Here is a 56,435-nt window from a genome sequence, read left to right as displayed (position 1 = left end):
GGTATCCGGGCCGGGTTCGGCAGGTTCGCCACGGCGTTCGAGGCGGGCGAGCTCCTGGTCCAGGTCGAGTTCATCCAGGGCCTGGGCGGTGATGGCCCAGTCCTCTTTCTCGACCGGCGGCGGCTCGCTGGCGACCGGTTCAGGCGCGGCAACCGGTTCGACCACGGCGGGTAGTGGCACCTCGGGGGCAACACCGGCCGTGGCACGGTTCTGCTCCAGCAACTGCTTGGCCGCATTGAACACCTGCAGGCAGTGACCGCAGCGCACGACGCCGCGAGCCACGCTCAACTGGTGATGGGTGACGCGAAAGCTGGTCTGGCAATGCGGGCACTGGGTGACGAAACTGTCGGTCATGCGGCGATCCGGGAGCTGTGCAGAGAATTATTCTAGGCCCGCTTAGCGGCGCCGACCACTGATGCGTACCCAGCCGTCGCGTACGACGATCGGGTCCAGATCGAAGTCGGCAGCGTAGGCGGCAGCCACTTCCTCACCCTGTTCGGCGAGGATGCCCGACAGGGCCAGCAGCCCACCTGGGCGGACCAGGCCGGACAGCTGCGGTGCCAGCGACACCAGCGGGCCGGCGAGAATGTTGGCGACCAGCACGTCGGCCTGCATGGCCGGCATGTGCTCGGGCAGGTACAACGCCAGCTTTTCGTCGGCGATGCCGTTGCGCTGGGCGTTGTCACGGGAGGCTTCGATGGCCTGCACGTCGATGTCGGTACCGACGGCCTCACGCGCGCCCAGCAGCAGGGCGGCGATGGCAAGGATGCCCGAGCCGCAGCCGAAGTCCAGCACCTGGGTGCCTTGCAGTTGCTGGCCGTCGAGCCATTCCAGGCACAGTGCGGTGGTCGGGTGGGTGCCGGTGCCGAACGCCAGGCCCGGGTCGAGCAGCAGGTTGACCGCGTCCTTTTCCGGGGCCTCGTGCCAGCTCGGCACGATCCACAGGCGCTGGCCAAAGCGCATCGGCTGGAAACCGTCCATCCAGCTGCGTTCCCAGTCCTGGTCCTCGATCACTTCGGCCTGGTGCTCGGGCAGTTCGGCGCCGGTCAGCAGCTGCAGGTGGGCGAATACCGCTTCAGGCTCGGCGTCGGCTTCGAACAGGGCCAGCAGGTGGGTGTGCGACCACAGCGGGGTGGTGTTGAGGTCGGGTTCGAAGATCGGCTGGTCTTCGGCGTCCATGAACGTGACCGATACGGCGCCGACTTCGAGCAGGGCGTCTTCGTAGGTTTCGGCTTGTTCCGGGCTGATGGCCAGGCGTACTTGCAGCCAAGGCATGGCGGGCACCTTTGGTAAATCGACAGGGGCAGCCCGAGGCTGCGAGAAGCCTGGCAGTTTACGCGAGTGCGGGGGGTTTGTAGAGCAGGGCTGGCAGACCGCGTCGCCTTCTTCGCGGGTAAACCCGCTCCCACAGGTTATCCAGGGTTTTCAAGGTCAGTGGAGACCCTGTGGGAGCTGGCTTGCCCGCGAATAGGCCGGAACACAGTCAAAAAGGGTCAATGCTTGCGCAGGAAATCCAGTAACCGCTGGTTCACCTGCTCAGCCGCCTCCATCTGCACCATGTGCCCGACCCCGGGCACCACCAGCACCTCGGCCTCGACCCCGTCGGCATGCGCCGCCGGAATGATCGCGTCCTCGGCCCCCCAGATCACCAGCGCTGGGTGCTGCCCCAGTACCCCACGCAGGTCATGCCGCTGGCGGTCACCGTCAGCCAGCGCCGACCCCAGCTGGCGCAAAGCTTGATCCACGCCCTCCAGGCGCTTGAACTTGAGCATGTCCTCGAGCATCTGCCGGGTCACCAGACCGGGGTCGGCAAACAGCTGCACCAGCTGCGGCTTCAGCGCATTGCGGTTGGCGGCGGCGACGAAACCTTGCAGGTACTGGCCATTGATCGCCTCGCCCAGCCCGGCACTGGCCACCAGGCTCAGGCTCGCCACCCGCTGCGGTGCCAGGCGCGCCACATTCAGGCTGACCGCGCCGCCCATGGAGTGCCCGGCCAGGTGGGCTTTGGCGATATCCAGATGATCGAGCAGGGCCAGCACGGTTTCGCTCAACTCATCCAGATCACCTTTAGCCAGGCCCTTGGCCGACTCACCATGCCCCGGCAGGTCCAAGGCGATGACCCGACGCTCGACCGCCAGTGCCGGGTGGTTGAACAGCCAGTTGTTGAGGTCGCCGCCAAAACCATGCACCAACACCAGCGGCGTGCCACCTTCACCCAGCTCGAACCAGCGCAGCAGGCGCCCGGCCACCTCGGCCTTTTGCGGTGCCGGCCCCTGGGCCTGGTCGGCACCACCTTCAGCGACGAACTCGGCCTGGAAGCGTTGCACCACGGCATCGATTTCCGATTCCTCGGCTTCGCCTTCCACCACCACGGCCAGCAGTGCACCTACCGGCAAGGTTTCGTCGGGCCGGGCCACTTGGCGGCGCAGCACGCCGCTGAACGGCGCCTCGACGCTGCTGCTGATCTTGTCGGTCTCGACGTCCAGCACCTCGTCGCCCTTGCTGATTTCATCCCCCTCCTGTTTGAGCCAGGCGTCGACCCGGCCCTCGGTCATCGACAGGCCCCACTTGGGCATGGTCAGGGTATGGATCTGGCTCATGCGGCACTCCTTGCAGTTTCGATCACCTTGCGCACGGCCGCTTCGACCTTCGCCGCGTCAGGGATGTACAGGTCTTCCAGGGCATCGGAGAAGGGCACCGGGGTGTGTGGTGCAGTGACCATCTCGATCGGGCCCTTGAGCGCGGCGAAGGCCTTTTGCGCGACCAGTGCGCTGATATCGGTGGCCATCGAGCAGCGCGGGTTGGCTTCGTCGATCACCACCAGGCGGCCGGTCTTCTCCACGCTTTCGAGAATGCTGTCCTCGTCCAGTGGGCTGGTGGTGCGCAGGTCCAGCACTTCGCAGTCGATGCCCTGGCGGGCGAGGTTGTTGGCCGCTTCCATGGCTACGTGGACCATTCGCCCATAGGTCACCAGAGTCACGTCGTCGCCGTCGCGCAGGAAGTTGGCCTCGCCGAATGGCACGCTGTACACCTCTTCCGGCACTTCGCCCTGCATGCTGTAGAGCAGCTTGTGCTCGCAGAAGATCACCGGGTCGTTGTCGCGGATTGCCTGGATCAGCAGGCCCTTGGCGTCATACGGCGAAGACGGGCAGACCACCTTCAGGCCGGGGATGTGGGTCCATAGCGAGGTAAGCATCTGCGAGTGCTGGGCCGCAGCACGCAGGCCGGCACCGTACATGGTGCGCATCACCAGCGGGGTGACCGCCTTGCCACCGAACATGTAGCGGAACTTGGCGGCCTGGTTGAGGATCTGGTCCAGGCAGCAGCCGGCAAAGTCGACGAACATCAGCTCGCACACCGGGCGCAGGCCTTGGGTAGCGGCACCGACGGCGGCACCGACGTAGCCGATTTCCGACAGCGGTGCATCGAGCACGCGCCCCGGGAACTGGTGGTACAGGCCTTTGGTGACGCCGAGCACGCCACCCCAGGCGTCATCCTCACCCGGAGCACCCGCGCCACCGGCAACGTCTTCGCCAATGATGAACACGCTGGTGTCGCGGCGCATTTCCTGGGCCAAGGCCTCGTTGATGGCCTGCTGGTAGCTGATTTTTCTAGCCATGGTGGTTCTCCTGTTGTTCTTGTTGTCCGGGCTCAGGGGTAGCTGACGTAGACGTCGGTGAGCAGGTCGGCGGGCTGCGGCTTGGGATCGGATTTGGCGCGGCGCACGGCGTCTTCGATCAGATCGTCGACACGGGCGTCGATGGCGTCCAGTTGTGCCGCCTGCAACAGGCCGGCACGGGTGGTCTTGTTGCGGAACTGCAGCAGGCAGTCGCGGGATTCGCGCAGGTTCTTCACCTCGTCAGGGGCGCGGTAGGTCTGTGCGTCGCCTTCGAAGTGGCCGTAGTAGCGGCTCAGCTTGACCTCGATCAGCGACGGGCCTTGCCCGGAACGGGCGCGCTCGATGGCGGCGCCAGCGGCCTCGTGCACGGCAAAGAAGTCGAAGCCGTCGATGGTCACGCCTGGCATGCCGAAACCGGCGGCGCGGTCGGCGATGTGGTCGCAGGCCACCGACCAGGTCGAGGCGGTGGCTTCGGCGTAGCCGTTGTTCTCGGCGACGAAGATGCACGGCAGGTTCATGATCGAGGCCAGGTTCATCGCCTCGAACACCGCGCCTTCGTTGGAAGCGCCGTCACCGAAGAAGGCCACGGCCACGTTGTCATTGCCCTTGATCTTGGCCGCCAGGGCGGCGCCGGCCACCAGTGGCGCGCCGGCACCGACGATGCCGTTGGCACCGAGCATGCCTTTTTCCAGGTCGGCGATGTGCATCGAACCGCCCTTGCCGCCGCACACGCCGGTCTTCTTGCCATAGATCTCGGCCATCATGCCGTACACATCGACGCCCTTGGCGATGCAGTGGCCATGGCCGCGGTGGGTCGAGGCGATGCAATCGCTGTCGCGCAGGTGCGCCATGACCCCGGCGGCTGAGGCTTCTTCACCGGCATACAGGTGGACGAAGCCGGGTATTTCGCCGGTGGCGAACTCCACGTGCAGGCGTTCTTCGAAGGCGCGGATGGTGCGCATCACTTCATAGGCATGCAGCAATTGCTCTGAACTGAGGTGAGTGGACATCTTGTTGTTCTCCAGGGTTGTCTCAACACGGGGTTGCAGGGTGCAGCCGATGGCCGCGCGGGACGGCCAGCAGGTGATGACGGGCGGCATGTGCCAGCACGGCCTCGACGTCGACGGTTAACGGGCCTTGCAGGTCGAGGGTGATGGTCGGGGTGTCGTGTTCGGCGAACTCGATCTCGCGCTCGCCATCCAGGGCCAGGGTGCCGGCAGTGAGGCTCAGGCGATGGGCCACGCCCGGGCTGAGCGTGCCACTGGCGGTGATGCCACAGCCTTGCAGCAGGCCGGGGGCCAGTGGGGCGAGCAGGGCCTGTTCGGCACCGGGGTTGAGCCGTACCCAGGCGCCGTGGGGTTCTTGGCGGGCCACCGGTTGCCACAGCCCGCAGAGGGCGGACAGGCCAATGGCGTGGGGCTCGGCGAAGCAGGCGAAGATTTCGCTGAGGTCTTCGCTGCGGCTCAGTGCGCGAGCGCCGATGAAGCGTTGCGGCGACACCGCCACTTCGACCAGCGCCCATTCGCACAGCTGTTGCTGCGGTACCTTCACCAGCAGCCGCTTGTTGCGGCGCAGGCTGATACTGGCTGGTACCCGGCCGCCAGCGAGCAAGCCGCCAGCGAGGCCTGCGCTGGTGGCTTCGCGCAGTTCGGGGAAGGCGTTGTTGGTGCCGGTGGACAGGGTGAGCAGGGGCGTGTCCCCAGCCTCGGCCGCCACGGCCTTGTGCGTGCCGTCGCCGCCCAGCACGGCGATCATCGCCACGCCGCGTTCGACCATCTGCCGGGTGGCCAGGCGGGTGTCGCTGACAGTCTGGGTCAATGGCAGGTCGAGCAGCTCCAGGCGCGGCCAGTGCTGGTCCTGCGCCACGGGGCCGAGGCTGGCCTTGAGCACGGCGGCAGCAATACCGGTCATGTCGGTGGGCAGCAGCACCTCGGCGACGCCGGTGGCGCCAAACGCGGCGAGCAGGCGCTGGATGACCGAGGCCTTGTCGGTGCTGGAGTAGAGCCCGGCGTTGCTGGTCAGGCGACGCAGGTCGCGGCCGGAGGCAGGGTTGGCAATGATCCCGATGGTCGGGGCAGGCTGCGGCATGGCACACCTCGTGTTCTTGTTTGCCTAGGCTTGAGCAAGGTGGGTGCCAGTTTTCTTTGCGTGCCCTGCAAGGGCCGTTGCAGAGCGGTTAAATGGCTATCCGGCAAGACTGCGGTGGCCATTGCCTGAGACGCTGCGTGCCAGCATCGTCGGGCGTTTGCCGGGAGGCTGAGACGTTGCGTCTCAAGCTCACCGGTAATCACACAGCGCTTTGCGGGGCATGCCGACAAGCGCTTAATGGCCGCACAACGACAAGAACAAACAGGAACCGGAGGCCCCATGCTTGCCGCGAACTCCCGAGCCCATGTCGATTGCGTCAGCCGGGTGCTGAAGAACGCCGACCGCCTGCCCCAGGCGCCGGTGCCGCCGCTGATCCTCGATTCATGGCGCCGTTCCATGGAGCTGTACCGTCTTGACCCAGGGTCCCAGCAGGGGCCGCGCATCCTGTCCCAAACCCTGCTCAACGAATGCCGCGAACGCGCCGAACTGTTCCTGCGCATTGCCAGCGATGCCGTGGCTCGCCTGCATGCGCGGGTGCGCGGCGCCGACTATTGCGTGCTGCTGACCGATGCTTTGGGGCGCACCATCGATTACCGGGTCGAATCGGCCATCCGCAACGATTGCCGCAAGGCCGGCCTGTACCTGGGTACCTGCTGGTCCGAGGGCGAAGAGGGCACCTGTGGCGTGGCGGCGGTACTGACCAGCAAGGCGCCGGTCACGGTGCACAAGCGCGATCACTTTCGCGCCGCCTTCATCGGCCTGACCTGCACGGCGGCGCCGGTATTCGACCCACAGGGCGAACTGCTCGGCGTGCTGGATGTGTCGGCCCTGCAATCACCGGACGACCGCCGCAGCCAGCACCTGATCCTGCAACTGGTGGAGCAGACCGCGCGCGAGATCGAGAATGCCTTTTTCATGCATAGCGCCCAGGGCCACTGGGTGATGCGCGCCCATGGCACGCCGGGTTATGTGGAGAGCCAGCCCGACTACCTGCTGGCCTGGGATGCCGATGGCCGCCTGAAGGCGATCAACAGCCTGGCCCGCGAGCGCTTGCTGGCAAGGCACGGACGTTTGCCCGAACACATCGGTGAGCTGTTCGACATGGCCCAGCTGCGCCGCGCCAACGAGGCCTCGGCCCAGCGCCTGCCGGGTTGGGGCGGGTTGTATGGGCGAGTCAGCGCGCCCCAGTGGCGGAACCGGACGCAACCTTTGCAGCAAGCGCAGGATGCGCGCATCGAACAGCACTTGCGGTTGGCCACAAGGGTCAAGGATTGCAGCCTGGCAGTGCTGGTGCAGGGCGAGACCGGTGCCGGCAAGGAGGTCTTCGCGCGTCAGCTGCACCAACAGAGCCAGCGCCGTGAAGGGCCGTTCGTCACGCTGAACTGTGCAGCTATCCCCGAGAGCCTGATCGAGAGCGAGCTGTTCGGCTATGTCGCCGGGGCGTTTACCGGTGCGTCGAGCAAAGGCATGCAGGGGCTGTTGCAGCAGGCTGATGGCGGCACGTTGTTCCTCGACGAAATCGGTGACATGCCGCTGCACCTGCAGACCCGCCTGCTGCGGGTGCTGGCCGAAGGCGAAGTGGCGCCGCTGGGCGCTGCGCGGCGGGAGCGGGTGGATATCCAGGTGATCTGTGCGACCCACCGCGACCTGGCGGGGATGGTGAGGGAAGGGCGTTTCCGTGAGGACCTGTATTTCCGTCTGGCCAATGCCCGCTTTGAGTTGCCTCCGCTAAGGGAACGGGAGGATCGATTAGGTCTGATTCATCAGTTGCTGGCTGAGGAGGCCGAGGCTTGCGGGGTTGAGGTGGTGCTGGCCGACGATGCGTTACAGGCACTGCTGGTGTACCGCTGGCCGGGGAATTTGCGCCAGCTGCGGCAGGTGCTGCGGTATGCCTGTGCGGTCAATGAGGGCGGGCAAGTGTGCCTGGAGAACTTGCCGCAGGAGGTGCGGGGTGATGCCGTACCTGTGTCTGATGCCGGGGTATCGAGCCCGGCTCGGCAGTTGCTGCTCGATGCCCTGATCCGCCATCGCTGGAAACCGGCGGAAGCGGCGCGTGCTTTGGGGATATCGCGAGCGACCTTGTATCGGCGGGTGCATGAGCACCGGATCGAGATGCCGCGGATGAAGAGGGGATTGAGTTAGGGCTGACATGGGCTTGCCGCGACATTTCCGGCGCCTTTGAGACCGAGCGCCGCCCGCGCGGCGCATCGCGAGCTGCGCTCGCTCCTACGTTTGTTTCGGGCCAATTATTCCTGGAGGATTTGCGCGCGTACGCCTTGGTGCACGGCACACTATCGCGTCGTACCAACGAGGCGGTCGCGCGCATCTGCCACAGGCGTTACTGGCCAAAAGCAGACGTAGCAGCTCGCGATGCGCCGCGCGGGCGGCGCTCGATCTCACAGGCGCAAAATCCCTGAAGACGGACAACAAAAAACCCCGGAACAAGTCCGGGGTTTTGGTGCATCACGCTAACGCGATCACTCCTGGTTGGCCAGTTTGTGCTCGAGGTAGTGGATGTTCACGCCGCCTTTGCAGAAACCTTCATCACGCACCAGGTCGCGGTGCAGCGGGATGTTGGTCTTGATGCCGTCGACGACGATTTCGTCCAGGGCATTGCGCATGCGCGCCATGGCTTCATCGCGGTCCTTGCCGTAGGTGATCAGCTTGCCGATCAGCGAGTCGTAGTTCGGCGGAACCGAGTAGCCGCTGTACAGGTGCGAATCGACGCGTACGCCGTTGCCGCCCGGGGCGTGGAAGTGCTTCACCTTGCCTGGGCTCGGAATGAACTTCTTCGGGTCTTCGGCGTTGATCCGGCACTCCAGCGAGTGGCCACGGATGACCACGTCTTCCTGGCGGAACGACAGCTTGTTGCCAGCGGCGATGCTCAGCATCTCCTTGACGATGTCGATGCCAGTGACCATCTCCGACACCGGGTGCTCAACCTGCACGCGGGTGTTCATCTCGATGAAGTAGAAGCGGCCGTTCTCGTACAGGAACTCGAAAGTACCTGCACCACGGTAGCCGATCTCGATGCACGCATCGACGCAGCGCTTGTAGACTTCCTGGCGGGCCTTCTCGTCGATGCCCGGGGCCGGGGCTTCTTCCAGCACCTTCTGGTGGCGGCGCTGCAGCGAGCAGTCGCGGTCGCCCAGGTGGATGGCGTTGCCCTGGCCGTCGGACAGTACCTGAACTTCCACGTGACGTGGGTTGGTCAGGAACTTCTCCAGGTAGACCATCGGGTTGCCGAAGGCAGCACCGGCTTCGGTACGGGTGAGCTTGGCCGAGGAAATCAGGTCCTCTTCCTTGTGCACCACGCGCATGCCGCGACCACCACCGCCACCGGCGGCCTTGATGATCACCGGGTAGCCGACGTCACGAGCGATCGCCAGGGCGACCTCTTCGTCTTCCGGCAGCGGGCCATCGGAGCCTGGTACGGTTGGCACGCCCGACTTGATCATCGCGTCCTTGGCCGAAACCTTGTCGCCCATCAGGCGAATGGTGTCGGCTTTCGGGCCGATGAAGGCGAAACCGGACTTTTCCACCTGCTCGGCGAAATCGGCGTTTTCCGCGAGGAAGCCGTAACCCGGGTGGATCGCGGTGGCGCCGGTGACTTCGGCGGCAGCGATGATCGCCGGGATGTGCAGGTAGGAATCCTTGGACGATGCAGGGCCGATGCAGACCGACTCGTCTGCCAGGCCCAGGTGCATCAGTTCACGGTCGGCAGTGGAGTGCACGGCGACGGTCTTGATGCCCAGCTCTTTGCAGGCACGCAGGATCCGCAGGGCAATTTCCCCACGGTTGGCGATCAGGACTTTTTCGAGCTTCCCAGACATCGTTGGCTCTCCGCGATTCAAACGATGGTGAACAGCGGCTGGTCGAACTCAACCGGCTGGCCGTCTTCCACCAGGATGGCGTCGATGACACCGCCAACATCGGCTTCGATGTGGTTCATCATCTTCATGGCTTCGACGATGCACAGGGTGTCGCCTTTCTTCACGCTCTGGCCAACTTCAGCGAAGTTCGGCGAGGTCGGCGAAGGCTTGCGGTAGAAGGTACCGACCATTGGCGAACGGATCACGGTGCCTTTCAGGGCTGGCGCAGCAGCGGCTTCGGCGGCTGGCGCAGCGGCAGCGGCAACCGGAGCAGCGGCAGGCGCGGCAGCCATTGGTGCCGGTGCGTAGAACTGCTGGGCGGCCGGGGTCTTGCTGTGGCGGCTGATACGGACCGACTCTTCGCCTTCCTTGATCTCCAGCTCGTCGATGCCAGACTCTTCCAGCAGCTCGATCAGTTTCTTGACTTTACGGATATCCATTAATCATCAACTCCCAAAGGTTCGGTCAGGGGGCGAAATTTAAAAACGTATCTGAACGTTTCTCTCTAACCCCGGCCCACTGAGGCCAGGGTTTTCGTTATCAGGGCTGTGCGTTGGCAGCCAGTTGTTCCAGTGCAGACTCCAGAGCCAGACGATAACCGCTGGCGCCCAGGCCGCAGATCACTCCTACGGCAACATCGGAAAAGTAGGAGTGGTGACGGAACGGTTCGCGTTTGTGCACGTTGGACAGGTGCACTTCGATGAATGGGATGCTCACCGCGAGCAATGCGTCACGTAATGCGACGCTTGTATGGGTGAAAGCAGCCGGATTGATCAGGATGAAGTCCACACCCTCGTTGCGTGCGGCATGAATACGATCGATGAGTTCGTACTCGGCATTGCTCTGCAGGTACTGCAGATGGTGGCCGGCGGCGCGGGCGCGCTGCTCCAGGTCCTGGTTGATCTGGGCCAGGGTCACGGCGCCGTAGTGGCCCGGTTCGCGAGTCCCGAGCAGGTTCAGGTTGGGGCCGTGAAGCACCAGTAGGGTTGCCATCTGCGGATTCCTTGGATTTGTAGGGCAATTCGACACAGCGCGGCGAGTGTGCCGCAAAGCGACGGCAAGTGTCCAGTTCCCGGCAATAGCCAGCACGTTGCCCGAGGTTCGCGCGAAGTATGTGACCAAATAATGAAATCTGGTCACTCATTGGGGGAAATTTCCCGGCACGCGGGAAGTTATAGACCGAGTTTGCCGCGCACGCGCGTCAGAATCTGTGCAAATTCCCCGGCGTTTATCTCGCCAATCACCCGATCGGTGGTCATTTCGCTGCCGTTCGCCGCAAAGAACAACAGCGCTGGTGGCCCGAACAGCTGGTAGCGGTCGAGCAGCGTGCGTTGTTCGGCGCTGCTTTCGGTGATGTCGAATCGCAGCAGCTTGAAGGCCCTCAACTGCCCTTGAACCTGCGGTGCATTGAGCACTTCGTGTTCGATCACCTTGCAACTGATACACCAGTCGGCGTACCAGTCCAGCAGCACCGGTTGGCCGGCGGCCTTGGCTTGGGCCAGGGCGGCGTCCAGTGCGGCCGGGGTGGTGACGGTTTGCCAGGCATCTGCCTTGGCCACTGCACCGCTGACGGTTGCAGCGGCGGGGGGCGGCAGTGGGCGCAGCGGGTCACCTTGGCCACTGAGCGCGCCGTACCAGCAAGCCAGCGCATATACCAGCAGCGCCAAGCCCAACAATTGTGCCAAGCGCTGGCGTGGCGATTTGACCACGAACTCCAGGGCGCCGAGGAACAGCGCCACGCCAGCCGCCAGGAAACCGACCAGCAGCAAGGTCGCCGGCCCTGGCAGCACGCGGCTGAGCAGGCCGATGGCCAGGCCCAGCAGCAATACGCCGATGGCGTTTTTCACGGTGTTCAGCCAAGGGCCGCTCTTCGGCAACCAGGCGGCGCCCCCCGTGGCAATCAGCAGCAAAGGTGCGCCCATGCCCAGGCCCAGGGCGAACAGCTTGAGCGCACCGCCCACGGCATCGCCGCTGGCGCTGATGTACAGCAAGGCGCCGGCCAGTGGCGCCGACACACAGGGCGAGACCAGCAGGCTGGAGAGCACGCCGAGCACTGCCGCACCGAGCAGCGAGCCGCTGCGGGTGTGGTTGGCGACGTTGTTCAGGCGGTTGCTCAGGGCTTGCGGCAACTTGAGCTCGAACAGGCCGAACATGGCCAGGGCGAACACCACGAAGAACAGCGCGAAAGGCACCAGTACCCAGGCCGACTGCAGGCGTGCCTGCAGGTTCAGGCCGGCGCCGAACAGGCCCATCAGTGCGCCTAGCACGGCGAAGCTGGCCGCCATCGGCAGCACGTAGGCCAGCGACAGGGCCAGGCCGCGCAGGCCACCGACCTGGCCACGCAGGACCACGCCGGAGAGGATTGGCAGCATCGGCAGCACGCAAGGGGTGAAGGTCAGGCCGACCCCGGCGAGGAAGAACAGCAGCAGCGACTTCCAGCTCCAGCCCTGTTCGTTGCTGGCAGGCACGGCGGCACCTGCAGCGGGCGCTTCGCCATCGATGCTCAGGCGTTCGGTTTCCGGCGGGTAGCACAGGCCCTTGTCGGCGCAGCCCTGGTAACCCACCAGCAGGGTGAAGGCGCGGGCGTCGGTGCGTGGGATCTCGATGTCGAGCACGCCGTGGTACACCTCCACGTCGCCGAAGAACTCGTCGTGCTTGGCTTCGCCCTTTGGGATGTTCGGCGGGCCCAGGGCGATGTCGGCCGGTTCCGTGCGGAAGTGGAAGCGGTGGCGGTACAGGTAGTAGCCGTCGGTGGCGACGAAGCGCAGCTTGAGGGTCTGCGCGTCGGCCTGAACCAGGCTGAGCTTGAAGGCCTCGTGCACCGGCAGGAAGTCGGCATTGTTGGACAGCGAAGCGGCGCCGAGGGTGGCGCTGGGGCGGTTGTCGAGCAGGCCAGAGGCGAAAGCAGGGCTGGCCAGCAGCAGGAACAGCAGGAAAAACAGGCGGCGCATGGCGGACTCGCGAGGTGGAACGTGCCCGCATGATAACGGAGTTGGCGGTGGTTGAAAGTGACGGCGACACATGGCTCGAGTTATGTATTGCCTGTGCCGGCCTCTTCGCGGCTTTAGCTGCGAAGAGGCCGGCACAGAAGGGCTCAGACCCTGAAGGCCCGCACCGCCTTGCTTAGCTCCCCGCCCAGGCTCAGCAACTGTTCGCCTTGTTCGCGCCCTTCGCCAATGCGCTGCAGGTTGTCTTCACCCAGCTCATGTATCCGCTCACTGTGATCGCGAATCTCACTCACTGCACCACTCTGCTGCGCGGTGACATCGGCAATGCGCACCGCCGTATCGGCAATCGTGCGGATCGCGCTGACAATCTCGTCCAGCGCGCCATCGGCGGCCTGGGCCTGGTTGGCGGTGGCTTCGGCATGTTCCAGCTGGGTGCGCATCCCGGCCACCGATTCTCGCGCCGCCTGCTGCAGGCGGTCGATCAGCGCCTGGATTTCGCCGGTAGCCCCGGTAGTACGCTGCGCCAGTGAGCGCACCTCGTCGGCCACCACCGCGAAGCCACGGCCCATCTCACCGGCACGGGCGGCCTCGATGGCGGCATTCAACGCCAGCAGGTTGGTCTGTTCGGCGATGGAGCGAATCACCGTCAGCACCCCGCCGATGGTGGCCGACTCCTCGGCCAGCTGTTCGATCATGCGCGCGTTGCCCTGCACCTCGTCGACCAGCGCCCGAAGGCCTGAGAGGCTCTGGCCGATCACCGTCTGGCCCTGTTCTACCGCGCGGCCGGCATCGCGGCTGGCATCGGCGGCAGAGCTGGCGTCGCCGGCCACTTGCTGGATGGTGGCTTCCAGCTCGCCCAGCGCATCGCGAATCTGCCCGGTGTCGCCGGCCTGGCGCTCTGCGCCGTCGTGCAAGGCCGCGCTCATGCCGGCCAGGGCGTGGCTGCTGCCGGCGACCTGTTCGGCGTTGTGGCGAATGGTGCCGACCAGCTCCACCAGATACTGGCGCAAGCGGTTGAGCGACTCCTGGATATCGTGCAGTTCGCGGTTGGTCTTGCCCAGCGCGATAGGCGCGGCAAAGTCGCCTTCGGCCCAGCGCGACAGGGCCGGGGCCAGGCTGGTCAGGGTACGGGCCAGGCGCCGCTGCAAGGTGTCGATGAGCAGGGCGATCAGCAGGATCAGGCCGATCATCAGCCCCTGGATGATGCGCACTTCGCCAGCAATCTTCGCGTGCTGGCCGCGCACTTCCGGCTCCAGGCCGGCAATGGCCTGTTGCACAGCTTCCAGGCGTTGGTTGGTGCTGGCGGCCAAGGCGGTGCGGCGGTCGATCTGCTCGCGGGTGCGTTGCAGCTCGGCGGGGTAGCGGTTGAGCAGGCTTTGCAGCTCGCGCTTGAGGCCGACCGCCACGTCTTCCTGGTGTTCGTTGGCCTGGGACTCCAGGCCCATCATGGCGGCGAAGTCGTCGGCGTTGGATTCGGCGGCCCGGGTCACGCCCAGCAGCGGCAGGCCGTCGATGACTTGGGCCTGGGTGCGGATCAGCTGCAGTTCGCGCTCGACCTCGTCGGCCAGTTCAGCGCGGCCGCTGCTGACCAGTTTGTCCCGGGCCAGCGACAGCCGGCCCAGGTGCACGGTGGCGTCGAGCAATGGCAGCAGGTAATGGTTGGCTTCGCTGCTGCCGCTGTCGCGGGCATAGGCGGTCAACTGTTCGAAGTTGGCCCCCAGCTCGCGTTCGGCCTGCAGCAGCAAGGCTTGCGGGTCGCCGGCCAGCTTGCCGGCGGCGAGCAGTTCGTTGGCGGTGAAGGCCTGCAGGGTGTCCAGGCTCGGGCGCAGCTTGCCGGCGAGTTCTGGCGGCCAGTCGGTCAGCGAGGCTTCGAGCTGCTTGTTGGCCTCGACGGCCGCAGCATGGCGCAAGGCATCGCCACTGCCCAGGTAGGCCTGGATGTTGCGCGCCGTCTGGTTCTGGAACTGTTGCGACAGGCCCAGGTAGCGCTCCATCAACTGATAGGGCCGCTCCAGGGCACGTTGCGACCACCACAGGGTCGCACCCAGGGCGATACACACAGTCACCAGCAACAGGGTGTTGAAATTGGTCAGCCACTTCAGGCGCATAGCCGCGAACTTCCTGCAGGGGAGTCGAGAGATAAGCGCCTGAATTTATGGCGAATTTGTTACCAGGTGATGACGATGGTGGCGTTGAGCTATTGCGCTCGGCCGTTACGGCTCGACCCTGACCACGCAGTTACGCCCGGCATGCTTGGCCCGGTACAACGCCTCGTCCGCCGTACTGGCCATGCTCAGCGCATCCAGTTCATCGTCCAGTTGCACCACCCCGGCACTGAAGGTGCATTGCAGATCCTCTGGCTGCGCTGGGTAGAGAATCTCGGCAAAGCGCCGACGAATCTCGTCCAGTACCTTGTGCGCGGCTTTCAGCGGGGTGTTGGGCATGACGATGGCAAACTCCTCGCCACCATAGCGGCCAATGAAGTCGGTCTTGCGCAGGCGTTGCTTGAGGAACAGTGCCAGGCTCTTGATTACCCGGTCGCCCATGGGGTGGCCGTGGCGGTCGTTGATCTTCTTGAAATGGTCGATGTCGAGCATGGCGAAGCTCAGCGGTTGCTGCTCGCGGCGGGCACGGTAGCTGCAGTCTTCGAGCAGTTGCAGGATGTGGGTGTGGTTGTACAGCCCGGTCAGGCTGTCGCGGACCATGCGGGCCTTGAGGTGGCGGGCGCGGGCGGCGCGGTTGCGCACGGTGGTGATCAGGTGCCGCGAACGGATCGGCTTGGTCAGGAAATCATCGCCGCCTTCACTCATGGCATCGAGCTGCTTGTCCAGGTCGTCCTCGGCGGACAGGTAGATGATCGGCACGCTGACGTAACGGTCGTTGTGACGGATCACCTTGGCCAGCTCCGGGCCCGAGCACGTCGGCATGTACAGGTCGAGGATGATCAGGTCGGGCTGGAAGTCGGCCAGCTCTGCCATGGCGCGGATCGGGTCGTTCAGGCTGCGGGTCAGCATCCCGGCACTGGCCAGTACCCGTTCGGTATGCAAGGCCTGGGCACGTGAATCGTCGATGATCAGCACGCGCAAGGGGTCTTGCTGTGCGTTGCTGGTCATGGCTTCGAGCTTTTCCAGCAAGCTGGAGGCTTCCAGCGTACCGGTCAGAAATGCCTGGCCCCCGGCGCGTACCGCAGCGAGGCGTGTCGGCGTGTCGGCCTCGTGCAGGCTGAAGAACAGCAGCGGTATGGGTTGCGCCTGGCCCCGCTGTGCCAGCGTCGCCAACGGCAGGCCGGCACCGGGGCCGGCGAAGTCGACATCCATGACGATGGCGGCCGCAGGCTGCTCGGCCAGCGATGCCAGAAACGCACTGGCGCACGGCTGCGGCTGTGCGCTCAGGCCGAAGAACTCCAGCTGCTGGGCGAGGCGCTCGGCGCGCTCATGGTCGTGCAGCAGCAGGTAGACCGTTTTGCGCGCAGGTGGCAGCTCCAGCTGGTCGGGCAGGTCGCCGTGGCGCAGGCGCGTACGCGACAGGCGCTGCAACAGCTGTTCGAGCTCCTGCGAAAGGCGCTCCTGGCTCGGCTCCGCGGCTTGGGTCATGTCCTGGCTACTTGTTAGTGGGCTATGCAGGTTCGATGATGGCTGTATGCTAGCACCACTTTTTCCACCCGTATGTGCGCCGCATCAACAAAGGCTTGCGAACGAATATTCAGTTACTGACTCATTGGTCGCTTATGCGTACGGCGGTGTCTGCTTTATAGTGCTGCGACGCGGGCTTGCCGTGGCACCCTGGCGCAGGCCTGTGGTCCAAGCCCTTGAACCGTCGTGACTGATTAAGGACAAAGCCATGCTGGACTGGAAAAACCGCGAGGCCAAAGCCGAGCCCCGCGAGCGTGTCGATGGCCGCCGCGCCGCTGCCCGTAGCTATTTTGGCGGGCTCTGGAGCCGTGCCCTGGGGACCCTGATCGGGTTGTACCTGCTGGTGTGTCTGGGCCTTGGCTGGTACTGGAGCGAGGAGCCGGCGTTGTTCCCGGTGCAGCAGAATGCCCAGGCAGCCGCCGAGCGCAACGGCCAGCAGATGGTGGTGGGCTACACCACCATCGAAACCCTCAAGACCGTGGCCGGCACCCTGCTGAACAAGCCGGGCGGTTACATTTCCAACGACCGCTTCCCGCCTGGCCTGTGGATGGACAACATGCCGAGCTGGGAGTACGGCGTGCTGGTGCAGGTGCGTGACCTGTCCCGGGCCCTGCGCAAGGACTTCGCCCGTTCGCAATCGCAGTCCACCGAAGATGCCGACCTGGCCAAGGCCGAGCCGCGCTTCAACTTCGACAACAAGAGCTGGATCCTGCCGTCGAGCGAATCGGAGTTCGAAGAGGGCATCAAATCGCTGAGCCGCTACCAGGCGCGCCTGGCCGCTGGCGACAAGGGCGCCGCCTTCTATACCCGTGCCGACAACCTGAACAACTGGCTGGGTGACGTCGCCACCCGCCTGGGTTCGCTGTCGCAGCGCCTGTCGGCCAGTGTTGGCCGGGTCAAGCTCAACACTACCCTGAAGACCGAGTCGGTGGTTGCCGGCCAGGCGCCGCAGGTGGATGAAGAGCTGGTGGAAACCCCGTGGCTGCAGATCGACAACGTGTTCTACGAGGCCCGAGGCCAGGCGTGGGCGCTGTCGCACCTGTTGCGCGCCATCGAGGTCGACTTTGCCGATGTGCTGGCGAAGAAGAACGCCACGGTGAGCGTGCGCCAGATCATTCGTGAGCTGGAAGCCTCGCAGGAATCGCTGTGGAGCCCGATGGTGCTCAACGGCAGCGGCTTCGGCATATGGGCCAACCACTCGCTGGTCATGGCCAACTACATTTCCCGGGCCAACGCCGCAGTCATCGACCTGCGTCAGTTGCTGTCGCAGGGTTGAGCATGGCCATCAGCGCCAACGAGGCCGCCCACCGGGCGGCTTCCGACCGTGAGCTGGTTACCTGGGTGGACGACGCCGATCAGGTGCTCGGGGCGTTGCCCAGGGCCGAGCTGCGCGAGCGCGGCCTGATTGGTCGCTGCACGTTCATCCTGTTGTTCAACAGTGCCGGTGAGCTGTGTGTGCATCGGCGGGCCCTGAGCAAGGCGTTGTACCCGGGGTATTGGGACGTGGCGGCCGGCGGCATGGTGACGGCAGGGGAAGCGTATGACGACTCGGCTGCCCGCGAGCTGGCCGAGGAGCTAGGAATCGAAGGCGTCGAGCTGCGTTTCCATGAGCGGTTCTATTTCGATATGCCGGACAACCACCTGTGGTGCGCGGTGTATTCGGCGGTGTCGGATGCGCCACTGCGGTTGCAGCCGGAAGAGGTGATCGAGGCGACATTCATCAGCCTTGAGCAGGCCGAGCGGGAAAGCCTGACAAAGCCGTATTGCCCGGACTCGCTGGCCGCGTTGCAGCGCTACAAGGCCAGCCTGAAATAGAGCTGGGGCTGCAGAGCAGCCCCAAGGTCGCAAATCATTCGCAAAATGGCGCATTCCAGTACTTAGCAACAGCCTGATTTATCGTTACACTGCGCGCCCTTTTCGGGCTGCCGCAGGATCTTGCGGCAGTAGCGCCGCCCCTGCCAGAGTGGGGCTTCGCGGTCGGTCTCTGCCCCAGGGACTGACCAGTTTTTGTCCTCAGCACAGAGGAACAAAAGTGGCCAAGAAAGCTTCTTCCTTCGCCGCCCTTGGCGGTCTTGTTTACTCCACCGATGCCGGTCGGCATTGCCCCGACTGTGGCCAGCCGGTGGACGCCTGCACCTGCAAGCAGCAAGTCATCCCCGAAGGTGATGGCATCGCCCGTGTGCGTCGTGAAAGCAAAGGCCGTGGCGGCAAGACCGTGACTACCGTCACCGGCGTGCCGCTGGCGCTCGACCAGCTCAAGGAGCTGGCCACCACCCTCAAGCGCCGTTGCGGTACCGGCGGTGCGCTGAAGGATGGGGTCATCGAGATCCAGGGCGACCACGTCGAGCTGCTGATCGCCGAGCTGATCAAACAGGGCTTCAAGGCGAAAAAGTCCGGCGGCTGATGCGCCCCCGCGATTTTTTGCCCAACGCTTTCTAAACTCGTTCCCGTGACCCGGGTCTACCCCAGGGCACGGACGAATCGTCATTTTTGGCTTTTACACTGCGCCCGCCTCCTTGCGGGGCAGTGTCTTCGACTTATCTATAGGGGACTTGAATGTCCGTACGACGCACACGCAAAGACGATGGTAGCCAATGGACCGTGGCCGACAGCCGCAGTGTTTACGGCATCCGCCATTGGGGCGCTGGTTATTTCGCCATCAATGAAGCCGGGCGCGTCGAAGTGCGCCCCAACGGCCCCGGCAGCGCGCCGATCGACCTGTTCGAACAGGTCGACGAGCTGCGTCAGAGCGGTTTGTCACTACCGCTGCTGGTGCGCTTCCCCGACATCCTGCAGGACCGCGTACGCCAGCTGACCGGCGCTTTCGATGCCAACATCGCGCGCCTGGAATACCAGAGCCAGTACACCGCGCTGTACCCGATCAAGGTCAACCAGCAGGAAGCGGTGGTGGAAAACATCATCGCCACGCAGAACGTCTCGATCGGCCTCGAAGCTGGCTCCAAGCCTGAGCTGCTGGCCGTGCTGGCGCTGGCGCCGAAAGGCGGCACCATCGTCTGCAACGGCTACAAGGACCGCGAGTTCATCCGCCTGGCGCTGATGGGCCAGAAGCTCGGCCACAACGTGTTCATCGTCATCGAGAAAGAGTCGGAAGTGGCCCTGGTGATCGACGAGGCTGCCGATCTCAAGGTCAAGCCGCAGGTCGGCCTGCGCGTGCGCCTGTCGTCGCTGGCGTCGAGCAAGTGGGCCGACACCGGGGGCGAGAAGTCCAAGTTCGGTTTGTCCGCCGCCCAGCTGATCTCGGTGGTGCAGCGCTTCCGCGATGCCGGCCTGGACCAAGGCATCCGCCTGCTGCACTTCCACATGGGCTCGCAGATCGCCAACCTGGCCGACTACCAGCACGGTTTCAAGGAAGCCATTCGCTACTACGGCGAACTGCGTGCGTTGGGGCTACCAGTCGACCATATCGACGTCGGTGGTGGCCTGGGTGTGGACTACGACGGTACCCACTCGCGTAACGCCAGCTCGATCAACTACGACATGGACGACTACGCCGGCGTGGTGGTGGGCATGCTCAAGGAGTTCTGCGACGCGCAGGGCTTGCCGCATCCGCATATCTTCTCCGAGAGCGGCCGTTCGCTGACCGCGCACCACGCGATGCTGGTGATCCAGGTGACCGACGTCGAGAAGCACAACGACGACGTGCCGACCATCGAGAACAAGGAGGCCCTGCCGGAAACCGTGCAATGGCTGGTCGACCTGCTGGGCCCGACCGACATCGAAATGGTCACCGAAACCTACTGGCGCGCCACCCACTACATGGGTGACGTGGCGGCGCAGTACGCCGATGGCAAGATCAGCCTGGCCGAGAAGGCCCTGGCCGAGCAGTGCTACTTCGCCGTGTGCCGCCGCCTGCACAACTCGCTGAAAGCCCGCCAGCGCTCGCACCGCCAGGTGCTGGACGAGCTCAACGACAAGCTGGCCGACAAGTACATCTGCAACTTCTCGGTGTTCCAGAGCCTGCCGGACACCTGGGCCATCGGCCAGGTACTGCCGATCATCCCGCTGCACCGCCTGGACGAAGAACCTATGCGGCGTGCGGTGCTGCAGGACCTGACCTGCGACTCCGACGGCAAGATCAACCAGTACGTCGACGAGCAGAGCATCGAAACCAGCATGCCTGTGCATGCGGTCAACGAAGGCGAGGACTACCTGCTGGGCGTGTTCCTGGTCGGCGCCTACCAGGAAATCCTCGGTGACATGCACAACCTGTTCGGTGACACCGACTCGGTGAACATCTACCAGAATGCCGATGGCAGCGTGTACCACGCCGGTATCGAGACCCACGACACCATCGAAGACATGCTGCGTTACGTGCACCTGTCGCCGGAGGAGTTGATGACTCATTACCGTGACAAGGTGGCCAGCGCCAAGATCAGTGCGCGTGAGCGGACCCAGTTCCTGGATGCGCTGCGCCTTGGCCTCACCCGCTCCTCTTACTTGTCTTCGTGACCTGCAGCCGGGCTATGGTGCGACAGCCTTGACCATGGCCCGGCCGATTTCAGCGATCGCAGCGTTGCGCTCGTCCATGGATGCAGTGGTTTCAGTGAGGTAGATGGCCGCGACGATGGGAGCCCGTTGTGGTGGCCACATCACCGCCACGACGCCCCGTGTGCCAAAGCCACCACTTCCGGTCTTGTCGGCGATCCGCCAGTCACCAGGGATGCCGGCCCGCAGCAGTGGGCCGCCGACCTGATTGCTCATCAGCCACTCCGTCAGCTGCCTTCTCGGCTCATCCTTCAGTGCAGAGCCCAGTACCAGCGACTTCATTGTGCCTGCCATCGCCTTCGGTGTAGTCGTGTCACGCAGATCACCAGGTTGTCCCTCGTTCAAGCTTGGCTCATTGCGGTCCGATCGCGTGGTCTGGTCACCGATTTCCTGCAGGAAAGCGTTTACGGCTGCGGGGCCGCCCAATACCTCCAGCACACCATTGGCGGCCGCATTGTCACTGGTTTTCAGGGTGAAAGCGCACAGGTCGGAGGCTGCTACCTGTTTACCGACCAGGTTCTGTGTCACGGGGGAGTGAGGCAGGATGCTTTCCTGTTGAATCTGCCATGCCTTTTTCATCCTCACCTGGCCCTGCCGCAGCAAGGCCGAACACACCAGCAGCTTCACTGTGCTCGCCATCGGGAAGCGCTCATCGGCCCGGTGCTCCCACCCCAGGCCTGTGCCGGTGTCATGGATCGCATAGCCGATCCGCGCATCCAGCGCGTTCTCCAAACGAAGTGCCGTTTCCCGGATGGGGTCGTCCGCCGCAGATGCGTTGGATGACATCGCCACGATGGCAACTGCTGCAGCTCCGCTGATCCACTGCCTGATTCCACTGAGTTGCATCGGCCTTTCCCTGCTTAATGGAAGAGGCTGTGAAACTTAATGGGTCAGTACTTCTTTGTAAGTAGGATGCCGAGTTTAGATGTGTAGGGAAGATCCCTTTTGACCATAGGGGCAATCACCATCATGACTGCTCATGGGGGACTGAGGATCACTCGACCCATTTGCCTTGCCGGTACAAATGCAGGCCTGTCGCCCCCAGCGTCAGTGCCCGTAGAACCATGAAGCCGAGAAATGCCAGCCACAGTCCGTGGTTGCCAAGTTCAGTCGACAGCCAGCCGAGCGGTAGTGCGATCACGACCGACAACAGCATCGCATTACGCATTTCCCGCGCCCGGGTTGCGCCGATGAACAACCCGTCGAGCAGGTAACTCCACACCGCGATCAACGGCAGCAGCGCCAGGTACGGCAAGTACGGATAAGCCGCCGCTCGCACGCTCTCGATATTGGTCTGCAGGTCGATGAACAGGTGCCCGCCCAGCAGGAACAAGCCGGCAAACCCCAGGCTGGTGATCAGCGACCAACCGCAGGCCACCACCAGTGACCGGCGCAAGGTATCTCGATCCCGCGCACCAATGGCATGCCCGCACAGCGCCTCCACGGCATGCGCCAGGCCATCGAGGGCGTAGGCAGTAAGCAGCAGCCCGTTGAGCAGCAGGGCATTGGCCGCCACCGTGGCTTCGCCCAGGCGGGCACCCTGCACGGTGATCAGCAGGAACACCAGTTGCAGCGCCAGGCTGCGCAGGAAAATGTCACGGTTCACCGCCAGCAGCGGGCGCCAGGCCTGCCAACGCTTGAGGGCAGCCCAGGCGATCTGCCCGGGGTAGGCGCGCAGGGCCGGGCGGGTCAGGGCCAGGCCGAGCAACGCAGCGCTCCATTCGGCAATCACCGAGGCCCGTGCCGAACCCAGCACGCCCCAGTTCAGACCCAGTACGAACCACAGGTTGAGGGCGATGTTCAGCAGGTTGGTGGTCAGCAGAATCGCCAACGGCGCGCGTGCGTTCTGTGTGCCGAGGAACCAGCCGACCAGCGCATAGCTGGCCAGCGCGGCCGGCAGACCGAGCAGCCGGGTATGGAAGAAGTCTTCGGTGGATTGCTGCAACGCCTCGCTTGGTTGCATGGCGTGCAGCGCCAACTGGCTGAAGGGCAGGGCAAGCAGGCCAATGAGCAGGGCGAAGGCCACGGCCAGCAGCAGGCCCTGGACCAGTACCTGACGCAGGGCAGCGCCGTCTGTACGCCCGGCTGCCTGGGCGGCGAAACCGGTGGAGCCCATGCGCAGGAAACCCATCAGGCCGACCATGAAGGTGAACAGCGTCGCCCCCACGGCCACGGCGCCGAGCTGGTGGGCGTGGGGCAGGTGGCCGATCACGGTGCTGTCGACCAGCGCCACCAGCGGTACCGAGATGTTGGAGAGGATCATCGGCGCGGCCAGCGCCCAGACCTTGAGGTGGGTGGGGCGGTGTTGCCAGTCGGCGGACAGTTGCGACATTGCTATTCCTGAAGCTGCGGGGCGCAAAGCGTCCCCAGTATTTGGCTGGACACAGTGTACCGGCCAGGCAACCAATTCGCCCGAACAGGGTCTCACTTGCCGCATCGTTGAAAGTCTCACGTCCACCGTTGCGCTATAGTTGCTGCCCTCACGTACACGCTGCCAAAGAGTTCCCACTCCATGTTCAACAAAGGATTGTTGCTGGCCTGCGCGCTGGCCTTGCTCAGTGCCTGTGATTCCTCGACGCCGGACAAGCCCGCTGCCGCCGAAAAACCGGCCGCGAGCGCTGCGGTCGAGGCCCCGGCGCCCAAGCGCGAGGACCCTGCTGTCCTCGCCAAGCGCTACGAAGGGCGCGAGCTCAGCGTGCTGGATGTGTCGGAAGTGCAACTCGATGGCGCCAGTACCCTGTCGATCAGTTTCTCGGCACCCCTGGACGCCAAGCAGGACTTCGCCGCCAAGGTGCACCTGGTCGATACGGTCAAAGGCAAGGTCGACGGTGCCTGGGAGCTTTCCGACAACCAGATGGAGTTGCGCCTGCGCCACCTCGAGCCGCAGCGCAAGCTGGTGCTGACCGTCGACAAGGGCTTGCTCGCGGTCAACGGTAAGCAGCTCGACAGCGAATCGGTGAGCCGCCTGGAAACCCGCGACATGCAACCCACCGTCGGCTTTGCCAGCCGTGGTTCGTTGCTGCCCACCCGCCTGGCCGAAGGCCTGCCGGTGATCGCGCTGAACGTGCCCAAGGTCGATGTCGAGTTCTTCCGGGTCAAACCGCAGATGCTCTCCACCTTCCTGGCCAATTGGGGCCGCAACAGCAGCCTGTACTACTACCAGTCCAAGGAAACCCTGGACATGGCCGAGATGGTCTACAGCGGCCGTTTCGACCTGAACCCGGCGCGCAACACCCGCGAAACCGTGCTGCTGCCGATTGCCGGGATCAAGCCGCTGCAGGAGCCAGGCGTGTACCTGGCCGTGATGCGTGCCTCCGGTACCTATGACTATTCGCAGCCGGCGACGCTGTTCACCCTCAGCGACATCGGTGTGTCCGCCCACCGCTACCGTGACCGCCTGGACGTGTTCGCCCAGGCCCTGGAAGGCGGCAAGGCACTCAAGGACGTCAACCTCGAGCTGCATGACGACAAGGGCAAGCTGCTGGCCCAGGCCAAGACCGACGGCGCCGGCCATGCCCAGTTGCCGATCACGGCCAAGGCCGACACCCTGATCGCCACCCAGGGCGTGCACACCACCTTGCTTCGCCTGAACACCGCTGCCCTGGACCTGGCCGAGTTCGACATCACCGGCCCCCAGGCCAACCCGCTGCAGTTCTTCATCTTCGGCCCGCGCGACCTTTATCGCCCGGGTGAAACGGTGCTGCTCAACGGTTTGCTGCGCGACCAGGATGGCAAGCCGGTCAAGGCCCAGCCGGTCAGCGTGGAAGTGCGTCGGCCGGATGAGCAGGTCAGCCGCAAGTTCGTCTGGGAGGCCGATGCCAATGGCCTGTATCAGTACCAGCTGCAACTGGCCACCGAGGCCCCGACCGGCCGCTGGCAATTGCTGCTTGACCTGGGCGGCGGGCGCAAGCAGGTCTACGAGTTCCTCGTCGAAGACTTCCTTCCCGAGCGCCTGGCACTTGAACTCAAGGGCAGCGATACACCGCTGTCGCCCGAGGAAGATGCGCGTATCCAGGTCAATGGCCGCTACCTCTACGGTGCGCCGGCTGCCGGCAACCGCTTGAGCGGCCAAGCCTATGTGCGTCCACTGCGCGAAGCCGTGCCGGCACTGCCGGGCTACCAGTTCGGCTCGGTTACTGAAACCGAACTGACCCAGGATCTGGAGCTGGACGAAGTCACCCTCGACCAGGCTGGCAAGGCTGTGGTCGATATCGAGAGCCACTGGGCCGAAGCACGCTCGCCGCTGCAGTTGACCGTGCAGGCCAGCCTGCAGGAGTCTGGCGGCCGGCCGATCACCCGCCGCCTGGAGCAGCCAATCTGGCCTGCCGAGCGCCTGCCAGGCCTGCGCGGCCTGTTCGACGGTGAAGAAACCGACAGCGATGGCCCGGTGGAATTCGAGTTCCTCGTGGCCGACCGCGAAGGTAACAAGCTCGCCGCCAATGACCTGAAGGTGCGCCTGATCCGCGAGCGTCGCGACTACTACTGGAATTACTCGCAGAGCGATGGCTGGAGCTACAACTACAACGAGAAATTCCTTACCCAGAGTGAGGAAACGGTCAGCGTCAAGGCCGGCTCCACCGCCAAGCTGAGCTTCCAGGTGGAGTGGGGCCCGTACCGCGTCGAGGTGGAAGACCCTGAGACCGGGCTGGTTTCCAGCGAGCGCTTCTGGGCCGGTTACCGTGCCCAGGACAACGCTGAAGGCGGCGCGGTGCGGCCGGACCAAGTGAAGCTGGCGCTGGACAAACCGGCCTATGCCGACGGCGCCACCGCCAAGGTCACCGTGACCCCGCCTGCGGCTGGCAGCGGCTACCTGATGGTCGAATCCAGTGATGGCCCGCTGTGGTGGCAGGAAATCGAGGTGCCCGCTGAGGGCAAGACCTTCGATGTGCAGCTGGACAAACAGTGGGCGCGCCACGACCTGTACATCAGCGCGCTGGTGATCCGCCCGGGTGAGCGCAAGGCCAATGCCACGCCCAAGCGCGCCGTCGGCGTGCTGCACCTGCCGCTGGCACGTGCCGAGCGCAAGCTCGCGGTCAGCCTGCAGGCACCGGAGAAGATGCGGCCCAAGCAGCCGCTGACGGTGAAGATCAAGGCCGCCAATGCTGACGGCAGCGTGCCGAAGCAGGTGCATGTGCTGCTGTCCGCAGTCGATGTCGGCATCCTCAACATCACCGACTTCAAGACCCCCGATCCGTTTGCCAGCCTGTTCGGCCGCAAGGCCTACGGCGCCGACCAGCTGGACATCTACGGCCAGCTGATCGAAGCCGGCCAAGGCCGCCTGGCCAGCCTCGCCTTCGGCGGTGACGCGGCGATGGCCAAGGGCGGCAAGCGGCCCAACACCACGGTGACCATCGTTGCCCAGCAAAGCCTGGCGGTAACCCTGAACGACCAGGGGGAGGGCGAGGCGACCGTCGATATTCCCGACTTCAATGGCGAGTTGCGGCTGATGGCCCAGGCCTGGACCGACGAGCATTTCGGCATGGCCGAAGGCAAGACGGTGGTAGCCGCGCCGCTGATCGCCGAACTGTCGGCGCCGCGCTTCCTGGCCGGCGGTGACCGCACCAGCCTGGCGCTGGACCTGGCCAACCTGTCGGGGCGTGCGCAACAGTTGAGTGTCGAGATCCGCACTGAAGGCCAGCTGAGCCTGACGGCCAGCGCCCAGCAGACTATCGCCCTGGCCGAAGGCCAGCGCAGCACGCTGCTGATCCCGGTGCAGGCCTTGGGCGGTCTGGGGCAGGGCAAGGTGCAGGTGCGGGTCAATGGTTTGCAACTGCCGGGCGAACCGGCGAACACCTTCGAACGCGAATGGACCCTTGGTGTGCGCCCGGCCTATCCGGCGATGCTCAAACATTACCGCGTGGCCCTCAAGGACCAGCCATGGACCTTGCCGGAAAGCGACCTGGCCACCTTTGAACCAGCGGGGTTGGAAGCCAGCCTGGCGCTGTCGAGCCGCCCGCCACTGAACCTGGCCGAACAGATCCGCGCCCTCGAAGCCTACCCTTACGGCTGCCTGGAGCAGACCACCAGTGGCCTGTATCCGTCACTGTACGCTGATGCCGAGAGCCTTAAGCGCCTGGGCATCAAGGGTGAGCCGGCCGAGGTGCGCAAGCGCAAGATCGAGATGGGCATCGAGCACCTGCTCGGCATGCAGCGCTACAACGGCAGCTTCGGCCTGTGGAGTTCGGACAGTGAAGAGGAATACTGGCTGACGGCCTATGTCAGCGACTTCCTCCTGCGTGCCCGCAATCAGGGCTACGGCGTGCCGGCCGAGGCCTTGAAGAAGGCCAACGAGCGCCTGCTGCGCTACTTGCAGGAACGCAACCTGATCGAAGTCGACTACAGCGAAAACGCCGAGCACACCCGCTTTGCCGTGCAAGCCTACGCCGCGCTGGTGCTGTCGCGCAGCCAGCAGGCACCGCTGGGCGCCTTGCGCAGCCTGTTCGAGCGCCGTGCCGATGCCCGCTCCGGCCTGCCGCTGGTGCAATTGGCGGTCGCGCTGGACGCCATGGGCGACAAGCCGCGCGCCGAGCAAGCGCTGCAGGCGGGCCTGGGCATCAGCCGTAGCAAGGGCTGGATGGCCGACTATGGCAGCAGCTTGCGCGACCAGGCACTGATCCTGGCGCTGCTGCAGGAGAGCAAACTGGCCAGCAACCAGGTCGACCAGCGTCTGTTTGCCCTGTCGGACGAGCTGGCGGCCAATCGCTGGTTGTCGACCCAGGAGCGCAACGCCTTGTATCTGGCCGGCCGTGGCCTGCTGGGCAAGCCGGAGGCACCGTGGAAGGCACGTCTGGACAGTGCCGGTGAAGTGCGTGAGTTCAACAACGTCGAAGCGGGCATGAAGCTCGAAGGGCCGTTGCTGGCCTCGCCGCTTAGCGTGCAGAACGAGGGCAGCGAAACGCTCTATCAGCAACTGACCCTGTCGGGCTATCCACGTCAGGCGCCTGTCGCGGGTGGCAATGGCATGGAGATCCGCCGGGAGTATCTGGGCATGAACGGCCAGGCGCTGGACCTGCACAACCTGCGCAGCGGCGACCTGGTGCTGGTACACCTGGCGCTCAAGGCCAGCGATCGCGTGCCGGATGCCCTGGTGGTCGATTTGCTGCCAGCAGGCCTGGAACTGGAGAACCAGAACCTGGCCCAAAGCGCTGCCAGCCTGGACAACGCCAGCAGTGCGGTGAAGCAGTGGCGTGAGTCGATGCAGAACGCCAGCGTGGTGCACCAGGAGTACCGTGATGACCGCTACGTGGCGGCCCTCAAGCTCGATGGCTATGGCACCACGCACTTGTTGTACCTGGCGCGAGCGGTGACCCCGGGCACCTACCGGGTGCCGCCGCCGCAGGTGGAGTCGATGTATCGACCGAACCTGCAGGCGGTGGGGGATGGGCAAGGCGAGATGACGGTAAAGGCGCGCTGATGCGCAAGCTACAAGCTGCAAGTGAAGCAGATTGGCTTTCTTGCAGCTTGTAGCTCAAGGCTTGCAGCTGTTCTTCAGTGAATGACCCAGCTCATCACCCACAACCCCAACACCAGCCAGATGATCCCGAGGATGATCGATGCGCGCATGAAGGCGCGGATTGCCGAATACAGCAGCATCAGGCCGATTATCAGGGCGAGTATGCTGAGCAGCGAGGTGTCCATGCCCAGCGTGCGTGCCAGTCCATCGATGAAATTGCCCCCGGCGTTGGCCAGCAGGTTGAACAGGCCGCTCATGATGTCGACGATAAAGCGGATCAACGAACCCAGTGCCTGGCCAAGCCACTCGAAAAAACCTTCTACATGCATAGTTGCTTCCTGATGAACGAATCGGCACGGTTGCCGCTCCCAAGCCTTAGGCCATTAGCTGGCCAGGCCGGTTCCCGATGCCAAGCTTAGCGCGGCCACGTACCCGAGCGGGAAGGCTTGTGCGTCCTGCCGTGATCAGCCTGTTGATGCTGCTCGGGCTGTTGTGGCTGGCCGACCGCATCTGGCCGCTGCCAATGCCGGGCAATGACCTGGCACGGGTGGTGCTGGCCGAAGACGGCACACCGTTGTGGCGCTTTGCCGATGCCGATGGTGTGTGGCGCTACCCGGTCAGCCCGGAAGAGGTTTCGCCGCTGTACCTGCAGGCCCTGCTGACCTACGAGGACCGCTGGTTCTACCGCCACCCGGGAGTCAACCCGTTGGCTCTGGCGCGGGCGGCCTGGCTCAACCTGCGGGGTGGGCGGGTGGTGTCTGGCGGCAGCACCTTGTCGATGCAGGTTGCACGCTTGCTCGACCCGCATGATCGCACCCTGGCCGGCAAACTGCGGCAACTGTGGCGCACCGCGCAGCTGGAGTGGCACCTGTCCAAGCGCGAGATCCTGCAGATCTACCTGAACCGTGCCCCGTTCGGCGGTACCTTGCAGGGCGTGGCTGCAGCCAGTTGGGCTTATCTGGGCAAGTCACCGCAACATCTCACGCCCGCCGAGGCAGCACTGCTGGCGGTGCTGCCGCAGGCACCGAGCCGCTTGCGCCCGGACCGCCACCCGGCCCGTGCCCAACGGGCCCGTGACAAGGTGCTGCAGCGCCTGGACGAGTATCAGGTGTGGCCAGCCCGACAGATCAAGGAGGCTGCCGAGGAGCCCTTGTTGCTGGCCCCGCGTCAGGAACCCGCGCTGGCGCCCCTGCTGGCGCGGCGGCTGAATACCCCTGACAGCCCGACGTTGATTCGCACCACTCTCGACGCCTCGCTGCAGCGGCGCCTGGAGGACCTGCTGCTGGGTTGGCGCGCACGCCTGCCGGAGCGTACCTCGGCCGCGATCCTGGTGGTCGAGGCGCAGACCATGGCAGTACGCGCTTACCTGGGCTCGATCGACTTGAGCGACGAGCGCCGTTTTGGCCATGTCGACATGGTCCGCTCGTTGCGTTCGCCAGGCTCGACGCTCAAGCCGTTTCTCTACGGCCTGGCCATGGATGATGGCCTGATCCACTCCGAATCGCTGCTGCAGGATGTACCGCGTCGCTACGGCGACTATCGCCCCGGTAATTTCTCTATGGGCTTCAGCGGCCCGGTGTCGGCCAGCTCGGCACTGGCGCTGTCGCTCAACCTGCCGGCGGTGCAATTGCTCGAAGCCTACGGGCCCAAGCGCTTCGCCGCGCAGTTGCGCATGGCCGGCGTGCCGCTGGCGCTCCCGCCTCTGGCCGAACCCAACCTGGCATTGATTCTTGGCGGCGCCGGTAGCCGCCTGGAGGACCTGCTTGGCGGCTATGCGGCACTGGCCAGGGGCGGCAACAGCGCGCAGGTTCGCCTGCAACCGCAGGATCCGTTGCTGGAGCGGCGGCTAATGTCGCCTGGCGCGGCCTGGATCATCCGGCGCATCCTCAGTGGCCAGGCGCGGCCCGACCGCGACCCGCATGCCGAACTGGTACAGCGCCCGCAATTGGCCTGGAAAACCGGTACCAGCTATGGCTTTCGCGATGCCTGGTCGATCGGCGTAGGGCCGCGCTACCTGATCGGGGTGTGGATCGGCCGCCCCGATGGCACGCCGGTGCCAGGGCAATTCGGCCTGGCTTCGGCGGCACCCTTGATGCTGCAAGTGCATGACTTGCTGAGCAACCGCGACAGCCAGCGGGGCATCCGGGTGCCGGTGGAGCGCGTGCCGGAAAGTGTTGGCGTGGCGGCCATCTGCTGGCCGCTGGGCCAGCCCATGAACCGACAGGACCCGAATTGCCGGCGCCAGCGCTTTGCCTGGACCCTCGATGGCACGACGCCTCCCACTTTGCAGGCTGCTGACCAGCCCCTCGGCCTGGGGCTGCGCGAGAGCATCTGGGTCAATACTCAAGGCCTGCGCGTGGACGGCAGTTGCCCAGGTGCCAAGGCACTCGACATCGCCTTGTGGCCGGCACCGCTGGAGCCTTGGTTGCCACGCGTCGAGCGGCGTGCGGCGCGGCTGCCGGCGGTGGACCCAAGCTGCCCGCCACAGGTCCCGGCCAGCGCGCCGCCGCTGTCGATCGTGGGGGTGCGCCCCGACGACAACCTGCGGCGCCCGGCCACCAGTAGCGAACCCTTGCAGTTGCGCGTTTCTGCCTTGGGTGGTGGCGGGCGCCGCTGGTGGTTCCTCAATGGTCAGCCGCTGGGTGAAAGCGAAGGGCAGGAAAGCGTGCTGGTGCGTTTTGACCAGGTCGGGCAGTTCGAGCTCAGTGCCCTGGACGAAACTGGAGAAACAGCGCGGGTAGCGTTCCAGGTCAACGAGTAGGTGTTCGACGTTTAGCGGGGCAGCACCTACGCTTGCAAGTGACGGGTGAGGCCGGCCGACGCCCCGGTACCCAAGGGATTGTGGAGCGTCCTATGCGTCTTCTGCTGATGCCCCTGCTGCTGTCGCCCTGGGCCAGTCTGGTGATCGCCGAGCCCTTGCCAGTGTTTCTCGAAGGCCACGAATACGAGCGCCGCCTGCCCAGCGCGAACCTGCCGATCGAGGCCTACCGCCCACTTGCCCCGAGCCTGCAGCTGGCGCCGCCCAGCCCGGTGTCCGACACGCTTCCCCTGGCGACTCGCTTCGTGTTGCACAAGGTGCGCTTCGAAGGCGGTACGGTCTATCCGTTGAGCGATTTGCGCGAGCATTACCAGCCTTTGATTGGTCATGAAGTGAGCGTCGCCGAGCTGCAGCAGTTCACCGAACGCCTGACCCGGCGCTACCAGCGCGACGGCTACCTGCTGTCGCTGGCCTACCTGCCTGATCAGGATTTTGCCGAGGGCCGCGTGCATGTGGTGTTGCTCGAGGGGTATGTCCACGACGTGCGGCGTGAAGGAGACATCGGTCCCGCTGGCGCTTACCTCGACCAGCTGCTGGAACGCTTGCGGGCGGAGCGCCCGTTGACCCAGGCGACGCTCGACCGCTTCATCGGCCTGGCCCAGCGCATCCCCGGGGTGACGTTGCAGGCTGACTTGACCCAGGCTGAGCACAGCGAGGGTGCCGCGCAGCTTACCGTGCATGCCTTGCGCAAGCCCTTCGATGCGGCAATGGCGTTCAGTGATGGCAGCCGCGATGGCCCGCTGGGGCTATTCAAGCTAACCAGCAATGCCCAGACCCGTTTTGCCGAGCAGTTGACGGCCAGCGTCCTGCTGCCTCCGGGCGATGACCACAGCCATTACCAGCGCCTTGATTACAGCCAGCACCTGGATGCACAGGGCAGCCAGCTGCTGCTTTCGGCCGCTCGCTACCGCAGCGAGCCGCGCACACCTGTGCCGCTGGAGCATGGTTCGATTTTTTTCCAGCGGATTGAAAGCGAGCGTTATGCAATCGGGCTTGGCCAGCCGGTGATCGTCACGGCGGATGAATGGCTGGCGGTGACCGGGCATGTCTACTCGGTCAGTGAGCATCACAAAGATCTCACCGGCGGCCTGGGGCGCAACGACACCTATGTGCGTGCGCTGTCGTTCGAGGGCGATTGGCGCAAGGTCGAGGCCGGGCGGTTACGCGTGGTCGGCGCCGGTGTGTATCAGGGGTTGGATTACCTGGGCGCACGCAGCGATACGGACTATGACATGGACTTCCTGCGCTTTCGCGTGGCGGGGTTGCAGAGCGACAGGTTGTTTCAGCGCTGGCAGGGCGTGCTGTCAGGCGCCTTGTACTGGACCGATGACCGGCTGCCCGACAGCGAGCGTGCTGTGTTTGGCGGGCAGAACTTCGGCCATGGCTACCCCCAGGACCAGGCGGCGGGGGACAAAGGCTGGGGCGTGGCCTACGAGCTCAACTACAGCATCCAGCCTGGCGCTGGCTGGGTGCGGCTGGTGCAACCGTATGCGCTGCTGGATGCGGCGCAGGCCTGGTACAACGGCGGCCCATTCGAAGATGCCAGGATGCGTTCGGCGGCATTGGGTGTGCGGTTTGGGGATGGGCGGTACGGCAATGTGGCACTGGAGGTGGCCAAGCCATTGGCGGATGTGGCGTTGGATAGCATGAGCAGAAGCCCACGTTGGAGGGTGAGCTTTACCTACCTGCTGGAGTGAATCTCGGCTGTACCGGCCTCATGAAACGCCTTAGACGAACTCAGTGCGTGGTGAACCGCTGGTGTACAGGAGACGAACTCGGCGTCAACGCCAACGCCAACTGTGTTCGATTGTGCATGTGGGTCAGGCGCAGCACCTGCGACACATACAGCTTCACGGTGTTCTCGGTGATCCCCAGTTCACAGGCAATCTGGTAGTTGGTCTTGCCCTTGCTCACCAGCCGGGCGACTTCCAGTTGCCGTGGGGACAGCTTCTCGAACGCCGCCGGGAGCTCGCCTTCGACCTCTTCGGCGACATCGGTGGCGCGGCGGTGGACGCCCTGGCCGCGGGCCTTCTCCAGGTTCTGGTAGAGTTCATCGATGGAGCCGGCCAGGTCCTGCAGGCGCTGATTGAGGTTGCCCAGGTCCCGAAGGTTGGCCTTGCGCTCCAGCAGCACTTGTTCCTGGCGGCGCACGCCTTCGAGCAGCTCATCGAAGTCCATGGGCTTCTGGTAGTAATCGGCGAAACCTTCACGCAGGGCGCGGATCACGTCCTGCTTGTCGGCACGCCCGGTGAGCATGATTGCCTGGAACATGTGCTGGCGCCCGGCAATATCTTTCAGTGCCCGGAGCAGCTCGATGCCATCGCGTTCGGGCATGTGCAAGTCGCACAGCACCAGGCCGATGGCTTCATCTGCGACGAAACGTTCGATGGCTTCGTCGGTGGAGTGGGCCGCGACACAGCGGTAGCCCTGGATTTCGAGGTATTCACTTAATTGTTCGACGATCAGCGGCTGGTCATCTACGACCAGAACCCTCACGTCACTGAATGACTTGTTCACGATCAACTCCCTGTTCGTAAGCGGCCCTGCTCCCGGGCCAGACGCTCTGGCAGTTTAAAAGTAGACGCTCATCGCAGTTCTGTACAAGGTTTGTACAAGTGTTCGGACAACAGGGGTGGCTATTGGATCCATACAGCCGTGAGAAGAAAGCCTGCCAATACGTAAGGCACGAAGGCTTGCTTGTCGCCCATTTCTTCGGTCAGGGTGGCCAGGCGCTTCTTCACTTTGGGGTTGAGCAGCGTCCACAGGCGCCTGCGGGTCAGCAGCCACAGCACCACGCTGACGCCCGCTCCGATGAAGGTGCCGAGCACGTATTGCGGGCTTGTCGCCAGGGCCAGTGCGCCCATCAGCTTGACGTCGTCGGCACCGAAGCGGCCCAGCATGTAGCCTGGCAGGGTCAGCAGCATGACGATGGCCAGGGCCCAGCCAGCGTCACTAGCATCGGCGCCAATCCAGGTGTGGCCAGTGGCGAACAGCCATACCAGGGCGCCAGCGGCGAAACCCAGGGTCAGCATGTTGGCGATCTGGCGCTCGCGAATATCTTGTTCAGTGCACAAGGCAAGCCACATCAGGAGAACAATGCTTTGCATCGGCAGGCCGCCTTTCCCATTTGTTGAACACTTCTACCCGGTCAGTCAGCTTTCCTAAACAGGGTAGACGCGATCTGACGAACGGCCATGGCAGGATGGCAAAAAGGTCGTCGTGGGAGCCGCGCTTGCCCGCGATGGGCCGCACAGCGGCCCACGGCGATTGGTTTATTTCACCCGGCCAGGCGGGTAGTTGCCGAGCACTTGGGCAACGGTCTTCTGGATCGCGCTGTTACGCTCATCGGGGCTAGGTGGGTAGTTGTTCATGATCTGTTCGGCACTGCCACGCCAGACCAGCTTGCCGTCATGGCCATCGAACATGTCGACCTGGATGGTTGCCACCTTGTAGTCGACGCTGCGGGTCTCGTTGTACATCGGCCCGCCCCAGTAACCGTTCCAGTACCCACCCCAGGCGCCGCCATAGTTGGTGGTGATCTGTTGCTGGCGTTGTTCGACGATCAGGTAGGCGCGGATTGTCACGTCAGGCCTGGCATTGCCCTGGGCGGGGCGCAGGCCGCGCTGGTCGAGCTGGTCGGCGACCGCCGCGCGGATGCGCTGCTCGGTCAGGTCGCTCTTGATGCGTGGATCATCCGGGCGGTATTGCAGGCCCGGTTCCTGCCATGCCCAGCTGCGATAGGCGGCAAAATCGCGGCTGGCGTCGAAATCTTGCTGAACGTTGTTGCTCGAACAGGCCGCGAGCAGCAGCGCGAATGACAGTAGAACGAGGCGGCGCAACATGATGGTTCTCCGTTAGGCATTAACTGGGAGGATAGCCGCTGAGCGCCTTATGAACCGATTCGCGCAGGGCGGTCTCGCGATCGCGCGGCGAGCTTTTGTCGCTGCCGCTTTCAGCGCTGGCGCTCCACACCGGCTGGCCGTTGCGGGCATCGAACAGGTCGATGCGCACCACCATCACTTCCACTTCGTAGGTGCGTACGATCGGCACGCTGCCGTAGGCGCCGTAACCGTTGCGGTAGCCGCCGACGCCGACGCCGCCGTAGGGGTACGGGCCGTAATAGGGGTCGTAAGTGTCATAGTCACGCACCTGGCGCAGGCGTCGCTCCAGGCGCATGTCGGCGCTCACCAGCAGGTCGCCGGTGGTGCCCCGGGCAGGGCGCAGGCCATGCTGGTCGAGGGCGCCGCTGACGGCATCGGCAATCTGTGCCGGGTCGGCGTCGGCATTGCCACTTGGCAACTGGCCGCCGCGCCAGCTCCAGCTCCGGTAGTGCCCGTAGTCACGCGGCGCCGCCGGATAGGCACTGGCGTCGAAGGTGTTGGCCGCTTGCGGAGGGGCTGGCGGCAGCGGGCGGCTGCTGGCCACATACGGGTTGCTGGCCTGGCAGGCGGCCAGGGTCAGCGGCAGCAAGGCCAGGCACAACAGACGGTACGGCATGTATCCCTCCCGGAGGGGCGCAGTCAGCGGGGGCGGCACATCCAGTGCAGGTAGCGGCCGAGCCCGGCGAAGCTTGGGTGACGGCGGTGGGCCAGTTCCATTTCCAGCAGGTCGAGCAGCTCGGCCTTGTCCTGGAATTCCTTGGGCATGTAGTCATGGAAGACACGCACGCCACTCTCGCTTTCGACTTGCCACATCACTTCAAGTTGCGCCTTGAGCTCCCGGGGATCAAGCGGTTTTTGCGGGGTCAGGCTCTGCTTTTCGCCTTCCAGGCGGTTGCTGCGCAGCTTGCGGAAATGGCCCTTGAGCAAGTTGCGGTAGACCAGCGCGTCGCGGTTGTAGAATGCCAGCGACAGCCAGCCACCAGGGGCAGCCAGCTGATGCAGTACCGGCAGGATGCTCTGCGGTTCGGCCAGCCATTCCAGCACGGCGTGGCACAGCACCAGGTCATAGGGCTCGGTGAGCTGGCCAAGCAGTTCTTGCCAGGGCGCCTGGATGAAGGTTGCCGATTGACCTGCTTCTGCGAAACGCGCGCGGGCACCCTCGAGCATCGGTGCGGCGGGTTCGGCCAGCGTAACCTGGTGCCCGCGCTGGGCCAGCCACAAGGCCATATGGCCCAGGCCGGCGCCGATGTCGAGCACCCGCAACGATCGATCGGGCAGGGCATCGGCCAGGTCGGCCTGGAGCACAGCCAGGCGGATGGCGCCCTTGGCACCGCCGTAGATTTTCTCGGCGAAGCGTGTGGCCAGTTCATCGAAGTGACGGTCGTTCATCGCGCGAAACGCCTCTCGCTGTCGGCCAGCTTGGCGCGCACAACCTGCTCCATGTCCAGGCCCAGCTCGCTGCACAGCAGCAACAGGTACAGGACCACGTCGCCGACTTCCTGGCCGGCATGGGCCAGCTGATCGGCGGGCAACTGGCGCGATTGGTCTTCGCTCAGCCACTGGAAGATTTCCACCAGCTCGGCCATCTCGACGCTGGCGGCCATGGCCAGGTTCTTCGGGCTGTGGAAGCCGCGCCAATCGTTGTTGTCGCGAATCTGGTGCAGGCGTTGGGTGAGTTCTTGCAGGTTCATCGGGGTCTCCTAATGCTGCATAGCTTCTGCGCAGGCCCGATGCAAAGCAAGTGCAATCAGGGCGCTAGAGCACGGCCCAGCGCCCGACCATATGCAGCAGCCCAGCATGCCCGTCCAGCCGGAGCTCACCCGCCGGCCCTGCTTCGCTGGCACTCAGGACAACCTCCGACGGCAAGCGCACCGGCTTGCGGAACCCCACCTCGAAGCGATAGCCACTGTTTGGCATGTGCGTACGCAAGGCCGCCAACGCCATGGCATTGCTCCACATGCCGTGGGCGATGGCCTTGGGGAAGCCGAACAGGCGTGCGCTGGCGGCACTCAGGTGAATCGGGTTGTAGTCGCCACAGACCTTCGCGTAGCGCCGGCCGATATCACCGTCGGCGTACCAGCGAGTGACCTCTGGCTGGGGGCCCGGCTCGGTCTCCTCGCCATCGCCCGACGGACCCTCCAGCTTGAGGCCACGCACCAGCATGCGACTGGTTTCACGCCAGAGCAGGCCAAGGCCATCCTCGGCTTCGGTGACCAGGTCGAAGGTGCCGCCCTTGGCGTGCCCCTGCAGATTGTCGGCGTAGACCGCAAAGCGCAGTCCGTCGATGCCACCCAGCGGGCGGAGCACGTCGATGCGGTTGTGCAAGTGCACCAGTCCGAGCAACGGGAAGGGGAAGTCGTGGGCGGTCAGCAGTTGCAACTGCAGGGTGAAGGCCATTACATGTGGGTAGGTGCCGGGCAAGCGGCCGTCGTCGGTGAAGTGGCAGAGCCGACGGTAGGCGGCGAGATTGCCGGGCTCCACGCGGATGAAACTGCGCAGACCGGCTGCGGGCAGGCTGGCACCGCTGATCTTGCGTTTGCTGGCGGCGCGCAGGTACAGGCTGGCGCGTGAGTCCGGGCTGTGCAGGTCTTGCCATTGGCGGCTCATGGTCAGGCCCCCATCAGGGCCTGGCCGCAGACGCGCAGCACCTGGCCATTGACCGCCCCGGAGCCCGGCTGGCTGAGCCAGGCGATGGCCTCGGCGACATCTTGCGGGCGCCCGCCCTGGCCCAGCGAGCTCAGGCGCCGACCGGCCTCGCGCAGGCCGATGGGCATGGCGGCGGTCATGTGCGTTTCGATGAAGCCGGGCGCCACGGCATTGATGCTGCCGCCGCGTTCTGCGAGCTTCGCCGCCCAGGTTTCGGCGAAGCCAATCAGGCCGGCCTTGCTCGCGGCATAGTTGGCCTGGCCGCGGTTGCCGGCAATGCCGCTGACCGAGGCCAGCAGGGTAATACGCGCGTCGTCGCCCAGCGCGCCCCCTTCGTACAGGGCTTGGGTCAGCACCTGCGGAGCCTTGAGGTTGACGGCCAGTACCGCATCCCAGTAATCCGGGGTCATGTTGGCCAAGGTTTTGTCGCGGGTGATACCGGCGTTGTGCACGACGATGTCGATGCCGTCGGGCAGGGCTTCGAGCAGTTTCGCGGCGGCATCGCTGGCGCAGATGTCCAGGCCCAGGGCCTTGCCCCCGAGGCGAGCGGCAAGGGCATCGAGTTCCTGCTGGGCCTGGGGCACGTCGAGCAGCATCACTTCGGCGCCATCACGCGCCAGTGTTTCGGCTATGGCGGCGCCGATGCCGCGCGCGGCGCCTGTGACCAGTGCGCGACGGCCACCGAGCGGGCGGGTCCAGTCTTCGACCTGGGTGGCACAGGCCTGCAGGCGCAGGACCTGGCCGGAAACAAAGGCACCTTTGGGTGACAGGAAGAAGCGCAAGGCGCCTTCGAGCTGCGTGTCTGCGCCCGGTGCCACATACAACAACTGCGCGGTTGCGCCGTTGCGCAGCTCTTTGGCCAGCGAGCGGCTGAAGCCCTCCAGGGCGCGCTGGGCGACGCTGGCCAGCGGGTCGTCGAGGGATTCCGGCGCACGCCCCAGGATCACTACGTGGGCACAAGGTGCGAGGCTGCGCAGCAAGGGCTGGAAGAATTCGCGCAGCTGCTTCAGCTGATCGCTGTCGGACAGATGGCTGGCGTCGAACACCACGGCCTTGAGCTTCGGCCCCAGGCCGGCGACCCAGGCGGGCGCCTGCAGGCCGTCGCCGTTGAAACTGAACAGCGCTTCGGTCAGGCGCGGGGCGATGGCCTCGACCTGGTTCGCCAGTGGCCCGCCACCCAGCACCAGCGCGCCCTCCACCGGACGCAGGCGGCCCGCCTGCCAGCGCTCCAGCGGTGCCGGGCGCGGCAGGCCAAGGGCATCGACGAGGCGGCGCCCGAGGTTGGAGTTGGCAAAGCCGAGATAGCGATCGCTCATGTGCGGGTCTCCCTGAAGGCAAGCTTGCAAGTGTGGACCAACTTTGTGGCAAGGTCGTTCGAATGCGGCAAAAACACCTAGGCTGTACGGATCAAATTGTTTCAGGAGGAACAAGCGCATGGGTTCAACATGCCGGGTCGCGATCCTGGGCGGCAACCGTATTCCCTTCGCCCGCTCCAACGGCGCCTACGCCAGCGCCAGCAACCAGGCGATGCTGACCGCAGCCCTGGAAGGCTTGATCGAGCGTTATCGCCTGCACGGGCTGCGCCTGGGCGAAGTGGTGGCAGGGGCGGTGCTCAAGCACTCACGGGACATGAGCCTGACACGCGAATGTGTGCTTGGCTCGCGCCTGTCACCGCAGACGCCGGCCTACGACATCCAACAAGCTTGCGGAACGGGCCTGGAAGCGGCGCTGCTGGTGGCCAACAAGATTGCCCTTGGGCAGATCGACTGTGGCATCGCCGGTGGCGTGGACACCACGTCCGATGCCCCCATCGGCGTCAACGAGGGGCTACGGCGTATCCTCTTGCAGGCCAATCGCGGGAAGACACTGGCTGAGCGGCTCAAGCCGTTCCTGCAGCTGCGCCCAGGCCACCTGAAACCCGAACTGCCGCGCAATGGCGAGCCCCGAACCGGGCTGTCGATGGGTGAGCATTGTGAACGCATGGCGCAAACCTGGGCGATTGGCCGCTCCGAGCAGGACGCGTTGACGCTGCACAGCCATCAGAAGCTGGCGGCCTCGTACAGCGAAGGCTGGCAGAATGACCTGCTGACGCCCTTCCTCGGCCTCACCCGTGACAACAACCTGCGCACGGACCTGACCCTGGAGCAACTGGCCGGGCTCAAGCCGTCATTCGATCGCAGTGGCCTGGGCACGTTGACGGCAGGCAATTCCACGCCGCTCACCGATGGCGCCTCCATGGTACTGCTTGGCAGCGAGCAATGGGCACAGCAGCAGGGGCTGCCGGTGCTGGCCTACCTGGTCGATGGCGAAACCGCCGCCGTGGATTTCGTCACCGGGCGCGAAGGGCTGCTGATGGCGCCGGTGTACGCAGTGCCGCGCCTGTTGGCGCGTAATGGCCTGACCTTGCAGGACTTTGATTACTACGAAATCCACGAAGCCTTTGCCGCGCAGGTGTTGTGCACTCTCAAGGCCTGGGAGGATGCCGAGTATTGCCGTGAACGGCTGGGGCTGGATGCACCGCTTGGGGCCATCGACCGCAGCAAGCTCAACGTCAAGGGCAGTTCGCTGGCAGCGGGCCACCCGTTCGCGGCTACCGGCGGGCGGATCCTGGCCAATTTGGCGAAATTGCTGGCCAAGGCCGGAAAAGGGCGTGGCCTGATATCCATCTGCGCAGCGGGTGGGCAAGGGGTCACGGTGATCGTCGAGCGCTGAACCAAGGGCGGTAGAGATCTCTGTTAGGCTTGTCTGCTCAGAACTACAAGAATTCGCTATGCAGACAATCGGACATCCCCGTGCCATTCCTGCCCTGGACCAGTTGCCCAGGCCCTTGTATGCCCGCGCCGAAAGTCTCGGCGCCGGCTCCTGGACCACTCGCCATAGCCACGATTGGGTGCAGTTCTCTTACGCCATCAGTGGTGTATTGGGGGTGTATACCGACGATGGCAGCTACTTCGCCCCGCCGCAGTGGGGCGTGTGGATACCGGCCGGTGCCGAACATGAAGTGGTCACCTCCGGGCAGGCCGAAATGCGCAGCCTGTATATCCGCCGTGATGCCTGCCCGTGGGCGTCGGCGCAATGCCGGGTGCTGGAGGTGACAACGCTGGCGCGGGAGCTGATCAAGCAGTTCTGCCTGTTCCCGGCTGATTACGCCGAGGGTGACAGTGTCGAAGGCCGCCTGGTGGCTGTTCTGCTCGATCAGTTGCGCACCTTGCCCGAGGTGGCGTTTTCCCTGCCGCTACCACGCCATCCGGGGTTGTTGGCACTGTGCAATGGGCTGATCGCCGCGCCGGATCAGGTGCAGACGTTGCAGCAGTGGGCGGTGCAGTTGGGGTGCTCGGAAAAGACCTTGATGCGGCTGTTCCAGCGCGAGACCGGGTTGAGTTTTCGTAACTGGCGCCAGCGGATGCGGCTGCTGTCGTCGCTGACGTTGCTGGAGGCGGGGGAGAGTGTGACCGAGGCGGCGCTGGGCTGTGGGTATGATTCGACTTCGGCTTACATCGCGGCCTTCAAGCAGTTGTTCGGGGCGACTCCGGGTGAACTGAAACTTTGATGTTGCCTGTTCCGGCCTCTTCGCGGGGCAAGCCCGCTCCTACAGGGATGGTGTCAATCCTGTAAGAGCTGGCTTGCCCCGCAAAGAGGCCTCTACAGGAGGACTCAAGTGCGGAAGCGACGCACCAGCGAGTCCAGTTCATTGGACAGCCCCGCCAGGCTCTCGGAGTCCTGGCGCGCCGCCTGGGCCAGTTCCGCCACCAACTGCGCATCGCCATGGATCTGGCTGATATGGCGGTTGATGTCCTCGGCCACCTGGTGCTGCTCTTCCGCCGCCGTGGCGATCTGCGTGTTCATGTCGCGGATGATGTCCACCGACTCGCGAATCTGCCCGAAACTGTCGCGGGCCAGGCCAATGCGGCTGACCGACTGCTGCGACACTTCAAGGCTGGCATGCATCTGCTCGGCCACTTCGGCGGTGCGGCTGGCAAGGTTGCCCAGCAAGCCATCGATTTCGGCCGTGGAGTCGGCCGTGCGCTTGGCCAGTGCCCGTACCTCGTCGGCCACCACGGCAAAGCCACGGCCCTGCTCCCCGGCCCGGGCCGCTTCGATCGCTGCGTTGAGTGCCAGCAGGTTCGTCTGCTCGGCAATCGAGCGGATGGTGCCGAGGATCGACTGGATGGCGTTGCTGTCGCGCTCCAGTTGCTGGATCGACTGGGCCGACTGCTCGATCTCCTGGCTCAGGCGGTCGACGCTGCTGACTGCTGCGTCGATCTGCTGCTGGCCTTCGCGGGCCTGCTGCTGGCCGCTGTCGGCCGATTGCGCGGCCTGGCTGCAGGAACGGGCCACTTCGTTGGCGGTGGCGACCATTTCGTGAAACGCGGTGGAGACCATGTCCACCGCTTCACGCTGGCGCCCGGCCGCCTCGGCCATGTCGCTGGAGACCCGGGTGGAGCTGCTGGAGGTGCTGAGGATCTTGCTGGCGGCCGAGCCTATATGCTGGATCAGGCTGCGGATGGCGCCCAGGAACTGGTTGAACCAGTTGGCCAGTTGCGCGGTTTCGTCGCGCCCGCGCACGTCCAGGTTGCGGGTCAGGTCGCCTTCGCCCTGGGCAATGTCTTCCAGGCCGCTGGTGACGCTGTTGATAGGGCGCACAATGAGTTTGGCGAATGCGGTGCCGACCACGGCGAACAGGGCGGCCAGCACCAGCGCGATGGCGCCGATGAGCCAGGTCAGGCGGGTGGTGGTCTGCATCACTTCGCCTTGCTGAATGAGGCCGATGAAGGTCCAACCGAGTTTTTCGTCGGGGTAGACGTTGGCCATGTAGCGTTCGCCGTTGATCTCGACTTCGACCAGGCCCTTGCCGGCCTTGGCCAGTTCGGCGTAACCGTCGCCGAAGCTGGCCAACTGCTTGAAGTTGTGGCTGGCGTCGCGTGGGTCGACCATCACGTTGCCGTTGTTTTCCACCAGCATCAGGTAGCCGCTTTCGCCCAGTTTGATCTGCTTGACGATCTCGGTCAGGCCCTTGAGCGACACGTCGATGTTGACCACGCCACCGGGGTTGCCGAGCTGGTTGGCCACGGCGCGCACGGTGCTGATCAGCACGGCATCGTCGGCGGCCCAGTAATAGGCGCCGGTGCGCACGGTCTTGCCAGGGTTGGCCATGGCCAGCTGGTACCAAGGGCGTGGGCGCGGGTCATAGTTGACGAACTTCTGCCCGGCCGGCCAGCCAACGTAGCCGCCATCATTCACGCCGTAGGCAACGTAGGCATAGCCTGGGTGGGAGTCTGCCAGGCGGGTGAAGAATTCCAGCAGTTGCTTGTCCTGATCGCCCAGCTCGTAGGATGGGGTGGCGCTCATGAACTTGTTCAGGTTGTTGCCGGTGGCCGCCACCATCGGTTGCGACGCCAGGTAGGCGACGTTCTGGTCGATACCCTGGAAGAAGATGTTCATCGCGTTGCTGACCTGGCGGATCTCTCGGCTGCTGCTGTCGAGGAAGCCGTCGCGGGCTTCACCGCGCAGGTTGATCACCACCAAGGTGGCCACGAGGACGATGGGCAAGCCCGCGATGATCGCGAACGCCCAGGTCAGTTTCTGTTTGATGTTCATCGACGCTCCCGGAATTTATTTTTTGCACGCGAGGCAGGCATCAACTACATCGGCAGCGTCCGGGGATTTTTTAGCGAAAGTGTCCGTATTTATTGGGTGAAGTCGCATTTGGCGACTATCCGGTCGGCTTTTGGCTAATATGGCATACCAAAGTGCTGTGGCGTGCTGATGACAGCACGCCACACTCCCTCAATTGCAGCACCCTGCGCCATTGGCCAGGTCTTTCAGGATCGGGCAATCCGGGCGGTCATCCCCTTGGCAGTGGGCAACCAGATCACCCAGGGTGTCACGCAGGCTCACCAGTTCCTCGATACGCCGATTCAGCTCATCGATATGCTGCATGGCCAGGGCCTTGACGTCGGCGCTGGCACGCCCGCGGTCCTGCCACAGCGTCAGCAGCTTGCCCACTTCTTCCAGGGAAAACCCGAGGTCACGGGAGCGCTTGATAAAGGCCAGGCTGTGCAAGTCCTCGGCCTGGTACAAGCGGTAGCCGCTGTCGCTGCGGGTGGCCGGCTTGAGCAGGCCGATGGATTCGTAATAGCGGATCATCTTGGTGCTGAGCCCGCTGCGGCGGGCGGCCTGGCCAATGTTCATCGGGCCTCCTGCGAGGTACTGGTGGGTTTCCAGGTCTTCAACCATAGGGCATTGCTGACCACGCTGACGCTGGATAGCGCCATGGCGGCGCCAGCCAATACCGGGTTGAGATAGCCCAGTGCGGCCAGGGGAATGCCGATCAGGTTATAGATGAAGGCCCAGAACAGGTTCTGACGAATTTTTGCATAGGTCTTGCGGCTGATTTCCAGCGCGGCGGGTACCAGGCGTGGGTCGCCGCGCATCAGGGTGATGCCGGCAGCCTGCATGGCCACATCGGTGCCACCGCCCATGGCGATGCCGATGTCGGCAGCGGCCAGGGCCGGGGCGTCGTTGATGCCGTCGCCGACCATCGCCACCACACCGTCCTTTTTCAAGGCGGCCACGGTGGCGGCCTTGTCGGCCGGCAGCACTTCGGCGTGCACGTCGTCGATGCCGAGGGCATCGGCCACCACCTTGGCGCTGCCGCGGTTGTCACCGGTCAGCAGGTGGCTGCTGATGTGGCGGGCGTGCAGGGCGGCGATGGCCTGCTCGGCGCCCGGCTTGAGGCTGTCGCCGAAGGCGAACAGGCCGAGCACGCGAGGCGTTGCACCCCGTTCGATCAGCCACGACAGGGTGCGGCCTTCGGCCTCCCAGGCTTGAGCCTTGGCGGCCAGCTCGCCGGGTTGCAGATTGCTTTCGTCGAGCAGACGGCGGTTGCCCAACGCCAGCTCGCGGCCTTCCACGCGCCCTGCAATGCCGCGGCCAGTGAGTGACTGGCTGTCAGTCACGGCGGGTATCTCCAGGCCTTGCTCGGCACAGGCATCCAGCACCGCCTTGGCCAGTGGGTGTTCGCTGCCGCGCTGCAAGGCACCGGCAAGACGATGCAGGTCGGCGCCGTCGCCGTCCAGTGCCTGGCTGTGGACTACGCGCGGGCTACCGGAAGTGAGGGTGCCGGTTTTATCGAACACCACGCGGTTGACCGCATGGGCGCGCTCCAGCGCTTCGGCGTCCTTGATCAGGATGCCGTGGCGGGCGGCGACGCCAGTGCCGGCCATGATCGCTGCAGGTGTGGCCAGGCCCAGGGCGCAGGGGCAGGCGATGACCAGCACGGCGACCGCGTTGATCAGCGCAGTCTCCAGCGGCGCACCGGCCAGCCACCAGCCAATCAAGGTTAACAGTGCCAGCACCAGCACGGTGGGTACGAATACCTGGCTGACGCGATCGACCAGTTTCTGGATCGGTGCCTTGGCCGCTTGCGCATCCTCTACCAGGCGGATGATACGGGCCAGCACGGTCTCCGTACCCAGCGCCTGGGTACGCACCAGCAGCCGGCCTTCGCCGTTGATGGCACCGCCGGTGACGTTGTCACCGGGTTGCTTGGGGACCGGCAGGCTTTCGCCGCTGATCAGTGCTTCGTCAGCATGGCTGCTGCCTTCTTCTACCGCGCCGTCGACCGGGAAGCGCTCGCCGGGCTTGACCAGTACCAGGTCGCCGAGGCGCAGTTGGGCAATCGCCACGTCTTCTTCGCGGCCGCCGATGACGCGCACGGCACGCTCCGGGCGCAGGGCTTCGAGTGCGCGGATAGCGCTGGCGGTCTGGCGCTTGGCCCGGCTTTCGAGGTATTTGCCCAGCAAGACCAGGGCGATGACCACTGCTGAAGCCTCGAAGTAAAGGTGGGGGGGCATTCCGGCTGGGGCCTTGGCCCACTGGTACAGGCTCAGGCCATAACCCGCGCTGGTGCCCAGGGCGACCAGCAGGTCCATGTTGCCGGCACCGGCCCGCACGGCTTTGTAGGCGGCTTTATAGAAGCGCGCACCCAGAATGAATTGCACCGGGGTGGCCAGCACGAACTGCGCCCAGGCGGGCAGCATCCAGTGCAGGCCGAACGGCTGTACCAGCATCGGTAGCACCAAGGGCAGGGCCAGCAGCAGCGCGGCAGCGACGGCCAAGCGCTCATTGCGCAGGCGCCGTTGTGCATCCGGCTGATCATCCTTGGCCGTTTGCGGCAGGCTGGCGCTGTAGCCGGCTTTTTCGACAGTGGCAATCAGTTGCTGGTCATCGAGCGCCTGCAGCACTTCAAGGTGGGCACGTTCACTGGCCAGGTTGACGCTGACCTGCTCAACCCCCGGTAGTTTGCCAAGAGCGCGCTCGACGCGGCCGACGCAGCTGGCGCAGGTCATGCCGCCAATCTGCAGCTCCACGGTCCGGGTCGGCACGCCATAGCCGGCGCCGCGCACGGCTTCAACCAGGGCTGGCAGGCTGTCGGCCGGGGCCTGGACCCTGGCCTGTTCGGTGGCGAGGTTGACGCTGACTTGATCAGCGCCGCTGACTTTACGCAGGGCGCGCTCGACACGGCCTGCACAGCTGGCGCAGGTCATGCCGGAAATCGGCAGATCGAAAGTGGTAGATGCGGGCATGACGCTCCTCCTTGGCAGGGCTTGAGCATCAGCATCAACCTTGCCACGCAGGGAAGGTCAATAGCCCAGGCCGGCTCGCTTCAATTCAAGGCCATTGTGGCCCATGGCGATGCGGTACTTGGTGATCTGGCCCGCTTGCAGGTTGAGGCGCGTGCTGCGCTGGTCCTCGATGCCGGGGGCACAGCCGGGCATCTGCCCGGGCAGCAGGCGCAGGCGTACGTCGATCGGGCCGGGCGGCAGGTTGAAGGACGTGGACTGTTCCTGGAAGACGCGGCCGGAGAGCTGATCGTTGAGGTATACGCCGATTTCGCAACTGGTGGCCACTTCCAGGCGTTCCCGGGAAATGATCAGTACGCTGTAGTCCGAGTTGCCCTCGGCGCTGGCCGGTGGCACTGCGGCCAGCGCGGCCAACAGCCCGACAACACCCACTGCTGTCCTGAACATGAAGAATCTCCTGCTTGCACAAATCGTCAAAGGCGCAGCTTGGCCGAGGTCTGCGCGGATTTCCAGCCCGGCCGTTTCATGCAGAACTTGACCTTGCCCCGATGGCAAGCTTGAAACTGCGTAAAACCCTGAAGGAGGCAGTACCCATGCAAGTGTTCAATGTTCAAGGCATGACCTGTGGCCATTGTGTGAAAGCAGTGACTCGTGCGGTACAGGAGCAGGATGCGCAGGCCACGGTGGAAGTCGATCTCCCTGGCCAGAAAGTGCGCGTGCAAAGCTCGCTGGCTGCTGAGCAGGTGTTGGCGGCTATTCGTGAGGAAGGCTACCAGGCTGAAGTGGCCTGAACCGCAGGGGCCGCAATGCGGCCCTGTTTTGTTGCAAATGTTTTCATGCTGAGGGTGGCCACTGCAGGTAGACTTAGCGGCTTGCTTAGCCTGCTATGGATTCCTGATGAACCTGCGAATGGTGCTGATCCTGGGCGCATTGAGTGCGTTCGGGCCCTTGGCGATCGATTTCTACCTGCCCGCCTTCCCGGCGATGGCGCAGGCGTTCGCCACCGATGAAAAACATGTACAGGCCACCCTGGCGGCCTATTTCCTTGGCCTGTCGATCGGCCAACTGGCCTACGGGCCGGTGGCTGACCGCTTCGGCCGACGCAAGCCGCTGCTGTTCGGTGTGGCGCTGTTCACCCTGGCCTCCTTGGCCTGTGCATACGCCCCCAACCTCGACACCTTGATCGTGGCGCGCTTTGTCCAGGCGCTGGGCGGTTGCGCCGGCATGGTGCTGTCGCGGGCCATTGTCAGTGACAAATGCGACCCGGTGGCATCGGCCAAGGTGTTCTCGCAGTTGATGCTGGTGATGGGCCTGGCGCCGATCCTTGCACCGATGCTGGGCGGGGTGCTGGTGAACGTGGCGGGGTGGCAGTCGATCTTCCTGGCGCTGAGCCTGTTCAGCGCTGCCAGCCTGCTGGCGGTGAGCCTGGGCCTGCCGGAAAGCCTGCCGGCCAACATGCCGCGCCAGCCGCTGTCTGGTGCATTGCGCCAGTACCTGCGGTTGTTGGCTGATCGTGTGTTCATCGGCCACGCCTTGACCGGCGGTATCGCTATTGCCGGTATGTTTGCCTACATTGCTGGTTCACCTTTCGTATTTATCAAGCTCTATGGCGTACCCGCGGAGCACTATGGCTGGCTGTTCGGTACCAACGCGGCCGGCTTCATTCTGGTTGCCCAGGTCAACGCGCGCCTGCTGTCCAAGCGGGGCCCGGCATTCCTGTTGGTTAGGGCAGTGTGGCTCTACCTGGCCGCCGGCCTGGTACTGCTGGGTGTGGCTGTCCTGCGTCCCACACAGTTGTGGCCATTGCTGGTGCCGCTGTTCGTCTGCATTGCCAGCCTGGGTTGCATCATCCCCAACGCGTCGGCCTGCGCCATGAGTGGCCAGGGCGCGCGAGCAGGCAGCGCGTCGGCACTGATGGGTTGCGTACAGTTCAGCGTCGCGGCCGGTGCGGCGTCGCTGGTCGGCGTGCTGCATGACGGCAGTGCAGTGCCCATGGCCTTGGTGATCAGCCTGTGCGGGGTGCTGGTGGTCAGTGTCGCGCTGTTGACCCGGCGTTTGCAGGCCACGCGTCCAGCATGAGTGGGTGAGGTGCCTGCAGGCGGGTTTCCAGGGTGGCGACGAAGGCACGTGCCTCTGCCTCGCTGCGGAAACTCACCACATGCTGGTCGAGCCTCACCTGCCACGGGCAGTTGGGGTTGCGGTTCGACGCACTGACGACAATCTTCATCGTGGCATACCTCCGATTCAGGGGGAGAGCGAGTCAAGTGTAGCGCTGCAGGCACCTGCCGCCATGACCTGAGTGGGTGTCCTGACTGGCGGTCTGGCCACTTTTCCCAATGGCCTGTCCGACGATTCCAGGCACATGCCTGAATTGATGTGGAAGCTTCGCTTTGATTTGCGCTATTTAAGGAAGCGCGCTGTCAGCAGAGTCGCTGCCCACGCAGGGCCATCCTTCCTCATGCCCTGTATTTTCCTTTCTGCGCCACCTTGTGCCGACGTTGACTACGCGTAAGGGTTGCCCCACCCAGCGTCGAATGAGCCTGTCTGAGCATGTGCAGGGCTACCGGGAGCGGCGCGGGTGCGGCTTATACTGGCCCTCGGCAGTTTGCTTGAGAGGCGCCCAGCGCAGCCAAGGCTGGCCTCTGGAAACCAGACGTGATCATGCGGGGAGATACAGGGACATGAATGCAGTCAGCAGTATCAGTCAGATTGCCGGCCTGATGGCCGACCCCAAGCGTAGCGCGATGTTGTGGGCGCTAATCGATGGCACTCCGCGGCCGACCGATGAACTGGCGATGATGACCGGACTGACCTCGTCATCGGCTTGTGCCCACCTGTCGTTGCTGTCTTCGGCGGGCCTGCTCAGGCTTGAGTCGCGTGGCCGCAAACGCTACTTCAGGCTTGCTACACCGCAGGTCGGAGTAGCTGTCGAAGCGCTGGCCAGCGTCCAGTTGGTGTCGGAAAGAGGGCTGCGTACAGAAGTGCTGCAATTGCCGATGTCGATGCGCAGGGCGCGCCGTTGTGGTGAACACCTAGGCGGCGAGCTGGCGGGTGAGTTGTATCACCGACTGGTGGTGGCAGGGTGGCTGGAGGTCAGCGGGCGGGAACTGTTGGTCAGCGAAAAGGGGCGAACCCAGCTGGCTGCCATCGGCGTCTACATCGACGCGCTGGCATCGCGGCGGCACTGTGTGATCTGCCATTGCGATGAGTGGAGCGACCAAGGGCCACACCTGGGTGGCAGCCTTGGTCAGGCATTGCTCAAACTGTTTTTGCAGTCTGGCTGGATACGCGAGCCTGAAGGCACGCGGGTACTGCAGATTTCTGCAGAGGGTGTGCAGCAGATCAACCGTATAGCCCGCACGACGACCTTGCAGGTCGGTTGACGGCTTCAGACCAGTCGAGCGTCCAGGCTGTTTTGCGCCAGGCGGCGGGCCTGGTCTTCGGTCATGCCCAGGTGTGTGTGCAGGGCGTGGAAGTTCTCGGTGACGTAACCGCCGAAGTAAGCCGGGTCGTCCGAGTTCACCGTCACCTTCACGCCACGCTCGAGCATGTCGAGGATGTTGTGCTGGCTCATGTGGTCGAACACACAGAGTTTGGTGTTCGACAACGGGCAGACGGTGAGCGGGATCTGTTCATCGATGATGCGCTGCATCAGGCGTTCGTCTTCGATGGCGCGTACACCGTGGTCGATGCGCTTGATCTTCAGCAGGTCGAGGGCTTCCCAGATGTACTCGGGTGGGCCTTCCTCACCGGCGTGGGCCACGGCCACGAAGCCTTCGCTGCGGGCACGGTCGAACACGCGCTGGAACTTGCTCGGCGGGTGGCCCATTTCCGAGCTGTCCAGGCCGACGGCGATGAACGCATCGCGGAAGGGCAGGGCTTGGTCGAGGGTCTTCTGCGCTTCGTCTTCGCTGAGGTGGCGCAGGAAGCTCAGGATCAGGCCACTGCTGATGCCCAGTTGCTCGCGGCCGTCCTTTAGTGCCTGGCTGATGCCATTAAGCACGACTTCGAAGGGGATGCCGCGGTCGGTGTGGGTCTGCGGGTCGAAGAACGGTTCGGTGTGGATGACGTTCTGCGCCTTGCAGCGTTGCAGGTAGGCCCAGGTCAGGTCGTAGAAGTCCTGTTCGGTGCGCAGCACGTCTGCACCCTGGTAATACAGGTCGAGGAATTCCTGCAGGTTGTTGAAGGCGTAGGCGCTGCGCAGGGTTTCCACGTCGTTCCAGGGTAGGGCGATCTTGTTGCGCTCGGCCAGGGCGAACAGCAGTTCGGGTTCCAGCGAGCCTTCAAGGTGCAGGTGCAGTTCTGCCTTGGGCAGGGCATTCAGCCAGTCATACATAATGGGGAATGTCTCGAATCAGGTACGGTTGCCGCCATTCTACAGGGCCTGGCCGGGCATTGCGCCCGGCCGGCGGTATTCACCTCACCAAGTGAGTGGTTCGCCTTTGTAGTTGATGAAGCGCAGGCCACCGTGGCCGCTTTGCGTCTTGATCTGGTCGAGCATGCCACGGGTGCTGGTGAGCACGTCGATTTCGGCGTTTTCGCCGCCCATGTCGGTCTTCACCCAGCCCGGGTGCATGGCCAGCACGCACAGGTCGGGGCGCTGCAGTTCGACCACGAAACTGTTGATCATCGAATTGAGCGCGGCCTTGCTGGCCTTGTACAGGCAGATCTCGCCACCGTCGGGGATGGTCACGCTGCCGAGGATCGAACTCATGAACGCCAGCACGCCGCTGCCTTCCCGCACTTGGCCGGCCAGGCGGCGGGCGACGCGAATCGGGGCCACGGCATTGGTCATGAACAGGTCGCCGATGGCCTGGGTCTGTACGGTTTCCAGGTCTTGCGGCAGGGGCCCCATGACCCCGGCGTTGACGAAGACCAGGTCGAACACCTGGCCTTGCAGGCGTTGTGTGAGGCCGTCGAGCTGGGCAGTGTCGTTCATCTCAAGTTGTTCGATGCGTACGCCGGGTACATCGGCAAGGGCGCCTGGCTGTTGTGGGTTGCGCACGGTGGCGGTGATTTTCCAGCCGTCTTCGTGCAGGCGTTGTACCAGGCCCAGGCCAAGGCCGCGGGAGGCGCCGATGATGAGGGCGGTTCTTGAGCTAGCCATGTGAGCGCTCCTTGTTCGGTTGAAGTGAAAGGTGTTGAGAATAATGCAGATGGCCCGCGTCTGCCTTTACTGAAGTTGAACAAAAAGTGTTCAGTGGCTTGGGGCTGTGGGCGAGCGGGGGTTTGGCCTGTTGGCTAACGGGTTATCCACAGCTTGGTCCACAGTAAATGTGAGCAAGCGCAACGCCAGAGGTTGTAATACGCCTGACACACTGGGGATAAGTCACCCGGGTTCAGTCGCTTACGGCTGTCATCAAACAGTGATCAAAATATGCTCAATGCTCTGAAGGTCTTGCCAAGCCTGGGCTGTAACAGAGTGCCCCAAGCTTATCCACAGGCCAGCCCACAGTTGTTGTGGGCAAGCTTCAGTGTGCTTCGAGGATGATCCGGCCGCGGCTCAGGTCTGCAAGTTGCTGCTGCAATGTGGGTAGGTGAGCTTCGCCCACGGCAATCTGCAGGTCGACGCCATTGGCGGTGAAGTGTTCGTCCAGCACCAGGCCATCCACGTCGGCCAGGCGCAGTTTCACCAAGGCCAATTCGCTGAAGGTGCAACTGCAGGAGAACTGGCTGCGCTGGACCAGCAGGCGCTTGGGCGCTTGCTGCAGGCACTTGTTGGCGCCGCCACCGTAGGCACGTGCCAAGCCGCCGGTGCCCAGCTGGATGCCGCCGTACCAGCGAATCACCAGCACCACCACCTGGTCGCAGTCCTGTGCTTCGATGGCCGCAAGGATTGGCCGCCCGGCGGTACCGCCTGGCTCGCCATCGTCATTGCTGCGGTATTGCCCGCCAATCTTCCACGCCCAGCAATTGTGGGTTGCGGCCAGATCACTGTGGCGTTCGATGAAGCTCATCGCCTCGGCGGCACTGTTGATCGGGCCGGCGAAGGTAATGAAGCGGCTCTTGCGGATTTCCTCGCGAAATTCGCAGAGGTCGAGCAGGGTAGAAGGCATAGATGAACGTCAGGCAACCGGCTTGATGCCGCACCCCTTGAGAATGATGTGGATAAGGTTGTTGCTGGCATCTTCCATGTCTTGCTTGGTCAGGCGGCTGCGGCCGGTGACCTGGCAGATCTGGGTGGCAAAGTCGGCATAGTGCTGGGTACTGCCCCAGAGCAGGAAAATCAGGTGCACCGGGTCGACCTTGTCCATCTTGCCGGCTTCCATCCAGGCCTGGAACACGGCGGCCCGGCCGCGGAACCACTCGCGGTAGTCGGCGCTGAAGTACTCGGTCAGGCAGGTGCCACCGCTGATCACTTCCATTGCGAAGATGCGTGAAGCCTGCGGGTTGCGCCTGGAGAACTCCATCTTGGTGCGGATGTAGTGGCTTAGCGCTTCGCCCGGGTCGTCCTCGACACTCAGGGCGTTGAAGGTACTGTCCCACAGCTCGATGATGTTGCTCAGCACGGCGATGTACAGGCCGAGCTTGTTGGTGAAGTAATAATGCAGGTTGGCCTTGGGCAAGCCGGCCTTCAGCGCGATGGTGTTCATGCTGGTGCCTTTGAACCCATGGCGGGCGAATTCGTCTTCGGCGGCCTGGATGATGGCCTGTTCGTTCTTCTGGCGGATGCGGCCGGCGGGCTTGCCCGAGGCGGCGAGGCGATGCGCAGGGACTTCTAGGGTCATGGACGATTCCGGACAGGTCTGTGGCAACGAATGTCGGACAAGATTACCTGCCTGTGCTGGCGTGACAAGCCTTAGCGTCAGAAGCGGGCATCAACGTGTCGCAGCCAGGCTTTCCAGGAAGCTTTCCAGCACCAGGTTCGGTCGCCGCCCCTTGCGCGTGACCCAGCTCAGGCTCAGGTCATAGAAACGCTGAGCAGGCTTGAGTGTACGCAGGCGGCCCTGCTGGACCCAGAAGGTGGCGTAGTGGTCGGGCAGGTAGCCGATATAGCGGCCGGTGAGGATCAGGAACGCCATGCCTTCGCGGTCCGAGGCACTGGCGGTGCAGTTGAGTGCCTGGTAGTGCGCCTGGACTTCCGCAGGCAGGCGGAAGGTTGGCGCAATGGCTTCCTGGCTGTTGAGGCGGTCATCGTCGATCTGCTGGTTGTCGGCGTAGAACAAGGGGTGGCCAACCGCGCAATAGAGCTGTGACCGTTCGCTGTACAGCGGTTGGTACTCCAGGCCGGACAGCGGGCTGGTCTGCGGTACCACGCCGACGTGCAGGCTGCCGTCCAGTACCCCTTGCTCGACCTGGCTTGGGGCGATCATGCGGATCTGGATGCGTACATCCGGACCGCGGTCCTTGAGCTCGGCCAGGGCATGGGTGATGCGCATGTGCGGCAGGGTGACCAGGTTGTCGGTCAGGCCGATGTTGAGCTCGCCGCGCAAGTGCTGGTGCAGACCGTTGACCTCGGTACGGAAGGTTTCCAGCGCACTGAGCAACTGCAGTGCCGAGTGATAGACCTCGCGGCCTTCCTCGGTCAGCGAGAAACCGGCACGGCCGCGCTGGCACAGGCGCAAGCCCAGGCGTTGTTCGAGGTCGTTCATCTGCTGGCTGATGGCCGAGCGGCCGATCCCCAGTACGTTTTCCGCAGCCGAGAAGCCGCCACATTCAACCACGCTCCGGTAGATTTTCAGCAGGCGGATGTCAAAATCGCTGACTTGTGCGAGAGGGTCGGGGCGTCGGCTCATAAGTTTAGTATTGCGCTACCTGAAGATTAGAAATGTAGGCTTTTTCAGACTTTATCCGCGTGCGAATTTAGCTGCAACAACATCCATCGTTGCCTAATCGTCTTCCGAGGAACCGCCGATGAACATGCCCGAAACCGCAACCGCCGGTATCGCCAGCCAGCTCAAGCTGGACGCCCACTGGATGCCCTACACCGCCAACCGTAACTTCCAGCGCGACCCACGCCTGATCGTGGCGGCCCAAGGCAACTACCTGGTCGATGACAAGGGGCGCAAGATCTTTGACGCCCTCTCTGGCCTGTGGACCTGTGGCGCTGGGCATACCCGCAAGGAAATCACTGAAGCGGTCGCGCGCCAGGTCGGTACCCTCGATTACTCCCCGGCGTTCCAGTTCGGCCACCCGCTGTCGTTCCAGCTGGCCGAGAAGATCGCCGAGCTGACCCCGGGCGACCTGAATCACGTCTTCTATACCAACTCCGGCTCGGAGTGCTGCGACACCGCGCTGAAGATGGTGCGTGCCTATTGGCGCCTGAAAGGCCAGGCCACCAAGACCAAGATCATTGGCCGTGCCCGTGGTTACCACGGGGTGAACATTGCCGGGACCAGCCTGGGCGGCGTCAACGGCAACCGCAAGATGTTCGGCCAGCTGCTGGACGTCGACCACCTGCCTCACACCGTGCTGCCGGCGAACGCTTTCTCCAAGGGCATGCCGGAAGAAGGCGGTATCGCCCTGGCAGATGAAATGCTCAAGCTGATCGAGCTGCACGATGCTTCGAACATCGCGGCGGTGATCGTCGAACCGCTGGCGGGTTCCGCCGGTGTGCTGCCGCCGCCAAAGGGTTACCTGAAGCGTCTGCGTGAAATCTGCACCCAGCACAACATCCTGCTGATCTTCGACGAAGTGATCACCGGCTTCGGCCGCATGGGCGCCATGACGGGCTCCGAGGCCTTTGGTGTCACCCCTGACTTGATGTGCATCGCCAAGCAGGTCACCAACGGTGCCATCCCGATGGGCGCGGTCATCGCCACCAGCGAGATCTACCAGACCTTCATGAACCAGCCGACCCCGGAATACGCGGTGGAATTCCCCCACGGCTACACCTACTCGGCTCACCCGGTAGCCTGCGCCGCTGGTCTCGCCGCGCTCGACCTGCTGCAGAAGGAAAGCCTGGTGCAGTCGGCTGCCGAACTGGCGCCACACTTCGAGAAGCTGCTGCATGGCGTGAAGGGCACCAAGAACATCGTCGATATCCGTAACTACGGCCTGGCTGGCGCGATCCAGATCGCTGCCCGCGACGGTGATGCGATCGTGCGTCCTTACGAGGCGGCCATGAAGCTGTGGCAAGCCGGCTTCTATGTGCGTTTCGGTGGCGACACCCTCCAGTTCGGCCCAACCTTCAATACCCAGCCGCAGGAACTGGACCGCCTGTTCGACGCGGTCGGCGAAGCCCTGAACCAGATCGACTGATTTTTCCGCTTTTGACGTAGGGCGCGTGAACCCCTCACGCGCCTGCCTCAACCTTCTTTATCTGGAGTTTTGCATGAGCATTGTTCAGCACCTGATCCACGGCGAACTGGTTACAAAGGGCGAGCGCACCGCCGATGTCTTCAACCCTTCCACCGGCCAGGCGGTACGCAAGGTTGAACTGGCCAGCCGCGCGACCGTGCAGGAAGCTATCGATTCTGCCAAGGCTGCCTTCCCGGCTTGGCGCAACACCCCGCCAGCCAAGCGCGCCCAGGTGATGTTCCGCTTCAAGCAACTGCTGGAGCAGAACGAAGCCCGCATCTCGCAGATGATCAGCGAAGAGCACGGCAAGACCCTGGAAGACGCTGCCGGTGAACTGAAGCGTGGCATCGAGAACGTCGAGTTCGCCTGCGCGGCGCCGGAAGTGCTGAAAGGCGAGTACAGCCGCAACGTCGGCCCGAACATCGACGCCTGGTCCGACTTCCAACCGCTGGGTGTGGTCGCTGGTATCACCCCGTTCAACTTCCCGGCCATGGTGCCGCTGTGGATGTACCCGCTGGCCATCGCCTGCGGTAACGCCTTCATCCTCAAGCCCTCCGAGCGTGACCCGAGCTCGACCCTGTTCATCGCCCAGCTGTTGCTGGAGGCTGGCCTGCCGAAGGGCATCCTCAACGTGGTGCACGGTGACAAGGAAGCGGTCGATGCACTGATCGAAGCGCCGGAAGTGAAAGCACTGAGCTTCGTCGGTTCGACCCCGATTGCCGAATACATCTATGCCGAAGGCACCAAGCGCGGCAAGCGCGTGCAGGCCCTGGGTGGTGCGAAGAACCACGCAGTGCTGATGCCCGATGCCGACCTGGATAACGCGGTCAGCGCGCTGATGGGCGCCGCCTACGGCTCGTGCGGCGAGCGTTGCATGGCTATCTCGGTGGCGGTGTGCGTGGGCGACCAGGTTGCCGATGCACTGATCGCCAAGCTGGAACCTCAGATCAAGGCGCTGAAGATTGGTGCCGGCACGTCCTGTGGCCTGGACATGGGTCCGCTGGTGACTGCTGCAGCCCGTGACAAGGTTGTCGGTTACATCGACGATGGCGTTGCCGCTGGCGCCAAGCTGGTGGTGGATGGCCGAGGTTTCCGCGTGGCAGGTAATGAAGATGGCTATTTCGTTGGCGGCACGCTGTTCGACAAC

At 64.3% G+C, this 56,435-nt stretch carries 48 protein-coding genes and 1 pseudogene (2 of these 49 only partly in view); 15 read left to right on the top strand and 34 right to left on the bottom strand.

Annotated elements, in window-relative coordinates:
* The 6 genes from BGP85_RS26375 to BGP85_RS26350 all read right to left on the bottom strand — a co-directional run.
* A protein-coding gene (locus BGP85_RS26375) for a DUF3426 domain-containing protein (RefSeq protein WP_103445833.1) crosses the window boundary here: on the bottom strand, nucleotides 1-354 show its start. 963 nt of this gene lie to the left of the window's left edge; only the first 354 of its 1,317 coding nucleotides appear in the window; it begins with the start codon at nucleotides 352-354; its stop codon lies beyond the left edge, outside the window.
* Between the two features lie 42 nt (nucleotides 355-396).
* The gene (prmA, locus tag BGP85_RS26370) at nucleotides 397-1,275 is read right to left on the bottom strand and encodes a 50S ribosomal protein L11 methyltransferase (protein ID WP_103445832.1); all 879 of its coding nucleotides are present in this window, start codon (nucleotides 1,273-1,275) and stop codon (nucleotides 397-399) included.
* A 218-nt stretch (nucleotides 1,276-1,493) separates the two neighbouring features.
* Nucleotides 1,494-2,600, bottom strand: a complete 1,107-nt coding sequence (locus BGP85_RS26365) for an acetoin dehydrogenase dihydrolipoyllysine-residue acetyltransferase subunit (RefSeq protein ID WP_103445831.1) — start codon at nucleotides 2,598-2,600, stop codon at nucleotides 1,494-1,496.
* Nucleotides 2,597-3,619 (bottom strand): alpha-ketoacid dehydrogenase subunit beta, encoded by a 1,023-nt coding sequence (locus BGP85_RS26360; RefSeq protein WP_103445830.1) that lies wholly within the window; start codon nucleotides 3,617-3,619, stop codon nucleotides 2,597-2,599. The genes BGP85_RS26365 and BGP85_RS26360 overlap by 4 nt, the downstream gene beginning before the upstream one ends.
* Nucleotides 3,620-3,651: 32 nt before the next feature.
* Nucleotides 3,652-4,629, bottom strand: a complete 978-nt coding sequence (locus tag BGP85_RS26355; RefSeq protein WP_085676826.1) for a thiamine pyrophosphate-dependent dehydrogenase E1 component subunit alpha — start codon at nucleotides 4,627-4,629, stop codon at nucleotides 3,652-3,654.
* 22 nt (nucleotides 4,630-4,651) lie between these two features.
* A complete protein-coding gene (locus BGP85_RS26350; RefSeq protein WP_103445829.1) occupies nucleotides 4,652-5,707 on the bottom strand; it encodes an NAD(+)/NADH kinase in 1,056 nt (351 codons plus the stop codon).
* A 279-nt stretch (nucleotides 5,708-5,986) separates the two neighbouring features.
* Between BGP85_RS26350 and BGP85_RS26345 the strand changes: the two genes are divergently transcribed.
* Nucleotides 5,987-7,849, top strand: coding sequence for a sigma-54-dependent Fis family transcriptional regulator (locus BGP85_RS26345; protein ID WP_103445828.1), 1,863 nt, complete (start codon nucleotides 5,987-5,989; stop codon nucleotides 7,847-7,849).
* A gap of 335 nt (nucleotides 7,850-8,184) precedes the next feature.
* On the opposite strand, the gene accC is transcribed toward BGP85_RS26345, so the two are convergent.
* The 6 genes from accC to BGP85_RS26315 all read right to left on the bottom strand — a co-directional run bounded on the left by accC (nucleotide 8,185) and on the right by BGP85_RS26315 (nucleotide 16,120).
* Nucleotides 8,185-9,540: an acetyl-CoA carboxylase biotin carboxylase subunit gene (gene accC, locus BGP85_RS26340; RefSeq protein WP_103445827.1), complete on the bottom strand. Its 1,356-nt coding sequence runs from the start codon at nucleotides 9,538-9,540 to the stop codon at nucleotides 8,185-8,187.
* 17 nt (nucleotides 9,541-9,557) lie between these two features.
* Complete coding sequence (accB, locus tag BGP85_RS26335) at nucleotides 9,558-10,019, bottom strand: acetyl-CoA carboxylase biotin carboxyl carrier protein (protein WP_103445826.1); 462 nt, start codon at nucleotides 10,017-10,019, stop codon at nucleotides 9,558-9,560.
* A 100-nt stretch (nucleotides 10,020-10,119) separates the two neighbouring features.
* On the bottom strand, nucleotides 10,120-10,572 hold the full coding sequence (gene aroQ / locus BGP85_RS26330) for a type II 3-dehydroquinate dehydratase (protein WP_008093086.1): 453 nt from the start codon (nucleotides 10,570-10,572) through the stop codon (nucleotides 10,120-10,122).
* A gap of 179 nt (nucleotides 10,573-10,751) precedes the next feature.
* The gene (locus BGP85_RS26325; RefSeq protein WP_103445825.1) at nucleotides 10,752-12,530 is read right to left on the bottom strand and encodes a protein-disulfide reductase DsbD; all 1,779 of its coding nucleotides are present in this window, start codon (nucleotides 12,528-12,530) and stop codon (nucleotides 10,752-10,754) included.
* Between the two features lie 143 nt (nucleotides 12,531-12,673).
* The gene (locus BGP85_RS26320; RefSeq protein ID WP_374755348.1) at nucleotides 12,674-14,521 is read right to left on the bottom strand and encodes a methyl-accepting chemotaxis protein; all 1,848 of its coding nucleotides are present in this window, start codon (nucleotides 14,519-14,521) and stop codon (nucleotides 12,674-12,676) included.
* Between the two features lie 219 nt (nucleotides 14,522-14,740).
* Nucleotides 14,741-16,120, bottom strand: a complete 1,380-nt coding sequence (locus tag BGP85_RS26315; protein WP_103445823.1) for a diguanylate cyclase — start codon at nucleotides 16,118-16,120, stop codon at nucleotides 14,741-14,743.
* A 247-nt stretch (nucleotides 16,121-16,367) separates the two neighbouring features.
* Between BGP85_RS26315 and BGP85_RS26310 the strand changes: the two genes are divergently transcribed.
* The 4 genes from BGP85_RS26310 (at nucleotide 16,368) to speA (ending at nucleotide 20,629) form a co-directional block, all read left to right on the top strand.
* Nucleotides 16,368-17,435: a DUF2333 family protein gene (locus BGP85_RS26310; RefSeq protein ID WP_103445822.1), complete on the top strand. Its 1,068-nt coding sequence runs from the start codon at nucleotides 16,368-16,370 to the stop codon at nucleotides 17,433-17,435.
* Nucleotides 17,436-17,437: 2 nt separating this feature from the next.
* Entirely contained in the window at nucleotides 17,438-17,974 is a 537-nt protein-coding gene (locus BGP85_RS26305) for an NUDIX hydrolase (protein WP_103445821.1), read from the top strand.
* Between the two features lie 217 nt (nucleotides 17,975-18,191).
* A complete protein-coding gene (locus BGP85_RS26300; protein ID WP_103445820.1) occupies nucleotides 18,192-18,563 on the top strand; it encodes a translation initiation factor Sui1 in 372 nt (123 codons plus the stop codon).
* A gap of 152 nt (nucleotides 18,564-18,715) precedes the next feature.
* Nucleotides 18,716-20,629, top strand: coding sequence for an arginine decarboxylase (speA, locus tag BGP85_RS26295; RefSeq protein ID WP_103445819.1), 1,914 nt, complete (start codon nucleotides 18,716-18,718; stop codon nucleotides 20,627-20,629).
* 12 nt (nucleotides 20,630-20,641) lie between these two features.
* Here the strand turns inward: speA and bla are convergent, their stop codons facing one another.
* Complete coding sequence (bla, locus tag BGP85_RS26290) at nucleotides 20,642-21,511, bottom strand: class A beta-lactamase (RefSeq protein ID WP_103445818.1); 870 nt, start codon at nucleotides 21,509-21,511, stop codon at nucleotides 20,642-20,644.
* A gap of 148 nt (nucleotides 21,512-21,659) precedes the next feature.
* Entirely contained in the window at nucleotides 21,660-22,997 is a 1,338-nt protein-coding gene (locus BGP85_RS26285; protein ID WP_103445817.1) for an MATE family efflux transporter, read from the bottom strand.
* A 180-nt stretch (nucleotides 22,998-23,177) separates the two neighbouring features.
* Here BGP85_RS26285 and BGP85_RS26280 point away from each other — a divergent pair, with 180 nt between their 5' ends.
* Complete coding sequence (locus tag BGP85_RS26280) at nucleotides 23,178-28,079, top strand: alpha-2-macroglobulin family protein (RefSeq protein WP_103445816.1); 4,902 nt, start codon at nucleotides 23,178-23,180, stop codon at nucleotides 28,077-28,079.
* A 74-nt stretch (nucleotides 28,080-28,153) separates the two neighbouring features.
* On the opposite strand, the gene BGP85_RS26275 is transcribed toward BGP85_RS26280, so the two are convergent.
* Entirely contained in the window at nucleotides 28,154-28,447 is a 294-nt protein-coding gene (locus BGP85_RS26275) for a hypothetical protein (RefSeq protein ID WP_103445815.1), read from the bottom strand.
* A 77-nt stretch (nucleotides 28,448-28,524) separates the two neighbouring features.
* Between BGP85_RS26275 and pbpC the strand changes: the two genes are divergently transcribed.
* The gene (gene pbpC / locus BGP85_RS26270; RefSeq protein WP_103445814.1) at nucleotides 28,525-30,879 is read left to right on the top strand and encodes a peptidoglycan glycosyltransferase PbpC; all 2,355 of its coding nucleotides are present in this window, start codon (nucleotides 28,525-28,527) and stop codon (nucleotides 30,877-30,879) included.
* Between the two features lie 92 nt (nucleotides 30,880-30,971).
* On the top strand, nucleotides 30,972-32,633 hold the full coding sequence (locus tag BGP85_RS26265) for a ShlB/FhaC/HecB family hemolysin secretion/activation protein (protein ID WP_103445813.1): 1,662 nt from the start codon (nucleotides 30,972-30,974) through the stop codon (nucleotides 32,631-32,633).
* A 40-nt stretch (nucleotides 32,634-32,673) separates the two neighbouring features.
* On the opposite strand, the gene BGP85_RS26260 is transcribed toward BGP85_RS26265, so the two are convergent.
* The 8 genes from BGP85_RS26260 to BGP85_RS26225 form a co-directional block, all read right to left on the bottom strand.
* Entirely contained in the window at nucleotides 32,674-33,459 is a 786-nt protein-coding gene (locus BGP85_RS26260; RefSeq protein ID WP_374755339.1) for a response regulator transcription factor, read from the bottom strand.
* A 113-nt stretch (nucleotides 33,460-33,572) separates the two neighbouring features.
* Complete coding sequence (locus BGP85_RS26255; protein ID WP_103445812.1) at nucleotides 33,573-34,043, bottom strand: A24 family peptidase; 471 nt, start codon at nucleotides 34,041-34,043, stop codon at nucleotides 33,573-33,575.
* A gap of 165 nt (nucleotides 34,044-34,208) precedes the next feature.
* Nucleotides 34,209-34,778 carry a DUF4136 domain-containing protein gene (locus BGP85_RS26250; protein WP_103445811.1) on the bottom strand — a complete coding sequence of 190 codons (570 nt, stop codon included), beginning with the start codon at nucleotides 34,776-34,778 and terminating at the stop codon, nucleotides 34,209-34,211.
* 19 nt (nucleotides 34,779-34,797) lie between these two features.
* On the bottom strand, nucleotides 34,798-35,433 hold the full coding sequence (locus BGP85_RS26245; protein ID WP_103445810.1) for a DUF4136 domain-containing protein: 636 nt from the start codon (nucleotides 35,431-35,433) through the stop codon (nucleotides 34,798-34,800).
* A gap of 23 nt (nucleotides 35,434-35,456) precedes the next feature.
* Entirely contained in the window at nucleotides 35,457-36,206 is a 750-nt protein-coding gene (locus BGP85_RS26240; RefSeq protein ID WP_103445809.1) for a methyltransferase, read from the bottom strand.
* Nucleotides 36,203-36,508, bottom strand: a complete 306-nt coding sequence (locus BGP85_RS26235) for a MazG-like family protein (RefSeq protein WP_103445808.1) — start codon at nucleotides 36,506-36,508, stop codon at nucleotides 36,203-36,205. The genes BGP85_RS26240 and BGP85_RS26235 overlap by 4 nt, the downstream gene beginning before the upstream one ends.
* Nucleotides 36,509-36,572: 64 nt before the next feature.
* On the bottom strand, nucleotides 36,573-37,424 hold the full coding sequence (locus tag BGP85_RS26230; protein WP_103445807.1) for a MaoC family dehydratase: 852 nt from the start codon (nucleotides 37,422-37,424) through the stop codon (nucleotides 36,573-36,575).
* A gap of 2 nt (nucleotides 37,425-37,426) precedes the next feature.
* A complete protein-coding gene (locus BGP85_RS26225; RefSeq protein ID WP_103445806.1) occupies nucleotides 37,427-38,779 on the bottom strand; it encodes a 3-oxoacyl-ACP reductase in 1,353 nt (450 codons plus the stop codon).
* Between the two features lie 118 nt (nucleotides 38,780-38,897).
* Here BGP85_RS26225 and BGP85_RS26220 point away from each other — a divergent pair, with 118 nt between their 5' ends.
* A complete protein-coding gene (locus BGP85_RS26220) occupies nucleotides 38,898-40,175 on the top strand; it encodes an acetyl-CoA C-acetyltransferase (RefSeq protein WP_103445805.1) in 1,278 nt (425 codons plus the stop codon).
* Nucleotides 40,176-40,233: 58 nt separating this feature from the next.
* Nucleotides 40,234-41,013, top strand: a complete 780-nt coding sequence (locus BGP85_RS26215; RefSeq protein WP_103445804.1) for an AraC family transcriptional regulator — start codon at nucleotides 40,234-40,236, stop codon at nucleotides 41,011-41,013.
* 104 nt (nucleotides 41,014-41,117) lie between these two features.
* Here the strand turns inward: BGP85_RS26215 and BGP85_RS29730 are convergent, their stop codons facing one another.
* The 5 genes and pseudogenes from BGP85_RS29730 to BGP85_RS26195 form a co-directional block, all read right to left on the bottom strand.
* On the bottom strand, nucleotides 41,118-41,846 hold the full coding sequence (locus BGP85_RS29730) for a methyl-accepting chemotaxis protein (RefSeq protein WP_371263088.1): 729 nt from the start codon (nucleotides 41,844-41,846) through the stop codon (nucleotides 41,118-41,120).
* Nucleotides 41,847-41,975: 129 nt separating this feature from the next.
* Nucleotides 41,976-42,905 (bottom strand): annotated as a pseudogene (locus BGP85_RS29725) (cache domain-containing sensor histidine kinase); the annotation flags it as partial.
* A gap of 345 nt (nucleotides 42,906-43,250) precedes the next feature.
* Nucleotides 43,251-43,655: a Cu(I)-responsive transcriptional regulator gene (gene cueR / locus BGP85_RS26205; protein WP_103445802.1), complete on the bottom strand. Its 405-nt coding sequence runs from the start codon at nucleotides 43,653-43,655 to the stop codon at nucleotides 43,251-43,253.
* Nucleotides 43,652-46,051, bottom strand: coding sequence for a heavy metal translocating P-type ATPase (locus BGP85_RS26200; RefSeq protein ID WP_103445801.1), 2,400 nt, complete (start codon nucleotides 46,049-46,051; stop codon nucleotides 43,652-43,654). The genes cueR and BGP85_RS26200 overlap by 4 nt, the downstream gene beginning before the upstream one ends.
* Nucleotides 46,052-46,108: 57 nt before the next feature.
* A complete protein-coding gene (locus BGP85_RS26195) occupies nucleotides 46,109-46,495 on the bottom strand; it encodes a hypothetical protein (protein ID WP_103445800.1) in 387 nt (128 codons plus the stop codon).
* Between the two features lie 146 nt (nucleotides 46,496-46,641).
* Here BGP85_RS26195 and BGP85_RS26190 point away from each other — a divergent pair, with 146 nt between their 5' ends.
* Entirely contained in the window at nucleotides 46,642-46,839 is a 198-nt protein-coding gene (locus BGP85_RS26190; RefSeq protein ID WP_103445799.1) for a heavy-metal-associated domain-containing protein, read from the top strand.
* A 106-nt stretch (nucleotides 46,840-46,945) separates the two neighbouring features.
* On the top strand, nucleotides 46,946-48,127 hold the full coding sequence (locus BGP85_RS26185; RefSeq protein ID WP_103445798.1) for a multidrug effflux MFS transporter: 1,182 nt from the start codon (nucleotides 46,946-46,948) through the stop codon (nucleotides 48,125-48,127).
* Here the strand turns inward: BGP85_RS26185 and BGP85_RS29400 are convergent.
* The gene (locus tag BGP85_RS29400; protein ID WP_082432304.1) at nucleotides 48,078-48,275 is read right to left on the bottom strand and encodes a hypothetical protein; all 198 of its coding nucleotides are present in this window, start codon (nucleotides 48,273-48,275) and stop codon (nucleotides 48,078-48,080) included. The two genes, BGP85_RS26185 and BGP85_RS29400, sit on opposite strands and share 50 nt — an antisense overlap.
* Before the next feature lie 454 nt (nucleotides 48,276-48,729).
* On the opposite strand from BGP85_RS29400, the gene BGP85_RS26175 reads away from it, so the two are divergent.
* Nucleotides 48,730-49,431 (top strand): ArsR/SmtB family transcription factor, encoded by a 702-nt coding sequence (locus BGP85_RS26175; RefSeq protein ID WP_103445797.1) that lies wholly within the window; start codon nucleotides 48,730-48,732, stop codon nucleotides 49,429-49,431.
* A gap of 5 nt (nucleotides 49,432-49,436) precedes the next feature.
* Here BGP85_RS26175 and BGP85_RS26170 read toward each other — a convergent pair whose 3' ends face one another.
* The 5 genes from BGP85_RS26170 to BGP85_RS26150 form a co-directional block, all read right to left on the bottom strand.
* Nucleotides 49,437-50,384 (bottom strand): adenosine deaminase, encoded by a 948-nt coding sequence (locus BGP85_RS26170; protein ID WP_103445796.1) that lies wholly within the window; start codon nucleotides 50,382-50,384, stop codon nucleotides 49,437-49,439.
* A gap of 84 nt (nucleotides 50,385-50,468) precedes the next feature.
* Entirely contained in the window at nucleotides 50,469-51,155 is a 687-nt protein-coding gene (locus BGP85_RS26165; RefSeq protein ID WP_103445795.1) for an SDR family oxidoreductase, read from the bottom strand.
* 364 nt (nucleotides 51,156-51,519) lie between these two features.
* On the bottom strand, nucleotides 51,520-52,104 hold the full coding sequence (locus tag BGP85_RS26160; RefSeq protein ID WP_103445794.1) for an IMPACT family protein: 585 nt from the start codon (nucleotides 52,102-52,104) through the stop codon (nucleotides 51,520-51,522).
* Between the two features lie 9 nt (nucleotides 52,105-52,113).
* Nucleotides 52,114-52,776, bottom strand: a complete 663-nt coding sequence (locus tag BGP85_RS26155; protein ID WP_103445793.1) for a TetR/AcrR family transcriptional regulator — start codon at nucleotides 52,774-52,776, stop codon at nucleotides 52,114-52,116.
* Nucleotides 52,777-52,866: 90 nt separating this feature from the next.
* Complete coding sequence (locus tag BGP85_RS26150; protein ID WP_103445792.1) at nucleotides 52,867-53,784, bottom strand: LysR family transcriptional regulator; 918 nt, start codon at nucleotides 53,782-53,784, stop codon at nucleotides 52,867-52,869.
* A 118-nt stretch (nucleotides 53,785-53,902) separates the two neighbouring features.
* Between BGP85_RS26150 and BGP85_RS26145 the strand changes: the two genes are divergently transcribed.
* Nucleotides 53,903-55,249 (top strand): aspartate aminotransferase family protein, encoded by a 1,347-nt coding sequence (locus BGP85_RS26145; RefSeq protein ID WP_103445791.1) that lies wholly within the window; start codon nucleotides 53,903-53,905, stop codon nucleotides 55,247-55,249.
* 73 nt (nucleotides 55,250-55,322) lie between these two features.
* Nucleotides 55,323-56,435: the 5' portion of a CoA-acylating methylmalonate-semialdehyde dehydrogenase gene (locus BGP85_RS26140; RefSeq protein ID WP_079229826.1), read on the top strand. Its footprint extends 381 nt past the window's final position; 1,113 of the gene's 1,494 nt are visible here — the first part of the coding sequence; it begins with the start codon at nucleotides 55,323-55,325; its stop codon lies off the right edge, out of view.

The organism is Pseudomonas putida, assembly GCF_002906855.1.
Lineage (GTDB): Bacteria > Pseudomonadota > Gammaproteobacteria > Pseudomonadales > Pseudomonadaceae > Aquipseudomonas > Aquipseudomonas putida_N.
This window is presented reverse-complemented; position numbering and strand designations above follow the sequence as displayed.

Excerpts from the sequence above, each read along its gene's own strand:
- pbpC (WP_103445814.1), top strand. The coding sequence starts at position 28,525 with ATGCCAAGCTTAGCGCGGCCACGTACCCGAGCGGGAAGGCTTGTGCGT.
- BGP85_RS26315 (WP_103445823.1), bottom strand. The coding sequence starts at position 16,120 with ATGACCCAAGCCGCGGAGCCGAGCCAGGAGCGCCTTTCGCAGGAGCTC.
- BGP85_RS26230 (WP_103445807.1), bottom strand. The coding sequence starts at position 37,424 with ATGAGCCGCCAATGGCAAGACCTGCACAGCCCGGACTCACGCGCCAGC.
- BGP85_RS26160 (WP_103445794.1), bottom strand. The coding sequence starts at position 52,104 with ATGCCTTCTACCCTGCTCGACCTCTGCGAATTTCGCGAGGAAATCCGC.
- BGP85_RS26355 (WP_085676826.1), bottom strand. The coding sequence starts at position 4,629 with ATGTCCACTCACCTCAGTTCAGAGCAATTGCTGCATGCCTATGAAGTG.
- BGP85_RS26265 (WP_103445813.1), top strand. The coding sequence starts at position 30,972 with ATGCGTCTTCTGCTGATGCCCCTGCTGCTGTCGCCCTGGGCCAGTCTG.
- BGP85_RS26240 (WP_103445809.1), bottom strand. The coding sequence starts at position 36,206 with ATGAACGACCGTCACTTCGATGAACTGGCCACACGCTTCGCCGAGAAA.
- BGP85_RS26275 (WP_103445815.1), bottom strand. The coding sequence starts at position 28,447 with ATGCATGTAGAAGGTTTTTTCGAGTGGCTTGGCCAGGCACTGGGTTCG.
- BGP85_RS26365 (WP_103445831.1), bottom strand. The coding sequence starts at position 2,600 with ATGAGCCAGATCCATACCCTGACCATGCCCAAGTGGGGCCTGTCGATG.
- BGP85_RS26285 (WP_103445817.1), bottom strand. The coding sequence starts at position 22,997 with ATGTCGCAACTGTCCGCCGACTGGCAACACCGCCCCACCCACCTCAAG.
- BGP85_RS26150 (WP_103445792.1), bottom strand. The coding sequence starts at position 53,784 with ATGAGCCGACGCCCCGACCCTCTCGCACAAGTCAGCGATTTTGACATC.
- BGP85_RS26145 (WP_103445791.1), top strand. The coding sequence starts at position 53,903 with ATGAACATGCCCGAAACCGCAACCGCCGGTATCGCCAGCCAGCTCAAG.
- BGP85_RS26255 (WP_103445812.1), bottom strand. The coding sequence starts at position 34,043 with ATGCAAAGCATTGTTCTCCTGATGTGGCTTGCCTTGTGCACTGAACAA.
- BGP85_RS29400 (WP_082432304.1), bottom strand. The coding sequence starts at position 48,275 with ATGAAGATTGTCGTCAGTGCGTCGAACCGCAACCCCAACTGCCCGTGG.
- BGP85_RS26235 (WP_103445808.1), bottom strand. The coding sequence starts at position 36,508 with ATGAACCTGCAAGAACTCACCCAACGCCTGCACCAGATTCGCGACAAC.
- BGP85_RS26245 (WP_103445810.1), bottom strand. The coding sequence starts at position 35,433 with ATGCCGTACCGTCTGTTGTGCCTGGCCTTGCTGCCGCTGACCCTGGCC.
- prmA (WP_103445832.1), bottom strand. The coding sequence starts at position 1,275 with ATGCCTTGGCTGCAAGTACGCCTGGCCATCAGCCCGGAACAAGCCGAA.
- BGP85_RS26310 (WP_103445822.1), top strand. The coding sequence starts at position 16,368 with ATGCTGGACTGGAAAAACCGCGAGGCCAAAGCCGAGCCCCGCGAGCGT.
- BGP85_RS26360 (WP_103445830.1), bottom strand. The coding sequence starts at position 3,619 with ATGGCTAGAAAAATCAGCTACCAGCAGGCCATCAACGAGGCCTTGGCC.
- cueR (WP_103445802.1), bottom strand. The coding sequence starts at position 43,655 with ATGAACATTGGCCAGGCCGCCCGCCGCAGCGGGCTCAGCACCAAGATG.
- BGP85_RS26165 (WP_103445795.1), bottom strand. The coding sequence starts at position 51,155 with ATGGCTAGCTCAAGAACCGCCCTCATCATCGGCGCCTCCCGCGGCCTT.
- BGP85_RS26280 (WP_103445816.1), top strand. The coding sequence starts at position 23,178 with ATGTTCAACAAAGGATTGTTGCTGGCCTGCGCGCTGGCCTTGCTCAGT.
- BGP85_RS26225 (WP_103445806.1), bottom strand. The coding sequence starts at position 38,779 with ATGAGCGATCGCTATCTCGGCTTTGCCAACTCCAACCTCGGGCGCCGC.
- bla (WP_103445818.1), bottom strand. The coding sequence starts at position 21,511 with ATGCAACTCAGTGGAATCAGGCAGTGGATCAGCGGAGCTGCAGCAGTT.
- BGP85_RS26250 (WP_103445811.1), bottom strand. The coding sequence starts at position 34,778 with ATGTTGCGCCGCCTCGTTCTACTGTCATTCGCGCTGCTGCTCGCGGCC.
- BGP85_RS26350 (WP_103445829.1), bottom strand. The coding sequence starts at position 5,707 with ATGCCGCAGCCTGCCCCGACCATCGGGATCATTGCCAACCCTGCCTCC.
- speA (WP_103445819.1), top strand. The coding sequence starts at position 18,716 with ATGTCCGTACGACGCACACGCAAAGACGATGGTAGCCAATGGACCGTG.
- BGP85_RS26320 (WP_374755348.1), bottom strand. The coding sequence starts at position 14,521 with ATGGAGCGCTACCTGGGCCTGTCGCAACAGTTCCAGAACCAGACGGCG.
- BGP85_RS26175 (WP_103445797.1), top strand. The coding sequence starts at position 48,730 with ATGAATGCAGTCAGCAGTATCAGTCAGATTGCCGGCCTGATGGCCGAC.
- BGP85_RS26305 (WP_103445821.1), top strand. The coding sequence starts at position 17,438 with ATGGCCATCAGCGCCAACGAGGCCGCCCACCGGGCGGCTTCCGACCGT.
- BGP85_RS26325 (WP_103445825.1), bottom strand. The coding sequence starts at position 12,530 with ATGCGCCGCCTGTTTTTCCTGCTGTTCCTGCTGCTGGCCAGCCCTGCT.
- BGP85_RS26195 (WP_103445800.1), bottom strand. The coding sequence starts at position 46,495 with ATGTTCAGGACAGCAGTGGGTGTTGTCGGGCTGTTGGCCGCGCTGGCC.
- BGP85_RS26215 (WP_103445804.1), top strand. The coding sequence starts at position 40,234 with ATGCAGACAATCGGACATCCCCGTGCCATTCCTGCCCTGGACCAGTTG.
- BGP85_RS26155 (WP_103445793.1), bottom strand. The coding sequence starts at position 52,776 with ATGACCCTAGAAGTCCCTGCGCATCGCCTCGCCGCCTCGGGCAAGCCC.
- BGP85_RS26190 (WP_103445799.1), top strand. The coding sequence starts at position 46,642 with ATGCAAGTGTTCAATGTTCAAGGCATGACCTGTGGCCATTGTGTGAAA.
- accB (WP_103445826.1), bottom strand. The coding sequence starts at position 10,019 with ATGGATATCCGTAAAGTCAAGAAACTGATCGAGCTGCTGGAAGAGTCT.
- BGP85_RS29730 (WP_371263088.1), bottom strand. The coding sequence starts at position 41,846 with ATGGTCTCCACCGCGTTTCACGAAATGGTCGCCACCGCCAACGAAGTG.
- BGP85_RS26220 (WP_103445805.1), top strand. The coding sequence starts at position 38,898 with ATGGGTTCAACATGCCGGGTCGCGATCCTGGGCGGCAACCGTATTCCC.
- aroQ (WP_008093086.1), bottom strand. The coding sequence starts at position 10,572 with ATGGCAACCCTACTGGTGCTTCACGGCCCCAACCTGAACCTGCTCGGG.
- accC (WP_103445827.1), bottom strand. The coding sequence starts at position 9,540 with ATGTCTGGGAAGCTCGAAAAAGTCCTGATCGCCAACCGTGGGGAAATT.
- BGP85_RS26200 (WP_103445801.1), bottom strand. The coding sequence starts at position 46,051 with ATGCCCGCATCTACCACTTTCGATCTGCCGATTTCCGGCATGACCTGC.
- BGP85_RS26345 (WP_103445828.1), top strand. The coding sequence starts at position 5,987 with ATGCTTGCCGCGAACTCCCGAGCCCATGTCGATTGCGTCAGCCGGGTG.
- BGP85_RS26185 (WP_103445798.1), top strand. The coding sequence starts at position 46,946 with ATGAACCTGCGAATGGTGCTGATCCTGGGCGCATTGAGTGCGTTCGGG.
- BGP85_RS26170 (WP_103445796.1), bottom strand. The coding sequence starts at position 50,384 with ATGTATGACTGGCTGAATGCCCTGCCCAAGGCAGAACTGCACCTGCAC.